General features: G+C 41.7%; 49 protein-coding genes and 2 pseudogenes (2 of these 51 running past the window's edge). 24 read left to right on the top strand and 27 right to left on the bottom strand.

Going from position 1 to position 57,671, the window contains the following annotated elements; translation table 11 throughout:
• The 5 genes from ABID99_RS13820 to ABID99_RS13800 all read right to left on the bottom strand — a co-directional run.
• Positions 1-553: the start of a VCBS repeat-containing protein gene (locus tag ABID99_RS13820; RefSeq protein ID WP_373614061.1), read on the bottom strand. 2,675 nt of this gene lie to the left of the window's left edge; 553 of the gene's 3,228 nt are visible here — the first part of the coding sequence; its start codon is at positions 551-553; the stop codon falls past the left edge of the window.
• 246 nt (positions 554-799) lie between these two features.
• Complete coding sequence (locus tag ABID99_RS13815) at positions 800-2,425, bottom strand: SusD/RagB family nutrient-binding outer membrane lipoprotein (RefSeq protein WP_373614059.1); 1,626 nt, start codon at positions 2,423-2,425, stop codon at positions 800-802.
• Between the two features lie 5 nt (positions 2,426-2,430).
• Complete coding sequence (locus tag ABID99_RS13810) at positions 2,431-5,343, bottom strand: SusC/RagA family TonB-linked outer membrane protein (RefSeq protein WP_373614058.1); 2,913 nt, start codon at positions 5,341-5,343, stop codon at positions 2,431-2,433.
• Complete coding sequence (locus ABID99_RS13805; protein WP_373614057.1) at positions 5,318-5,605, bottom strand: carboxypeptidase-like regulatory domain-containing protein; 288 nt, start codon at positions 5,603-5,605, stop codon at positions 5,318-5,320. The genes ABID99_RS13810 and ABID99_RS13805 overlap by 26 nt, the downstream gene beginning before the upstream one ends.
• A 364-nt stretch (positions 5,606-5,969) precedes the next feature.
• Complete coding sequence (locus tag ABID99_RS13800; protein ID WP_090526190.1) at positions 5,970-7,625, bottom strand: murein L,D-transpeptidase; 1,656 nt, start codon at positions 7,623-7,625, stop codon at positions 5,970-5,972.
• Positions 7,626-8,139: 514 nt separating this feature from the next.
• Here ABID99_RS13800 and ABID99_RS13795 point away from each other — a divergent pair.
• Positions 8,140-8,784, top strand: a complete 645-nt coding sequence (locus ABID99_RS13795) for a redoxin domain-containing protein (RefSeq protein WP_090524969.1) — start codon at positions 8,140-8,142, stop codon at positions 8,782-8,784.
• Between the two features lie 105 nt (positions 8,785-8,889).
• On the opposite strand, the gene ABID99_RS13790 is transcribed toward ABID99_RS13795, so the two are convergent.
• Positions 8,890-9,822, bottom strand: a complete 933-nt coding sequence (locus ABID99_RS13790) for an AraC family transcriptional regulator (protein ID WP_129568699.1) — start codon at positions 9,820-9,822, stop codon at positions 8,890-8,892.
• Between the two features lie 154 nt (positions 9,823-9,976).
• On the opposite strand from ABID99_RS13790, the pseudogene ABID99_RS13785 reads away from it, so the two are divergent.
• Positions 9,977-11,480: pseudogene (locus ABID99_RS13785) on the top strand (aldehyde dehydrogenase family protein).
• Between the two features lie 114 nt (positions 11,481-11,594).
• Positions 11,595-11,966 carry a DUF779 domain-containing protein gene (locus tag ABID99_RS13780; RefSeq protein WP_090524975.1) on the top strand — a complete coding sequence of 124 codons (372 nt, stop codon included), beginning with the start codon at positions 11,595-11,597 and terminating at the stop codon, positions 11,964-11,966.
• Positions 11,967-11,981: 15 nt separating this feature from the next.
• Here ABID99_RS13780 and ABID99_RS13775 read toward each other — a convergent pair whose 3' ends face one another.
• Positions 11,982-13,214, bottom strand: coding sequence for an alpha/beta hydrolase-fold protein (locus ABID99_RS13775; RefSeq protein WP_373614055.1), 1,233 nt, complete (start codon positions 13,212-13,214; stop codon positions 11,982-11,984).
• A gap of 181 nt (positions 13,215-13,395) precedes the next feature.
• On the opposite strand from ABID99_RS13775, the gene ABID99_RS13770 reads away from it, so the two are divergent.
• The 3 genes from ABID99_RS13770 (at position 13,396) to ABID99_RS13760 (ending at position 16,438) form a co-directional block, all read left to right on the top strand.
• Positions 13,396-14,088: a hypothetical protein gene (locus tag ABID99_RS13770; RefSeq protein ID WP_176624151.1), complete on the top strand. Its 693-nt coding sequence runs from the start codon at positions 13,396-13,398 to the stop codon at positions 14,086-14,088.
• A gap of 104 nt (positions 14,089-14,192) precedes the next feature.
• Positions 14,193-15,734, top strand: coding sequence for an MFS transporter (locus ABID99_RS13765; protein ID WP_373614053.1), 1,542 nt, complete (start codon positions 14,193-14,195; stop codon positions 15,732-15,734).
• 122 nt (positions 15,735-15,856) lie between these two features.
• Positions 15,857-16,438, top strand: coding sequence for a hypothetical protein (locus ABID99_RS13760; RefSeq protein ID WP_090524983.1), 582 nt, complete (start codon positions 15,857-15,859; stop codon positions 16,436-16,438).
• A gap of 105 nt (positions 16,439-16,543) precedes the next feature.
• On the opposite strand, the gene ABID99_RS13755 is transcribed toward ABID99_RS13760, so the two are convergent.
• Together ABID99_RS13755 and ABID99_RS13750 are read right to left on the bottom strand one after the other, a co-directional pair.
• Positions 16,544-17,314, bottom strand: coding sequence for a DNA-formamidopyrimidine glycosylase family protein (locus ABID99_RS13755; protein WP_188831740.1), 771 nt, complete (start codon positions 17,312-17,314; stop codon positions 16,544-16,546).
• Between the two features lie 45 nt (positions 17,315-17,359).
• Complete coding sequence (locus ABID99_RS13750) at positions 17,360-18,415, bottom strand: winged helix DNA-binding domain-containing protein (protein WP_373614052.1); 1,056 nt, start codon at positions 18,413-18,415, stop codon at positions 17,360-17,362.
• A gap of 110 nt (positions 18,416-18,525) precedes the next feature.
• Between ABID99_RS13750 and ABID99_RS13745 the strand changes: the two genes are divergently transcribed.
• Together ABID99_RS13745 and ABID99_RS13740 are read left to right on the top strand one after the other, a co-directional pair.
• A complete protein-coding gene (locus tag ABID99_RS13745; RefSeq protein ID WP_373614051.1) occupies positions 18,526-18,846 on the top strand; it encodes a hypothetical protein in 321 nt (106 codons plus the stop codon).
• A 20-nt stretch (positions 18,847-18,866) separates the two neighbouring features.
• Positions 18,867-19,013 carry a hypothetical protein gene (locus ABID99_RS13740; protein WP_175489875.1) on the top strand — a complete coding sequence of 49 codons (147 nt, stop codon included), beginning with the start codon at positions 18,867-18,869 and terminating at the stop codon, positions 19,011-19,013.
• Between the two features lie 57 nt (positions 19,014-19,070).
• Here the strand turns inward: ABID99_RS13740 and ABID99_RS13735 are convergent, their stop codons facing one another.
• Complete coding sequence (locus ABID99_RS13735) at positions 19,071-20,699, bottom strand: gliding motility protein RemB (protein ID WP_373614050.1); 1,629 nt, start codon at positions 20,697-20,699, stop codon at positions 19,071-19,073.
• A gap of 361 nt (positions 20,700-21,060) precedes the next feature.
• Between ABID99_RS13735 and ABID99_RS13730 the strand changes: the two genes are divergently transcribed.
• The 6 genes from ABID99_RS13730 to ABID99_RS13705 all read left to right on the top strand — a co-directional run bounded on the left by ABID99_RS13730 (position 21,061) and on the right by ABID99_RS13705 (position 34,822).
• A complete protein-coding gene (locus tag ABID99_RS13730; RefSeq protein ID WP_373614048.1) occupies positions 21,061-24,084 on the top strand; it encodes a DUF2723 domain-containing protein in 3,024 nt (1,007 codons plus the stop codon).
• Positions 24,085-24,573: 489 nt separating this feature from the next.
• Positions 24,574-25,821, top strand: a complete 1,248-nt coding sequence (locus ABID99_RS13725; RefSeq protein ID WP_188831743.1) for a Pycsar system effector family protein — start codon at positions 24,574-24,576, stop codon at positions 25,819-25,821.
• A 36-nt stretch (positions 25,822-25,857) separates the two neighbouring features.
• Positions 25,858-27,894, top strand: a complete 2,037-nt coding sequence (ppk1, locus tag ABID99_RS13720; RefSeq protein WP_090524995.1) for a polyphosphate kinase 1 — start codon at positions 25,858-25,860, stop codon at positions 27,892-27,894.
• Positions 27,891-28,787, top strand: coding sequence for an SdiA-regulated domain-containing protein (locus ABID99_RS13715; protein ID WP_373614047.1), 897 nt, complete (start codon positions 27,891-27,893; stop codon positions 28,785-28,787). The genes ppk1 and ABID99_RS13715 overlap by 4 nt, the downstream gene beginning before the upstream one ends.
• Positions 28,788-28,837: 50 nt before the next feature.
• Positions 28,838-32,443, top strand: a complete 3,606-nt coding sequence (locus ABID99_RS13710; RefSeq protein WP_373614046.1) for a BamA/TamA family outer membrane protein — start codon at positions 28,838-28,840, stop codon at positions 32,441-32,443.
• Positions 32,444-32,464: 21 nt separating this feature from the next.
• Positions 32,465-34,822, top strand: a complete 2,358-nt coding sequence (locus ABID99_RS13705) for a GAF domain-containing protein (RefSeq protein ID WP_373614045.1) — start codon at positions 32,465-32,467, stop codon at positions 34,820-34,822.
• Between the two features lie 62 nt (positions 34,823-34,884).
• Here the strand turns inward: ABID99_RS13705 and ABID99_RS13700 are convergent, their stop codons facing one another.
• From ABID99_RS13700 to ABID99_RS13685, 4 genes and pseudogenes are all read right to left on the bottom strand, one after another.
• A complete protein-coding gene (locus ABID99_RS13700) occupies positions 34,885-35,433 on the bottom strand; it encodes a GNAT family N-acetyltransferase (RefSeq protein WP_373614044.1) in 549 nt (182 codons plus the stop codon).
• Positions 35,434-35,459: 26 nt separating this feature from the next.
• Positions 35,460-36,050 (bottom strand): hypothetical protein, encoded by a 591-nt coding sequence (locus ABID99_RS13695; RefSeq protein WP_373614043.1) that lies wholly within the window; start codon positions 36,048-36,050, stop codon positions 35,460-35,462.
• Positions 36,037-36,535: pseudogene (locus ABID99_RS13690) on the bottom strand (RNA polymerase sigma factor). Before ABID99_RS13690 ends, ABID99_RS13695 begins: the two are co-directional and overlap by 14 nt.
• A gap of 41 nt (positions 36,536-36,576) precedes the next feature.
• On the bottom strand, positions 36,577-37,104 hold the full coding sequence (locus tag ABID99_RS13685; protein WP_176624182.1) for a hypothetical protein: 528 nt from the start codon (positions 37,102-37,104) through the stop codon (positions 36,577-36,579).
• A gap of 269 nt (positions 37,105-37,373) precedes the next feature.
• Between ABID99_RS13685 and ABID99_RS13680 the strand changes: the two genes are divergently transcribed.
• From ABID99_RS13680 to rpmA, 5 genes are all read left to right on the top strand, one after another.
• Positions 37,374-38,747, top strand: a complete 1,374-nt coding sequence (locus ABID99_RS13680) for a dicarboxylate/amino acid:cation symporter (RefSeq protein WP_373614041.1) — start codon at positions 37,374-37,376, stop codon at positions 38,745-38,747.
• 83 nt (positions 38,748-38,830) lie between these two features.
• Entirely contained in the window at positions 38,831-39,196 is a 366-nt protein-coding gene (locus tag ABID99_RS13675; protein WP_373614040.1) for a four helix bundle protein, read from the top strand.
• A gap of 59 nt (positions 39,197-39,255) precedes the next feature.
• Positions 39,256-39,762 carry a hypothetical protein gene (locus ABID99_RS13670; RefSeq protein WP_090525014.1) on the top strand — a complete coding sequence of 169 codons (507 nt, stop codon included), beginning with the start codon at positions 39,256-39,258 and terminating at the stop codon, positions 39,760-39,762.
• Positions 39,763-39,837: 75 nt separating this feature from the next.
• Entirely contained in the window at positions 39,838-40,146 is a 309-nt protein-coding gene (gene rplU, locus ABID99_RS13665; protein WP_090467954.1) for a 50S ribosomal protein L21, read from the top strand.
• A gap of 49 nt (positions 40,147-40,195) precedes the next feature.
• Positions 40,196-40,618: a 50S ribosomal protein L27 gene (gene rpmA / locus ABID99_RS13660; protein ID WP_110583361.1), complete on the top strand. Its 423-nt coding sequence runs from the start codon at positions 40,196-40,198 to the stop codon at positions 40,616-40,618.
• 66 nt (positions 40,619-40,684) lie between these two features.
• Here rpmA and ABID99_RS13655 read toward each other — a convergent pair whose 3' ends face one another.
• From ABID99_RS13655 to ABID99_RS13610, 10 genes are all read right to left on the bottom strand, one after another.
• Positions 40,685-41,101: an energy transducer TonB gene (locus tag ABID99_RS13655; RefSeq protein ID WP_354482265.1), complete on the bottom strand. Its 417-nt coding sequence runs from the start codon at positions 41,099-41,101 to the stop codon at positions 40,685-40,687.
• Positions 41,102-41,105: 4 nt separating this feature from the next.
• Positions 41,106-42,698, bottom strand: a complete 1,593-nt coding sequence (locus ABID99_RS13650; protein WP_373614039.1) for a M1 family metallopeptidase — start codon at positions 42,696-42,698, stop codon at positions 41,106-41,108.
• 117 nt (positions 42,699-42,815) lie between these two features.
• Positions 42,816-43,124 carry a hypothetical protein gene (locus tag ABID99_RS13645; RefSeq protein WP_373614038.1) on the bottom strand — a complete coding sequence of 103 codons (309 nt, stop codon included), beginning with the start codon at positions 43,122-43,124 and terminating at the stop codon, positions 42,816-42,818.
• 2 nt (positions 43,125-43,126) lie between these two features.
• Positions 43,127-43,486, bottom strand: coding sequence for an energy transducer TonB (locus ABID99_RS13640; protein WP_354482273.1), 360 nt, complete (start codon positions 43,484-43,486; stop codon positions 43,127-43,129).
• Between the two features lie 13 nt (positions 43,487-43,499).
• Complete coding sequence (locus tag ABID99_RS13635) at positions 43,500-44,474, bottom strand: polyprenyl synthetase family protein (RefSeq protein ID WP_373614037.1); 975 nt, start codon at positions 44,472-44,474, stop codon at positions 43,500-43,502.
• A gap of 89 nt (positions 44,475-44,563) precedes the next feature.
• A complete protein-coding gene (gene rnr, locus ABID99_RS13630; protein WP_090525028.1) occupies positions 44,564-46,702 on the bottom strand; it encodes a ribonuclease R in 2,139 nt (712 codons plus the stop codon).
• A gap of 78 nt (positions 46,703-46,780) precedes the next feature.
• Positions 46,781-48,478: an ABC transporter ATP-binding protein gene (locus tag ABID99_RS13625; protein ID WP_090525029.1), complete on the bottom strand. Its 1,698-nt coding sequence runs from the start codon at positions 48,476-48,478 to the stop codon at positions 46,781-46,783.
• Positions 48,479-48,480: 2 nt separating this feature from the next.
• On the bottom strand, positions 48,481-49,188 hold the full coding sequence (locus ABID99_RS13620; RefSeq protein WP_090525031.1) for a 3'-5' exonuclease: 708 nt from the start codon (positions 49,186-49,188) through the stop codon (positions 48,481-48,483).
• 99 nt (positions 49,189-49,287) lie between these two features.
• Positions 49,288-50,286 carry a hypothetical protein gene (locus ABID99_RS13615; RefSeq protein ID WP_373614036.1) on the bottom strand — a complete coding sequence of 333 codons (999 nt, stop codon included), beginning with the start codon at positions 50,284-50,286 and terminating at the stop codon, positions 49,288-49,290.
• A 1-nt stretch (position 50,287) separates the two neighbouring features.
• Positions 50,288-51,577 carry a transglycosylase domain-containing protein gene (locus ABID99_RS13610; RefSeq protein WP_373614034.1) on the bottom strand — a complete coding sequence of 430 codons (1,290 nt, stop codon included), beginning with the start codon at positions 51,575-51,577 and terminating at the stop codon, positions 50,288-50,290.
• 184 nt (positions 51,578-51,761) lie between these two features.
• Between ABID99_RS13610 and ABID99_RS13605 the strand changes: the two genes are divergently transcribed.
• A complete protein-coding gene (locus ABID99_RS13605; RefSeq protein WP_129568672.1) occupies positions 51,762-52,487 on the top strand; it encodes a glycosyltransferase family 2 protein in 726 nt (241 codons plus the stop codon).
• Between the two features lie 226 nt (positions 52,488-52,713).
• On the opposite strand, the gene ABID99_RS13600 is transcribed toward ABID99_RS13605, so the two are convergent.
• Together ABID99_RS13600 and ABID99_RS13595 are read right to left on the bottom strand one after the other, a co-directional pair.
• Positions 52,714-53,889, bottom strand: a complete 1,176-nt coding sequence (locus ABID99_RS13600; RefSeq protein WP_373614032.1) for a glycosyltransferase family 2 protein — start codon at positions 53,887-53,889, stop codon at positions 52,714-52,716.
• The gene (locus ABID99_RS13595; RefSeq protein ID WP_373614031.1) at positions 53,886-54,809 is read right to left on the bottom strand and encodes a glycosyltransferase family 2 protein; all 924 of its coding nucleotides are present in this window, start codon (positions 54,807-54,809) and stop codon (positions 53,886-53,888) included. The genes ABID99_RS13600 and ABID99_RS13595 overlap by 4 nt, the downstream gene beginning before the upstream one ends.
• Positions 54,810-54,886: 77 nt before the next feature.
• Between ABID99_RS13595 and ABID99_RS13590 the strand changes: the two genes are divergently transcribed.
• The 4 genes from ABID99_RS13590 to ABID99_RS13575 are packed head-to-tail and all read left to right on the top strand — an operon-like array spanning position 54,887 to position 57,439.
• Positions 54,887-55,387, top strand: coding sequence for a hypothetical protein (locus ABID99_RS13590; protein ID WP_373614030.1), 501 nt, complete (start codon positions 54,887-54,889; stop codon positions 55,385-55,387).
• Between the two features lie 10 nt (positions 55,388-55,397).
• Positions 55,398-56,537 carry a PP2C family protein-serine/threonine phosphatase gene (locus ABID99_RS13585; protein WP_373614029.1) on the top strand — a complete coding sequence of 380 codons (1,140 nt, stop codon included), beginning with the start codon at positions 55,398-55,400 and terminating at the stop codon, positions 56,535-56,537.
• Positions 56,538-56,873, top strand: coding sequence for an STAS domain-containing protein (locus tag ABID99_RS13580; protein ID WP_176624213.1), 336 nt, complete (start codon positions 56,538-56,540; stop codon positions 56,871-56,873).
• Between the two features lie 14 nt (positions 56,874-56,887).
• A complete protein-coding gene (locus tag ABID99_RS13575) occupies positions 56,888-57,439 on the top strand; it encodes a hypothetical protein (protein ID WP_373614027.1) in 552 nt (183 codons plus the stop codon).
• 139 nt (positions 57,440-57,578) lie between these two features.
• Here ABID99_RS13575 and ABID99_RS13570 read toward each other — a convergent pair whose 3' ends face one another.
• Positions 57,579-57,671 carry the 3' portion of a glycosyltransferase family 2 protein gene (locus ABID99_RS13570; RefSeq protein WP_373614026.1) on the bottom strand. 1,122 nt of this gene lie beyond the right edge of the window, so only the last 93 of its 1,215 coding nucleotides appear in the window; its start codon lies beyond the right edge, outside the window; it ends in the stop codon at positions 57,579-57,581.

Raw genomic sequence — 57,671 nt, 5'->3', positions numbered from 1 at the left:
CAAGGTTGCTGATTTTTTTAACGTTATGGTTAAGCAGGAACATATCCAGCTTGCCATCATTATTATAGTCAAAAAATACAGCCTGGGTACTATAGCCGGGATCATCAAGGCCGTATTGTTTGGCCATTTCAACAAATTTGCTGTTGCCTTTATTGATGAAAAGTTGGTTGCGGCGTTTGGCGTTATCACCAAGGCCGGAATAACACACATAAATGTCCAGGAGACCGTCGCCGTTAACATCGGCCATGGTAACGCCGGTTTTCCAGTCGCCGGGCCTGTCCGCGAGGCCGCTGCCGGCTTGCTGGGTAATATCTTTAAATTTCAGGTTCCCTAAGTTGAGGTACAGTTTATTTTGACCAAGGTTGCTGGTAAAAAATAGGTCTTCGAGGCCGTCATTGTTGATATCGCCAACGGCAACACCGCCTCCATTGTACAGGTACTCATAGGAGAGCACGTTGAGCTTTTCGTCCTCAACCAGGTCATTGCGGAATTTAACACTGGTTTCTTCGGGGGTAAGCAGCTTAAAAAGCGGTTGCTGCGCATTACCGCGCATACTTTGTAATGTAAACAGCGCAACAGTACAAAATGTAAAAGTGTTTAACCTTTTAAGTTTAAAATTAACGAGGGGAGAAGAACAACACATTATCAACAGATTTTATTTTTCCGGGCCGCAGGGGATTTAAATTTACTTATTTGTATTGATAATTGCCACCGGATGATTAATCCTTTTTGTTGTAAAAACCAAAAAACAAGGCTATGAAGCCATAGCCTTGTTTTTAAAGTGAATTATATAGGGGTATTATTTATCCCACCATACACGTGATGAAAATTTATCACCACCAGATAATGATGCAACACCGCTTGACAAACCATTAGGGTTTGTTGATTGGAGCGTAATTGGATAAATTACACGACGCGGGATCTCAGTATCAAACTGAGATGGATATTTAACTGGGGTTAAGACAGGGAAACCTGATCTTCTCCAGTTGGTCCAGTTTTCGTTAAACATGAACAATGTTGAGGTTTCAACCCAATATTCAGTATTAATTTGCTGTAAAGCTGATGCACCAAGCGGGTGGGCTGCAACGTATGCTGCTACTGCTGCATCGCTTATGGCAGCAGCTGCGTTAATCTGCGCTATCGACTTCATGTCGGCAGCTAATGCGTTAGCATAGTGCGTAGCCGCGCTACCACCTACACTCCAGCCTCTCGTTGCCGCTTCGGCGAGTAATAATTCTGTTTCGCCGTAAGTTAAAAGCATATTGATAGTGCTTTTGTCAACAGGGTTAATGGTACTTGTTGCTGTGTAATAAACCTGTAAACGCGGACGTGAATATTTGCCCAGAGGCGCCGGAGCATCTTTTTCGACAGCAGGGTCAGCAGGAGTAGCACCCGGATAATTCGGATCGGTAGTTACATCGGTAGCGCCGCCGTTTAAGTCGAGGCCGTTAGGTAAACCAATTTGTTTAGCGTAGGCGGTGTCACCTGCAACCGTTTCATTTTCATTTGCTTTTTTACCATTGCCTGTAGCAATCTCTGCAATCGCGCGTACTCTTAAAGAATCACTTTTTGATTTCATGTAATCAATCAGGGTTTTTGACCAGCGTACCTCGCGGAAATCATCAACAGTTAACAACGCGTTTACAATAGCGTTTGAATAGCCATTAGCATTATTTGTTTTTACTTTAGCGTTGTCATCAATACTGGCCATGGTACCGGCTGCGGCAGCCTTTTCAACATATTTTTGAGCCGTTGCCGGGTCAACTTTAGTTAACCTCATAGCTACGCGTACCATTAGTGAGTAACCAAACCTTTTCCACTTGGCAATGTCGCCGCTGTAAAACAAATCAGAACTTGGCTTGTCTTTGGCCGGATTCAAAGCAGTCAGGGCCGCATCGAGATCGGTTAACATAGCTGTATAAATAGCCTGCTGTTTATCGAACTTAGGGAAGAAAACGCCTTGTTTAGCCTGGCCTGCTTCTGAGTAAGGCACATCACCATAAGTATCTGTTATACGTTGTACAATCAATACTTTCATAATGGTGGCAATATTGTTCAGATTGTCATACCCGGTTTTACCTTTGGTAAGATTTTTTATTTCCTCAACGTAGGTCTCAGCACCATAACCTTCGCTGTAAACGCGGCCTATGTAATCGTTAAACGATCCGCTTTGCTGATATTTATCGCCATTGCCGTAATAACTAAATGTTGATGCTAATGACTGTGTCCACATACTTTGAAACAGCAGCTGCGAGTAACCCGTTTGCGAATAATTCAATTGTGCCTGGGCCAGCAAAAAGTTTGGATTAAACTGATCGGCGGTCGTAGCATTAGGGTCGGTATTTATTTTAGTGAAGTCTTTGGTGCAACCGGCAAACAGCGTTGCTGCCAGGCAAAGGCCACTATATATAAGTCTCTTTTTCATCTCCGTTATTTTCTAAATTTAAAGTTAACATTAATACCGAATGTGCGGGTTGCTGGTAAGCTGGTACCTTCGATGCCTGCATAATTGATATTGTTTGAGAAGCCTGATTCTGGATCGATGTTATCAGAATGTTTCATGATAGTCCAAAGGTTACGACCTACTGCAGAAACCGTGATGGCGTTGAATGGTGATCCATTCAGGAAACTGCTGGTAAAGGTATAGCCAAAAGTAACCTGGCGTAATTTGATAAAATCGCCGTTTAACACGTTAAGTGCTGAAACATTGTATAAACCTTTTTGGTAGTAGTCCTGAGCGTCAACACTTTTTGTATTTGGAGTACCTGCTTCGGTAACACCTTTACCAACCACGCCGCCTTCACGTCCGTCCAGAGTGATTTTGTTTAAACCGCGGAAGATACTGTAAGCATTGGTTGCAGACAGAATTTTGCCACCAAAACGGTAATCAACCAGGAATGACAGGTTAAAATGTTTGTAGTTAAAATCGTTGTTTAAACCACCGTAAATTTTTGGCACGGTTGAACCCATTGGGATACGGGCTGTAGTTTCAGGATAACCGTCTGAGTTAAAAATAATATTGCCACCGGCATCCCGTTTATAATCGTTAGCCATAATTTGCGGGCCAGGTAAGCCAACAACATAGGCAAGGTTAGCATTCAATGGCCTGTAAGTACCTAAGGTTTGTGTAGTACCGAAATCATCAGTTTTTAATACCTTGTTTTTAACATAAGTAAAGTTGATTGACGGCGACCATGAGAAAGTTGAGGTTTGTACAGGTGTACCTTTAATCTCAACTTCCACACCACGGTTTTGGAATGATTGTGTGCCTATGAGGCGTGTGTTGAAACCAGCTGCCGGGTCAAGTTGGCTGCGTAATAGCTCATTGTGTGTTTTACGGCTAAAGTAATCAGCGTCAACACTTAAACGACCGTTAAAGAATTTTAACTCCGTACCAATTTCCAACTCGTCAAGCGTGTAAGGTTTTAAATTAAGGTTATACAGATCCAGCGAGTAGTTACCGATAGTAGTGCCGTTGATTTGATTACCTAAGTTATAGTAAGCTGATGTGCTGTACGCTTTATCGGGCTCACCACTGGTTTTAGCGTATGATACGCGAAGTTTGCCAAAATCAAGTGTGGGAAGCTTCAACAGATCGGAAAACAAAAAGCTTGCTGATACCGAAGGTGTAAAGATGCTCAGGTTATTAGCCGGCAGTTTTGAATAAGCATCGTAACGGCCGGTTGTGCTTAACGTAAGGAAGCTTTTAATGTTAAAATCGGCTGTATAATATGCTGAGTGAACTTCCGATTTATTGAATTGGTAGTTTGCCGGGTTTTTAACACTTACGTTGCTATAGCTATAGAAGAAAGGCAGTGTAAATGGACCACCGCTTAAGCTTGTGTATTCGTACTGGTTTTTGCGAATGTTGGCACCTGCTGAAAAGTCAAAAGCAAGTAAATCCTTTACAATAGTGTGTTTTACACCAACCAAACCGTCGGCATTAAACTCAAAGCTTTGTGCGGTTGATTGTTCATCCAAACCACCCATTAAACCGGTGTAATAAGCGGTACCGGTAGGGGTAACTTTAAAGCGGCTATCATTAATGTTATCATAACCTAAACGGGCCTGCGCATAAATCCAGTCGGTAAAGTTGTAACGGGCGGTTAATGACGAAATTAAACGTTTACGACCAGTATTGTTTATAAAGTTGTTAGCCGCGAAGTAAGGGTTGGTAACATAAGGGTCATCTGTCCATACTTGTTCATAGCCATTAGCCGCTATGCCCGGGTTTAAGATAGATTGATTGATGTTTGGCGCAAGGAACCAGATGTTGTTAGGATTACCCGGACCGTCGCTCAGGCTTGGCCTGTTTTTTGAATTTTCGATCAAATAGTTGGCAACCACAGCTATGTTCAACTTCGGTGTAACATTTTGGTTTACGTTTAAGTTGAATGTTTTCCTGCCTAAATTACTGTTGCGTACAATTGACCCTGCGTTCAGATCAGAAACCGATAACCGGAAAGCACCATTCTCGCCGCCACCATCAAATGATACGGTATTAGTATAAGTGTTACCTGTACGGTAAAAGTTTTGCAGGTTATTAGTACCTGCTGCGGAGTAAGGATACGATTTGCCATCAAACTGTATAGTTGAAGAACCATCCAGTTTTGAACCCCATGCTAAACGGCTTGATTGCTGCGCACCATCAACGGAGGCAGGTTTTACGCCATGTTGTCCCTGGCCATAGGTGGTTTGAAAATCAGTTGTGTTATTAACTTTATCGGCCTGGTAGTTGGTATTAAATTCAACACCGAAGCCCGAATTTTTCTTGCCGCCCTTAGTGGTGATCAAAATTACGCCATTTGATGCACGGCTACCATACAGCGCAGATGCCGACTGGCCTTTCAACACGGTAATAGTTTCAACATCGTCGGGATTTATGTTGCTGATACCGTCACCGTAGTCGGCACCGCCCCATTCGCCCGATGAACCACGTTGGGTATTATCCATCGGTACGCCGTTAATTACAAATAATGGAGAGCCCGCGCCGCCGCTGGTAACGCCACGTAATAAAATACGAGCTGATGAACCCGGGCCACCGCTAACACCGCTAATGCTCACACCTGCAACTCGGCCTTCTAATGAATAGGCAACGTTGGTTTCTTTCGCTTTATCAAGCAGGTCGCCTTTTACTGTTGTTACAGCATAACCTAATTTTTTCTCTTCCTTTTTTATACCTAAAGCCGTTACAACTACCTCATTCAGGTTAGTGTTTGATTTTAGGGTAATGGTAATAGTTGATTTACCACCAACCGCTACATCTACAGTTGCGTAGCCTATGTAACTTAAGGTTAACACAGTGTTTGGCTGAACATCAAGCGTAAAAGTTACCGTTGGCATCAGTTTGGGTACCGGTGGTGGTGCCTTTGATCCTGATGCTTACGCCTACGAGTGGTTCGCCTTTTTCGTCAACAACCTTACCGGTAAGTTTAGCGAAGTTTAAGTTAAAATTATAGTTTGATTTGGCATTTGCTTTTGGCGCTTCAGCAGCCGAAGCCTGCATATTCAAGAGCACCATACCTGCAAGGGCAAATTTACACAGGTTGAGGGATTTTGATACCCATGGCCTCTGTACACCCACCGGGTGTTTGAAAAATTTCATATTTTATTGAATTTAAAGGGAGTTAATAGCGAAGCGCCCTGGAAGCACAACGCAGTTATAAACATTCAAAAATCTTTTTCGGGGCAGTAATTCCCTCCGGGTAATTATCGCCTGTAGCGGGGAGAGTAAGCTTTTTTTACATAGGCATCAGTTTTCCTGGGTTTATTAATAATGTCATATAGTTTGGTTAATGATCACTGTGCTAAAGGAAATCTATCCTTTGTAGGGATGCACTTTAGTGATTTAAAGTGAGGACAATTAAATTTCAGCGATTGCCTACAAACCCATGAAAAATATTTTGCAATTATTAATTACCGGTATTTTAAACTGCTGTATGGAAAAAAAGAGATTGGTAAGAAGTGGATTAGTATTGCCCGCTGCCTGACATGATCATAGATGCAAGCTGTTCATCGCGGTCATAAATATCTTTGCGGAAGTTGAGCAGATTATTCCTGTCGGTAAAGGCGGTAAAATAAGCTATAAATACAGGCATCTTTTGTTTGAGTGTAACCTGCTGTTCTTTACCAAGATGCATGGCTTTATTAATGCGGGAGGTTGTCCAGGTGCTGTCGTACTTTAAAAGAAATGAAGCCAGTTTTACCGGTTCGCCAACGCGGATACAGCCGTGGCTAAACGCCCGTGAGGATTCGCCAAACAACGACCTTGAAGGCGTATCGTGCAAATAGATACTGTAACTATTAGGGAACAGGAATTTTACCAGCCCCAAAGAGTTTGCCGGTCCGGGTTTTTGCTGAATTACCGGAAGCCCGTTTTCCCGGCCGGTAATGACCATATTATGCTCGTTAAGATAATTTGGGTTGCTGCTCATGGCCGGCAACACTTCATTGCGCACAATACTTTCGGGCAGGTTCCAGTAAGGACTGAATACCACGTACTGCATTTCGCCGTAAAATATTACTGTTTGATGTACTTTTTCCCCCACTACCACATTGCAACTCCATAATAAGCTATCGGCATGGTAAACGTGTAGTTTAAATTCGGGGATATTCACAGCGAGGTAGTCGGTAGTTAAACTTACAGGCAGCCAGCGGCAGCGCTCCATGTTTACAATGATCTGTTTGATCCGTGATTTGAGCGGTACATTCATTTCGGCCATAGTTCCGGGGCCGGGTAAGCCATCGGCGCTAAGGCCGTGCCTGAGCTGGAATTGGGTTATGGCTGCTTTAAACTCGTCATCAAACCTATTGTTGAGCGTATCGCCTTTAAAATCTTCCAGTTTATATAGGCGGGCTTTTATGCGGGCAACTACGGCCGACGAGTCGCCGGGTTTGAGTTTTTTGCTGATAATAATTGGTTCCCAGCTCTCATGGGCATCAAGCCGGCGGTATTTGGCCAGAAAGCTTTTTAGCAGATCGTACTGACGGTATACCGGCTCGCTTATAGCAGGGGTTTTCGAAGGTCTTTTTAAGAGCGTATCCAGGTAATCATCATATGCTATCTTCTTACGCGGCAGGAACCAGTTTACCGAACGGCTAACCGAATCGCTCATGCCCCGGAAAGCCAGTTTTGAAAACGCGAAATATTGGGCAGTGAGCATTAACTCGGTGCCGATATCAGGTTTTTTGACCCTTGTTTTTGAATGATTGTCAAATATCAGGGAGTCTAAATCTTTTTGATAGGGGATACCTTTATATATGCCTTCATTTTGCAGGTTCATAAGCCTGTCGTTCAGGTTACCGGCCTGTTCAATTAAGGTGCCTTTTTCGTACCATGCATAGGCAAATTTACGCTTACGGTAAAAACTCCGCAGATCCTGCTCATAGGGGACCAAAGCGGGGTGCTTTTGAAGAAATGTGACGATACGGGTACTGTCAAATACAACTTCAGTTTGATCACTAAAGTTACCGGGAATGGTTTTTGTCCACTCTTTAACCATTTTCTTTTTTAGGGAATCAGCTATATAATTGTGATGTTTTTTGCTGTTGTTTTTGCAGTTGGAGAGGACTAAAACACTTAAAGCAAGTACGATAATATATTGTGGTTTCAGCCTGTTCTGCATAGCTAATTTATTAGTTATACGGAACGTAAATGACAAGGTTTTGTTTTGGAAAAGGAAAGGGTACTGAATGTTAACCGATATAAAATACCCGTAGAGCACAGGAAATCCCGATATTGAAAAAAAGGATGAATATTTTTTAAATAAACACTACTAAGTTTATAGATATTATAGTATATTTGTTGTGTGACATTCAAAAACAGATGACAGGCAACAGTTTAATCAGCAGCAACAAATATGCACCAGCCGAAAACCGGGGGCTGTACATGCCCATGTGTTGCTGTTGTTGAAATTCTCTCCAATACAAAATAAGCTGTTACGCACCTTTAAATTTACTGGCCTCAATTAATATATTTTTATGAATACATCCCGCAATAAACAATTAAGCAACGCCATCCGGCCGGGCTTGCTCATGCGTTACCGGATAATTTATGGATTATGCCGTTGTTGTTGAACAATACAACTTAACTACGATTACCTAAAAACATTATCCATAACATCATAAATCTATTTTAAAATGCAAACCACAAATAATAATAAATATCCTTTTTTTGACCTGCTTGAAGTTGTTGCCGAACCCGATCTTAAGTTTCGTAAGCTGAAATCATTACATCCTGTAAAAGCGGGCAATTTGGTCCCTGAATTTAAGTTAAGTAACGATTATAGCCGCTGGCAGCAATTTTACAATGGCGGCGAAACACATGGGCCTATTTCGCAAAGAAATTTATTAAATAAACCGCTGGTTATTTCTTTTTATTCGCGTCATTGGGGGCAGCAAGGTCTGGCGCAACTTAAACAACTGAATAATTTGCAGCATGAGGTTAAGGCAAGCGGCGGCAACCTGCTTATTATTAGTGATGAGCGCACCGAAGAGCTTGAAAAATGGGCATGGGAGCAAAGCCTCACCCTTAATTTTTATCACGATGCCGATAAAGAATTAGCACAGCAATTCAGGGTTTATTCTGACGATTACCCGGTGTGGGACAGGTTTTCGGGCATCGACGAAAATGCGCCGTTATTGGCCACCTATATTATTGAACCATCAAAACAGGTTATCTACAGCCATATCGACTGGGATTTCCTGGGTACTTTTTCTGCCGAAGACATCATCAGCACTGTTTATGAATCAGCATTGATCAGCAATAGCCGCAGATCGGCATAAGCACCAGGAGGTTAACCGTCTTACACAACGGCAATCTTATAAGTGTTTGCTAAGCGCACTTATAAGATTGCTTCTTACCTTCCGAATAATATCTTTATTAGTTTGTTAATTCAGGTGCCCACCCCGCAGCCTGGCCTTGTAATAACTTGGCGTAATGCCCTCTATCTTTTTAAATGCGCGGCTAAAGTAGTTAAGGTTATTGAACCCGGCTTTAAAACAGGCTTCAGAGATACTGTTATGCGGATTGTTCATGAGCTGCTTGGCTAATTGCAGGCGCTCTTTAATGATATAGTCAACCGGCGAAATCCCCAATTCGTGCCTAAATGCCCGGAAAAAGCTGGCTTTGCTCATAAAGGCCATCTGGCTCAATGCATCAATATTAAGCTTATCGCTTAAATGCACCCTAATGTATTCCAGTACATAGGCAAATCGGCTGCTGCTTGATAACTCATGCAGGTTATCGCTGATCTCGTTAATGTTTTGCATCTGCATAATGCGGATTAGCAACTCTTTTAAAGTGAGGTTGGCCAGCACATCTTTGGTCAGCGCATCGCCGGTACTGATGCGGATGAGTTTATTAATGAGCTGTGCCAGCTCATAATTATTAAAAAAGTGGAACTGGTTATAGTTCAGCTGCCAAACCCGCTTATCTTCCCTTGGATAATTCTCATTTAAGAAATCAAGCGTATTGGTAATTTCCTGGTGGTTAATAGCCAAAGCTGTGCACTGAGATGGCTGGTTGATAGTAGCCTCCGGGAAATCAATTTTCATCGTAATATTTGGCGGTACTATAACGGTTTCGCCGGGGAGGTAATCAAACCCCGGTTTATCAAACAGATGCATCACCTTTTTGCCGCGCAGCATGCTTGTTATTACCAAATCGCTAAAAGTTAAGGGCACCAGTTCGCTGCGCTCAAAAGTTTCAAAAACGTTGAGTTCGCAATGGTTCATGGTATAAGCCCTGCGGTTTTCAACCAGGGTATTCAGTTCTTTTCCGTGTGAGAGGCTTAGTGGAGATAACAGGGTTTTGTTATTCATAGCCGTTTATAATTTATACCAAATTAGGCATACTTATCCTGATTAACAAGCGGGTGCAAAAAATGCGACCATTGTGCTATCATTTGAGAACATAATGCAAATGCCCTACAGCAAGGTAGCTCTACATTAGTGTTACCAAAAAACCATAAAAATTATGAGCGCTGTTTCTAAACCATCCTTCAAGGATAAATACGACAATTTTATCGGCGGAAAATTTGTCCCGCCGGTTAAAGGCGAATATTTTGATAACGTTTCGCCTATCGACGGTAAAGTATTCACCAAAGCTGCACGATCAGGAAAGGAAGATGTTGAACTGGCTCTGGACGCCGCTCATGCCGCATTCCCAGCGTGGGGCAAAACTTCAGCAGCGCACAGGGCATCGCTATTAAATAAAATAGCCGATGTTATTGAAGCCAACCTGGAGTTTTTGGCTGCGGTAGAATGCATTGATAACGGAAAAGCCATTCGTGAATGTCGCGCTGCCGACTTGCCGCTGGTGATTGATCATTTTCGTTATTTCGCTGGTGTAATTCGTGCCGAAGAAGGCGGGATTTCCGAGCATGATGAATATACCGTAAGTATTTGTTTAAATGAGCCGTTGGGTGTGGTAGGACAAATCATCCCCTGGAATTTTCCGCTGTTGATGGCTACCTGGAAAATTGCCCCTGCGCTGGCTGCAGGTAATTGCTGTGTTGTAAAACCGGCCGAACAAACCCCGACATCCATCATGGTATTGATGGAATTGATCCAGGATATTTTGCCGCCGGGTGTTTTAAATATTATTACAGGTTTTGGTCCGGAGGCAGGTAAGCCGCTGGCTTCATCGCCGAGGGTTGCCAAAGTTTCTTTTACGGGCGAAACCACAACAGGCCGCTTAATTATGCAGTACGCATCTGAAAACCTCATTCCGGTTACGATGGAATTGGGTGGGAAATCACCAAATATCTTTTTTGAATCGGTAGCCGATGCCGATGATGAGTTTTTTGACAAAGCTGTTGAAGGCGCCCGTATTATTTGCCCTTAACCAGGGAGAGGTTTGCACCTGCCCGTCGAGAATCCTGGTGCATGAAAACATCTACGATAAATTTATGTCGAAGGTGATAGAACGCACTAATGCTATCATTATGGGCAACCCCTTAGATGGCTCCACAATGATGGGCGCACAGGCATCTAACGACCAATACGAAAAAATCCAATCGTACCTGAAAATTGGTAAAGAAGAGGGAGCAGAGGTACTTTGCGGCGGTGAGGTTAAAAAGCTTGACGGTGAGCTGGAAGGCGGCTATTATATCCAGCCTACGTTATTTAAAGGCAATAACAAAATGCGCATTTTCCAGGAAGAGATCTTTGGTCCGGTGGCTTGTGTAACTACGTTCAAAACTACTGAAGAAGCCATCGCGATAGCCAATGACACACTGTACGGGTTGGGTGCCGGTGTGTGGACCCGCGATGCGCACGAGCTTTACCAGGTGCCGCGTGCTATACTGGCCGGCAGGGTTTGGGTAAATAATTACCATGCTTACCCGGCACATGCGCCGTTTGGCGGCTATAAAAAATCAGGTTTTGGTCGCGAAAATCATAAAATGATGCTTGGTCACTACCGTCAAACAAAAAACATGCTGATCTCATATAATAAGAACAAGCTGGGATTTTTTTAATCCCGGCTTTAATCCCCCCGTTCCCCAGACTTGCGAAGTTTCTGAAACTTCGTAAGTCTTTATGTGTTTGAATATTTCTTTACTTATCTGCTTCTTCGCGCGAAATTTGAAGACATGATCAAAAGAGTAACCATAACCCCCGAAGCTTCAAAGCTGATAGCCGAACTCAAATCCCGCTTTGGCGACCTGATGTTTCATCAAAGCGGTGGTTGCTGCGATGGCTCATCGCCTATGTGCTTTGAAAAGGGCGAGTTTAAACTCGGCGGCAGCGATGTGAAAATAGGAGAGGTGGATGACTGTGAATTTTGGATGAGTAGGGACCAGTTTGAATACTGGCAGCATACCCAGCTCCAGCTCGATATTACCAAAGGCCGTGGTTCAAGTTTTTCAATAGAAATACCGACGGGTTTTAGGTTTATGATCCATTCAAGATTGTTTACCGAAGACGAGTTGAAAGATTTAGAACCGGTGAGTTTTATAGATTAGCCTCCTCCAAATCTCTTACTGCTCTGCCTGCACCTTATCCAGCTTATCCATGATCTCTTTTGTATACTTTATTGATAAAGCTTTCTTAAAATACTTTTCGGCATTTGCTTTATCCCCACGGGCTAAAAAGCAATCGCCCATACTGTCATAAACGTTGAAGTTTTTCGGGTAATTATCTATGTTCACCTGGAAAAACATGGCCGCTTTTTCATAATCTTTTTGTTGCAAAAACGCGTAGCCTATGCTATTCATCTCCGGCTCGGGGGGGCGTACGGTGTAACCCATTTCAGCGGACATCATTTTGTAATGGGCAGTTATCATTTGTCTTAGCTGCACGGCATTATACTGTTTATCAAAATATTGGTTATAAGGCTGGTTTCGAGGAAAGCGGTTGTTTTTGAAAATAAACCGTAAGGCATCATACTCGGCATTGAATGAAACAGAATTATGATCGTCGTCAGGATAATACTTTTTAGCCCATTGCAGATTGTTTGTTTTATTGACAGAAAGATCATCAGCCAGTTTCATGATAGACCGGATATGATGTGATATTTCGGCCGTGTCCTTTTTTACTTGTATAGTATCCATACCTGCATTCATCGTATTGGCAAAACCGAGGAAAAGCTTTTTACCGCCAAAATTCTTTTGCTTAAGGATAATTGTTGCCTGTTTAAGTAAATTATCGTTATCATAAAACATGCTGGGATCTATAGCCACATAGGCATTAAAAACCTGTGTATGTTTTGATAATAAATTGATTACCGTTAATCCTCCCAACGAATGACCGATCATAGTGCGATAGGGCGCAGTTGGATTTGTTTTGTCGATATATGGGATTAGTTCTTTTTCCATAAAGGCGGCAAAGTTTTCCCCTCCGCCTGATGACTTGTCCATAGCGCTGCTGGTAGGCGTCAGGTCCCGGGTACGATTTCCGGGTGTATTCAAAATACCAACTATGATCATTTGCGGCAGCACCGTATTGCCTGCAGTTGCGCTAAGTTCTTTGATCATAGTAACCAGCGACATGAAATGATCATCGGCATCTAAAACGTACAAAACCGGAAATTCCGGTTTTGAAAAGTAGTTGGTATCATATCCTGGCGTATAAACCCAAAGTGGTCGTTTCTCTTTCAGGATTTTGGAATAAATGGTATCCACCCTCCCCAAAACTATAGGTTGCTGCGGTGGCTGCGCCTTCAACAGGTATGCAATGGTGAGATGAATGAGTATCAGGATGAGCTTTTTCATGTGGCTGTTGATTTTATGATTCAATGGTACAGCAACAATATGACCTTCAGAATTAAATGTGACGAATGTTGCCGTTGGCGTGACGGAAATAATTTGGAGCTTGTTTTCGTTTAAAAAAGGACCGAAAACATGTTTTGGTAAGTTTTTGTTAGTTATTACAATCATTCATAAAATTATCGCCGTGCTCAATACTTATAATACTGCCCGTAAAAAGAACAGCTTAACAAAGTTTGAGACGTTGATATTCGGATTAATGATCGTGTTCACTATAGGGGCTATTATACTCTTCTTCATTGATAAAGGATATTTTGAGATGATATACAATCGCTATGGCGGTTTTATAGGATACTTCACGGTATTGTTGTTACTTGTAATTTTTGTAGTGTCGGCAGCATATATTGTAAGGCTTTCGCGCTATCGCAGCATCCAGTTTTGTGTGGTTTTAATTTTAACCGGGATAGCAAGCCTGTTTTTCATCACCGAAAAAATGAGCAGTTTACCTGACCTTTTTCATCTGTCAACCCATTCGCTTTTTAAAGCCAACACCGCAATATTGGGGGCAAATGCAAATGGAATAATTAAAATTAATGAGACCGGAAAAATTGTGCTCTATTGGATTTTGATAGCTGCAAGTGCTTTTTACTTTTTGATATTGCCGTTTATATATCGGAGTAATTTTAGGGCTAAACGCTTTATTGATAGAATCGGAATTCCTATCCCTCACCGCAACCACGTTATCGCAATAATTATATTAACTATTTTGATAATGCTATTTTCGGCAGTAAACGAGTCGGAAGTTTTACCATTTGATTTTGCTGCAATATTTTTGCTGATACTGCTTTGCCCGGAAAATATCGGTGTTTTCAGGCGATAGTCATATTTTTTTGTAACACTTTAAATTGTTTTTTTAGGCTCCGTTTAATCCGATCATTTACTGCAACTTTGTAATAAACCTTTCAGTTACAACCTTATAAAAATATGGCTACAGTTTCATTGGGCAGCCCGGCAGGCAAATGGATCATGGTTTCGGCTATACTGGCTTCGGCCATGGCATTTATTGATGGAACAGCGCTTAATGTGGTGCTGCCGGCATTACAACAAAGCCTTGATGCCAAAGGAGCTGATCTCTTTTGGATCCTAAACGCCTACCTGTTGATGCTTGCCTCTCTTATTTTAATAGGCGGCTCGCTTGGCGATAAATTGGGGCGAAAGAAGGTCTTCATGATTGGGATTTTTATTTTTATAACCGGATCAGCCCTTTGCGGGCTTTCACCAGGTGTTTTTTATCTCATTGTTTTCCGGATCATACAGGGTATAGGAGGGGCACTGATGATTCCGGGGAGCCTTTCGCTTATTTCATCATCCATCGATGCAAAAGAAAGGGGCAAGGCTATCGGAACATGGTCGGCCATTACCACGGTAGTTACTATGGGCGGCCCGGTATTGGGTGGCGCCTTAGCCGATGCCGGTTTATGGCGGTACATATTCTTTATTAATATACCCATAGGGATAGTAGCTTTAGTTATCCTGTGGCGCAAGGTTGCCGAAAGCAAGGATGATAGCACCGATCAAACTATCGATTTTCCGGGCGCTATTTCCATTGCATCAGGGCTTGCTTTGCTAACATTTGGTTTTCTGCGAATGCCGGCGGTTGGATTTAATAACTGGCAGGTTTATGGATCATTAGCCCTGGGCTTATTATTGCTCATTGTTTTTATTTGCATAGAAGGTACAAGCACACATCCCATGATGCCGCTAAGCCTGTTTAGCAATAAAACCTTTAGCGGGATAAACCTGCTTACATTTTTTCTGTATGCGGGTTTGGGTGGCGGTATGCTGTTCATGTCACTAAACATGGTGCAGGTGCAGGGGTATAGCCAACTGCAATCTGGGTTAACATTTTTACCTTTTACTGTGCTCATGATCTCCATTGCACGTTATGCAGGAGCTATTGCCGATAAAAAAGGCCCGCGTTTATTGCTCATCATCGGTCCGGCTTTGGCGGGAGCAGGGTTACTAATGTTGTCGTTCATTAAGCAAACTACAGGCCCTTCCGATTATTGGACAAGCTTTTTCCCCGGCGTACTTGTTTTTGGCTTCGGCATGTCATTAACGGTAGCGCCGCTTACGGCAACGGTAATGGGGTCGGTAAGTGATCATTTTTCGGGCACGGCATCGGGCATTAACAATGCCATGACCCGGATTGCCAATGTTTTTGCCAATGCCATTTTTGGCGCCCTGGCGGTTTTGTTTTTTTCGGGAGCGATGCAGGGGGAGTTGAAGAAGTTATCCCTTAATGAAAATGATAAAAAGACGGTTATGGAACAATCGGCCAACTTAGGTAATGCTAAAGTGCCCGCCGGTATCGACGGATCCAACAAAAAGGCAGTCGGGATTGCCTATCACAACGGATTTATTTCGGCCTATGGCAATATTATGCGGATCTGCGCCGGGCTTGGTTTCCTGGGTGCGCTGATGTCGGTTATTTTTATCAGGAATAACGCTGTTAAGAAGGAGTGATTGTTTTTGAAAAAACGTGAATAGAGTGCCTCTGCGTAGATCCTAAGAAAAATCAGATTGGGGTTGCAACCATTTGTTTATCACTATCGTCTACCTTACAAATCCATCTAAAGCTTATTGTTATGTTCAAATCGATATTCTCCCGAAATTCTGTAAAACTTTTTGCCTTATGTTTTTTATGCTTTGTTGCCGTTAGCGTATCCGCCCAGGATAAAACCAAAACGATAGGCAACAAGCCCAGAAGCGGCTCATCCAATAATACCTTTGATGCTGTTAAAGGTGCGCAGGTTGGTATTGAAATGAATGCTGGTAAAAAGCAGGTACAATTACTTACGCTGAACTTTCATACTCAAAACCGATCAAGCGATAGCATTCCTTTTAAAGTAAATGTTTACCAAATGGCCGGGAAGTTTCCAAATGAAGCTAATTTGGTTAAAGACGAAATAAAAGGCTATATTAAAAAATACGACAATGTGGAAAACCATCAATTAACCACTGTCGACTTATCGCCATACAATGTTAAAGTGGCCGGTGACATTGTGGTTTCTATTGAATTTTTGACAACCAAAACCAACTCCAACGTTGGATTTGCCTGCGGCTTATTTAACGGCGGTACCTTCCATAAGGATGGTGAAACCCAACCCTGGAAGAAGATTCCGATTGTTGGTGTTGATTTTAATGTACTGGTGAAAAAGTTGAAGTAGATACCCCTCTAAATCTGCCCTAAAGGAGAGACTTTTAACAACTGCGCTCATTGCAAACGAGCGCAGTAAAATACGCTAAATACTCTTCTTTAAACCCTGCGAGATTTACTCGAACAATTCCTGCTCATCAGTATAATATGTTTTCCGCGATGCTTCGTTAATTATGATCGCGGCGCCTGTAGGGCTGTGTTTTTTCTTTGAATTGTGAATATCCATGAAATCACGAACTTCACCGTTAATGATGTCGGGGTTTGATTTAAGGATATTTTGTTCTGCATCTTCCAATACCGATTTTATTGCCTTAACAAGGTCTTTCAGTTTGGCCTCCGGTATTTTACTGCTTATGGAGAACGGAGAAATGCGGGCGTGCCATAAAATCTCATCGGCGTATGCATTGCCGATGCCTCTCATGATCTTTTGATCAAGCAGTACAGTTTTAATATTGGTTTTTGTTTTTGCCAGGCGCTTTTTTAAATATTCAGCATCGGCATCAAGCGCGTCGGGGACATCCTTTTTTTCGGGGTCGAGGGTAGGTGTTGCTATCCCCTGGAAATCTGTAAGTACTAATCCGCTGCCATCATCAAAGTGCAGCTCGATGATGCTGTACTTGTTGTCGTTTTTGGTATCGAACAAAAACAGTTTACCGTGCAACATTAGGTGCAGACCCAGTACATCGCCTTTGCTAAATTTAATGTGCAGTTCCTTCCCTTCGCGATATACTTTTTCGAGCTTTTGTCCGCATAATACCTCGTTTAATTCGTGTACGCTAACATTTAGTTTTTTAGCGTTAGGTACTTCTATTTTTTTAACGGTTTTACCTGCAAGTATTTTTTGCAGGTTATGGCTAAAAGCCTGCAGATCGGGTAGTTCGGGCATAATATGTTGTTTTTATAAGTAACTTGTTGATGTAGTTAATGTTTGTTATCCGACACCATTAAACTTTTTAAAACGTTGTATGGCGTTTTCAATAGACTGGTTTTGAGCCTTATTGAGTTTGTTAAATGGTTTGAGCTCAATATCAATATTCTTTTTGCCCATATTCCGGCTCCAGTTGCCAACCACCTGGTTATTGACCATTATAGTTGGGAAAAAGGTAATAGCCCCCATTTTATCCCGAAAGCTGGCTGGTACCATGGCATCGCGATTTTTATACGCTATAATTAACTCATCGTAAACAGGCAGAAGGTAAGCCCCCCTTTTTTTTGCTGTACTGAAATCGACATCAGTATCCATCCAATAGCCCACCCCTTCAATGATGATATTACTTAGCCGGCCTTTATTTATTTCGATCCCGGTTTTGGCATCGGCAACTGTAAGGCCGCTCCAATGTACAAAATCATTTATTGTAGCGGGGCCATGGCTTGTAAAATACCGCAAAACCAGTCTGGTTACCGCTTCTTCACGAGATATGGCTGATGTCACAGGTGCCCGTTCGTCGAGCAGAGCATAGGTGAACTGTTTGCCCTGCCTTGCCCCGCTGCAAATTAACTGCTCCAGTTCGGCTTTCATCAGTAATATGGTAAGCCTGAGATCGTCGGTAGCTATGTTTGCCTTATTTAGCGCAGCGGCAATTTCGGTACGGGTTAGTTGTTTGCCACCCTGCAAGGCTTTTGTAAACACATCAAAGCTTTTATTAAAAATTGCATCGGTAACCTCCTGCTTTTTATACATGGCGGCATTACCGGCATTAATTCGTGGTGCGGTAAGGCTAAGCATCCAGCGGATATCCTGAGGTAAAACAAAATGCCAGGTTGGTCTTAGTACATGGGTGCGCAATATAGTTCCGGTTGTTATAGCCTTTTCTACCATTTTATCCGCAGGTGATAGCATCCGTAAACCAATTGCCCATTTTGCATGCGTGTATTCCTGCGCCTGCATGGCGCACATATATCCAACCACATCTTCAGGTTTTTTAAATTTATCGTGATTAAGATGCTGGTTATAAACCCGCAGGCTGGCAATATCAGGCTTGGTCATATTGATGCTTTTGAATGCTGTTCAAAATAAATATATGGTTATGACAGCAGTTTGTCAGTAGGGTAGAAATAAAAAGTTTCTTTTGTAATTTGGGCTTTCTTTTATAATAAATGAAAAAACTATTTCTTTTGTGCTGTATAACTGCTGTTATCATTGTTTGTGTAGTTGCACGGGTAACAAAGTATAATCAGTTTCACGATGCCGAAATTAACGGTAAGCTGGAATCTGTTTATCGCAACAGAGACTATGTTATGATTTCCGTTAATGGCGAAGAATTTCGTATCATTCCTGTTTCATTAAGTACAGCGGCCAACTTCGATGAGGTTGCTAAGGTTGGTGATACTATATCAAAAATGGCTGGCAGTGACAAGTTCAATTTGATACATGAAGAAGATGAAGTGTTTTTGTATACGGTTAGAAAATACTGGTAAATTAAATTTTGATATCGATTTTGAACAGGATAGATCCTAATTATTTTGCAGGTGGGCTGGTGGTTGGCACAGCTATCGGTTTGGCTTTACATAGCCTTGCTGTGGGTATAGCAATTGGTGTAGCCGTCGGGGTATCTGTAGGCTCAAGAAAAAAGAAAAGGGAGTAAAGATTCTCTGGTTTATAGCCTTACAAAGGTTTTAAACTTCGTAAGGCTTTTTATCGATTAAAAATCGTGATATAAATTTCTGAATGAGCTTCTTATTCCGAAGGTGATCATGGTGTTTTTTGAATCTTTCTGATCGTTTTTTTCCTGGCGGTACAATGCGCCAAGTTCCAGGCGTAAATTATACTTTGGGTTAAGTATGTAAGCAACAGTTCCTTCACCATAATAAAGCTGTGTGCTTATACCCTGGCCTATGGTAGTTGTAGTATTTACCGAAGGTATAAAAGGCTTGATAATTATTTTGCCGTTATTTTCAGTCTTTATGGCATCAAGTCCATATTTGGCATAATTAAGTTGCCCCTGGAAATCAAACCGGCCAACCGAATAATTCAAAATACCCAAAAGTTCCCTGAAGTTTGCTCCGTAAGGGTGGGCCAGAGGATCGCCATAAAATGAATAACTGCTTATTGACTGCTGGTTGCTGTAAGTGTATGGCTTAACAGTGTTATATTCAAATAGATAGTTTAACCTTTTAACTTTAAAAATATCTGCGCCACGGATACCCAATTGCCAGCCGTTGGTGTTATCGGTACTGTTGCCCGAAAAGAAATCGCTGCCTTTGAACCTGTCGAACATGATCTGTCCGTACAGGGCAGCTTTATCAAAAATCTTGTATTTGGCATTGAACCCTAAAAATACGTTATCCTTTTTGTTCCCGCCCGGGCCCAATGAGCTTGCAAATAAAATAGGGTTTACAAAATTGGCGTCAAAGCCTGCCCGGTTGCCCTGGTTATCAGCTTCGGGAGCTATCAGGGCGTTAAACATACCAAACGAGGCGCGTTTGGTTATATTCCAGTCAATATAATGGAATAAAGCCCATTTGCGGCGGTTACTTCCAAAACTGTCAAATTTTTGTGCAACATTATTGAGGTCTTCAATATAGGCCCACGCTACCATATAACGTACGGGGCCAAGGTCGGCTGTAAGCCTGAGAAGCGGCATATTGGCGGCAAAGTCAGATAAGAGCACCGACCGGTACCCGTCACCAATAAACATTTTATCTTCGCCTAATGTAATATTCAGTTTTTTTGTTACTGAATAGGAGAGTATTGCAGTTACGTACGACCAATCTTGTGAGTTGCGTGGTTGGCCTGTATACTTCCTGGCATATGCCTGGCCGGGTATAAAACCATTGGTATTGACATAGTTGTTATAATACGATACAAACTTGGCCGAATTTTCAAAACCGCTTGTGTAAAATGAAAATTTGCTGCCTACTGTTCCCCCAATTTGATAGCCACGTACATTTAAGTTGGTCGAATTACTGTTAGTGAAATCCCTGCCGGCCTGCAGATCAGTAATATAGTCGGCATAAAAGGTATATTCTTTTGCTTTTACGTCAAAAAGGTGTTCATTAAATAATTTACGCCCGCCCCAGGTTTTGCGGTCTTTAACACCAACATTCATTACCGAATCATAGGTATGCAAAATGGTGCTGTCAATTAAAAAAGGACGCAATGAAGTATGGACCGAGTTTTTTACAGAATAAATATCCGAATTGAACTTTTGATACAACTGGTATGAATTAGGTAAATAAACTGATTGAGCTTTTGTTAATTGCGATGTAAATAAGGCAATTACAGCTATGATAAATGTTTTTCGAAAGCTTAGGAAGTAGAGTTTTTGCATTACAACAAAATAAGTATTAATTGTTCTAAGTTAAAAATTTCATTGGTAAATAAGGATATATACATACATGCCCCGCAGGTTGTTTCTGATATATATTAAAATTATGCAAATTGATTTGGACATGATACCTGGTTAACCGTTCATAATCATTGAATTAATTATTCAATAAAGCAGGTTTATAGTTATTAAATAAATGGATTGAAATATGCCTGTTCGTGGAGATCGGTAAATAAAATTTCTTTAATCCCAGTACTTCAAAAAGTTAATTAATGTTAAATTTTGTCACGTGCAGGTGTTTTTTTTAAATAAGTTATAAAAATCATGATATTTGCCGCGCTATTAAATCAATTGATATTATTAAATGCAGTACAAAAAAATCAATAACCTGTTAGGCTGGCTTTGTTTTGTTATAGCCTCAATAACCTATATTTTAACATTAGAGCCGTCTGTAAGCTTTTGGGATTGCGGCGAATTTATTTCATGTGCCTACCGTTTACAGGTGGCCCACCAGCCTGGTTACCCGGTTTTTGCCATGATAGGCAAGGTTTTGTCGTTATTGTCATTTGGCGATAACACTAAAGTGCCTTTCTTTACTAATATGGGGTCGGCATTGGCCAGTGGTGCAACTATTATGTTTTTATTTTGGACAATTACTGCTTTTGCCAAAAAAATGATGGTTGAAAAACGAGATGAGGCTATTGACGGTTATAAATTATATGTAATTATGGGGGCCGGCCTTGTTGGTGCCCTGGCCTTCACATATACCGATACGTTTTGGTTTTCGGCTGTCGAAACCATTGTATTTGCCCTGTCATCACTATGTACCGCAATTGTATTTTGGGCAATTCTTAAATGGGATGAGCACGCCGACGAACCCGGTGCTGATAAATGGATTGTTTTTATAGCTTATGTTATCGGTTTATCCATAGGGATCCACCTGTTAAACCTGTTGACTATACCGGCCATCGCAATGGTTTACTATTTCCGCCGAACCAAAAATATTACCGTTGGCAATAGCATCCTGACTTTTTTGGCAGGGGTAGTGATTCTTGGCCTGGTACAATACGGCATCAGGGGATATACCATTAAGTTTGCGGCTTATTTCGATCTTTTCTTTGTCAACTCTTTAGGAATGGGCTTTGGAACCGGAGCATTCTTTTTCATCCTGCTGATAGTTGTTGCACTGGTATTGGGGATCCTGTACAGCATCCGCAAAAAGAAGCCTGCGTTAAACCTGGCTTTACTTTGCGTTGCATTTATATACTTTGGATATGGCTCATTCGCTTATATACCTATTCGTGCAACTGCTAATACTAATTTAAATAACTCACATCCTGATAACGCTTTTACGCTTTACGGTTATTTAAATCGTATTCAATATGGCGAAGTGCCTTTGCTAACAGGCCCTATGTATGATTCGCAGGTTACTGATCAAAAACAGGGGAGTATCATTTACCGCAAAGGCAAAACCAAATATGAAAATGCAGGTCGTAAAACTGATTATGTATATGACCATACTACAGCCTTGCCACGTATGTACAGCACCGATCCTAACGATGTACAGTTTTACAAGCAATGGCTAAGGATTCCCGAAGGGCAGGCCCCAACCATGGGCGATAACCTGAAATGGATGTTCAGCTGGCAAATGTACCAGATGTACTGGCGTTACTTTTTCTGGAACTTTGTTGGCCGTTATAACGATGCCGACGGACAAACCAGCACCGAAGGTATTGATGGTAACTGGACAACAGGTTTGTTTGATGGTGGCAAACATCTGCCAAAATCAGTAACTGCAGCTACTACCTATACTCCGCTATATGCCCTGCCATTAATAATTGGTTTAATAGGTTTGTTTTTTCATGTTAACCGCCGTAGTAAAGACGCATTGATTGTTGGCTTGCTATTTTTCTTCACAGGCTTGGCCATTGTTTTATATGTAAACCAGGCATCAGTACAGCCGCGTGAGCGTGATTACTCGTACGTAGGCTCATTTTATGCCTTTGCCATATGGATAGGTCTTGGCGTAATTGCCATTGCCGAATTTGGCCGCAAATATATCGACGCTAAAATGGCCGCTATCGGTTCAACTGTGATTGGTTTATTGGTTTGCCCGGTGCTGTTGGCTGCCAAAGAATGGAAAGATCATGACCGCTCAACCAAGATGACGCCGCATGATATGGCCTATAATTATCTCATCTCATGCCCGCCGAATGCTATTTTATTTACTTATGGCGATAACGATACTTACTCATTGTGGTACGATCAGGAAGTTGAAGGCATCCGCCCGGATGTGCGGATTGTAAACCTCAGTTTGTTTACCGGCGATTGGTACATTCGTCAGATGCAGAAAAAGATGAACAGTTCTGAGCCGCTTCCTATCACTATGCCTTTTGATAAATATAAAGAAGGGGTGAGGGACGTTATTTATTTTAACGATCAGAAACTACCTGGATATCAGGATATTAAAGAAGTGTTTGATTTTATTACTTCTGATGATAAGGCTACGCAGGTACAATATCAAAGCGGCGACTATGGCAACTACCTGCCGACCAAAAATCTGAAAGTTACGGTTAACCCTGATGAGGTAATTGCAAACGGTGTAATAAAAGCCGATCAGAAAGATAAGCTTGCAACCGCCATGGAGTGGAAATATACATCAAACTATGTAACCAAAGAGAATTTGGCCATGTTTGATATTTTGGCGCATAACCACTGGAAGCGCCCTATCTGCTTCACTACTACCATTGGTAACGAAAACCTGATAGGTTTGCAACCTTACCTGTACAAAGAAGGTTTTACCTATCACTTGATTCCATTTAAGCCGGATACAGCTTTACATGATCAGTTGAGCAAAACCAATACTGATGTAATGTATGATAACGTGATGAACAAGTTTAAATTTGGCAAGTTTAAAACTGCTAAATACCTTGATCATGAGTCGACCTCCATGTTTTACCCCGTTATGGTAACCACTTTCCTTGATCTGGCCCAAAGCCTTGTTCAGGAAGGTAAAAACGATAAAGCATTAAAAGTTGTTCAAAAATATGATGCTGAATTACCTGATATTTACCCGTATGTTGATGTTGCAGGTCGTAAGTTATATTTAACGCAATTGGCTTATCAGCTTCATGACGTGGTGTTGGGTAACAAATTGGCAGGCAATATCGACAATTACCTTACCGATCAGTTGGATTATAATGCCTACCTGCTAAGCCAGGATGTTAATAGCATTAACGGGCGCGATGTACAAATAGGCATGCAAGTGTTGAACGGATTGGTGCAGTTTACCAAAGACAACCATCAAATCGCTCTTGCTACCAAATTTGAAAACCAGTTAAAGGGTTACGAATCAAAATTCCGTGCTGTATTAGGCGGCGGTCAATAGTAATCCTTGATAATATTTATTGGCAAAGCCATCCCGGTTGGGGTGGCTTTGTTGGTGGTTTATAACTGCAGTTAATGGATTTGCTCGTATCTACGGTTGAATTTTCTATAATCTTTTTGATTGAATTAAACGAATCTGGCCCGATCATAGCATACATATAATACAATTATCGGTAGTATGATAATTAGGGTACCAACTGCTTTGTTTCACAATGTAAGCCGTGGCTCAATTGTCATGGTCTTTAGCCTTTAATCGACAAAAAAAATCGACATCTCACGAAATATCGCCACGTAATTGTTGTTGATTGAATTCAAGCTGTTGAAAATCAATGATATGTTTGTGTGGTATAAGGTTTGCAAATGCAAGGGCAACCATTTTCTTGCCTTTTGCATAAACAATGTCCGATAAATTGATGTTTCTCCCCGGTGCATGGCTGCAAATAGGAATTTTTAAAATAAATTTGATTTACTTTTAACAACAAAAACTACGATGAAATTTCAACCGCTGTTAGAACAGGTAAAACAGTACGCTATATCCTATTTTGACGTACATCATGATCCCGATTTAATTTATCATAACCTGAGGCATACTAAAGATGTTGTTGCAGCGGCCACACAGATAGCTAACCACTATCAGTTAAGTGATGAAGATTTTTTTGTAGTGATCTCCGCTTCCTGGTTTCACGATACGGGGTACTTCACCGATAAAAAAGATCACGAATCAAAAAGTGTTGCGCTGGCTACACATTTTCTTAAACAGCATAAAGTTGAGCAAGCTGTTATCGATAAGGTATCCGGCTGTATTTTGGCAACCAAAATGCCGCAAAGCCCTGCCGATTTATTGCAACAGATCATCTGCGATGCAGATTTGTTTCATTTAGGTACAGATGATTTTCGCGATAAAAACAAGTTGTTGCGCAAAGAGATGGAAGCCATCAAAAAGCATGATATTGATAAGGATGAATGGCGCAACTACAACATCGAATTTTTGCAGGGACACGAATACTATACTGATTATTGCCGACTGCTGCTTAACGATCAAAAACATAAAAACCTGCAAAAACTGATAGAAAAGCAGGCTGATGTGGAAGTGAAGGAAACACCGGAAATTCTTATAGCTGATGCAGGTGGGGACGCTGTCATCACGCACGAAAAAGAGAAGGATAAAGACAAAGACCACGATGATGATCACGGTGGTAAAAAACATAAGAATGACAGGCCCGACCGCGGTATCGAAACAATGTTCAGGATCAGCTCCAGCAACCATCAGCGTTTAAGCGATATGGCCGATAATAAAGCCCATATTATGATCACGGTTAACTCTATCATCCTTTCGGCAATTATCAGTTTGGTGCTGCGTAAGCTTGATGAGCATTCAAATTTGTTGATCCCAACTTTCATGCTCCTGTCGGTTAGTTTGGCTACTATGATCTTCTCCATACTTTCAACCCGTCCGTCAATTCCGCCGGGTTTGTTTACACCCGAGGATATCAATAAAAAAACAGTTAACCTGTTGTTTTTCGGTAACTTCTACCGTATGTCATACCAGGATTACAGCGACGGTATGGAGAAAATGATGGAAGACCGCGAGTTTCTGTACGGCAGCTTAATCCGCGATAACTATTCGCAGGGTGTTGTACTTGGCAAAAAATACAGGTTGCTCAGGGCATCGTACAATATATTCATGTTTGGCCTTATCGTATCGGTAGTAGCATTCATCATATCTTCATTACTGTAGGCGGTCGGGGTACTGCCAAAAACAAAATCTACGCCTATGGAATACTCATTTTTCGACAGGGACCTGAGCTGGTTACTTTTCAATGAACGCATATTGATGGAGGCCGAAAGTGAAGAGCTCCCTGTAATGGAAAGGGTAAATTTTCTTGCTATATTCTCATCCAACCTCGACGAATTTTATCGCGTGCGGATGCCGGTGGTAATGGCATTGCACAAGCTTAACCTGCTTAATAAAACCGATGAAAGCGAGGATGTGCTATATAAAGCCCAGCAACTGGTAGAAGCTCAGCAAAATCGCTTTGGGAAGGTTTTTACAGACAGACTTATTCCGTTGTTAAAAGAAAATAATGTAAACCTGTTGTTCAATGAGCGTATTCCTGCTTCTATAGCCGATAGAGTGAGCGACTATTTTTACAGCCAGGTACTTGCCTTTCTGCAACCTATTGACCTGGTAGGCGGTAAAAAACAATTCTTCCCCGAAAATAACCGGCTATACTTTTTAGTGAACCTTGGTTTGGATAAGAAGAAGGAAAGGTCAGTGATCCTCAATATTCCGTCGAACCAGTTGCCGCGATTTTTTAGTGTTAACGAAGATGGTAAACAATACATCATTTTCCTGGATGACATTGTGCGGTACAATCTCGGCAAGATCTTCAAAACCGAAGAAATAAAAGGCTGTTACAGCTTCAAAATAACCCGCGACGCTGAGCTTGAACTTAAAGATGATTATGACGGTGATGTTCAGGAGCAGATAGAAAAACAATTGCTAAAACGTGATCTGGGTTTGGCAACGCGCTTTTTGCATCAGCCGGGTATCCCGCTGCGCATATTGCATTTAATTGAAGATAAGCTGGGCGTACAGGGATCAAGCGTTGTTGAAGGTGGCTTTTATCATAACCTTAAAGATTTAATGAGTTTGCCGGTAGGTATTCCATCATTAAAATATACCAAATGGCCGCCATTGGTAAACCGGCAGATCAGCGCAGACGAATCCATATTTGATTATATAGATAAAGGCGATTGTATTTTTCATGCGCCTTATCAATCCTATAACTCCATTCTTCGCTTTTTTAACGAGGCAGCTATCGACGAAAACGTTGAGGAAATCTCCGTAACGCTTTACCGCGTAGCCAGCGATTCGCGGATTGTAAACGCGCTGATCAGTGCTGCCCAAAGCGGTAAAAAAGTGAGGGTACTGGTTGAGCTAAAAGCCCGTTTTGATGAAGCCAACAATATCAAATGGGCTAAAAAGCTAAAAGCAGCCGGTGCCAATATCATTTACAGTGATAAGGCCATAAAAGTACACGCCAAAGTTGGCCTTGTAAAGCGCCTTGTTGACGGCCGCGTTAAATATGCCGGACTTTTAGCAACAGGTAATTTTAACGAAAGTACAGCTGCTTTTTATACCGATCATATCATGATGACGGCCAATCCGCAATTGCTGCGCGAAATGGACCTGCTGTTCATCTACCTTGCTAAAAAAGCAAAATCGGCCGAGGGATATGATATTGATTTTAAATACCTGCTGGTGGCTCAATTTAATTTGCAATCAAAGTTTATTGAGCTTATTGACAGGGAAATTGAGCAGGCCCGTAAAGGGAAGCCGGCAGGGATCACCATAAAGCTCAATAACCTGGAAGAGCGGGTATTGATTGGCAAACTCTACGAAGCGTCGCAGGCGGGGGTGAAGATCAGGATGATTGTACGTAGTATTTGCTGCCTGATCCCCGGAGTACCAGGCATGAGCGAAAATATTACCATAAGGCGTATTGTTGACCGATACCTGGAACATGGGCGTATTTTTATATTCCACAATGGTGGTAATCAAGAGGTATTTATGGGTTCGGCCGATTGGATGAACCGTAATATTTATCGTCGTATTGAGGTTTGTTTTCCGGTTTATGATGAACGTATCAGGAACGAGGTAATAGCCATGCTTGATATTCAACTGGCCGATAATGTGCAGGCCGTAAATTTAAATGAACAATTGCAAAACATAAGGGTTGATAAAACTGAACCGCAGGTACAATCGCAGCGCGCCATTTATGAACTTTTACAGCAAAAAAAAATATGACAGGGTTTAAAAAACAAGATGCTAAACGTGCAATGACCCTTTATGTAGCCGGCATGCTTGCCGTGGCCGTAGTTTTTTTGATCATCTCTTGTAAAAATAAAGAAAAGGCAATTCCTGTTAGTCCGCCGGGGTACGACCTTAATAACCCGGTTAAATATAAAATGCCCGAAGATCTCACCGAAATCTCTGGTTTTGCCTTTCATAATGGTAAAAGTGATTCGGTATATGCCGAGCAGGACGAAGAAGGCTTTTTGTTTAACCTGAAACTGGGCGATAAAAAAGCTAACTATACCAAGTTTGGCAAAAGCGGTGACTATGAGGATGTGACCATTTGCCGTGAACAGGTGATCATGCTAAAAAGCGATGGTACATTGTTTACGTTTCCTTTTAGCCAGGTTAGGACAAAAGAAGCAGCCAAGGTACAAAAGATTAAAGGCGAATTGCCCGAAGGTGAATTTGAAGCTATGTGCGCAGATGAAAAGACCGGCCTGGTTTACGTGCTTTGCAAACATTGCGCCGACGAAAAAACATCCAAAAGCAGCAACGGCTATATTTTGAAACTTCAGGCAGACGGGACCCTGAAGCAGGCCGGCAGTTTTGCAATAGATGTTAAGGAAATTGAGCGGTTGGCTGATAAAAAGCGTGTACCGTTCCGCCCTTCGGCAATGGCGAAAAATACATTTACCAATGAATGGTATATCCTTTCGTCGGTAAATAAGATGCTGATAGTTACCGATATTAACTGGAAAGTAAAAAATGTTTATCCTTTAAGTGTTACCATATTCGGACAGCCCGAAGGTATGGCATTTGATAACCAGCGCAACCTGTATATCTCCAACGAGGGCGATCAGTTAAGTGCAGGCAATATATTGAAATTCAGCTTTAAGAAATAGCTCTTTAAAGCACTCATAACACAAATAAATATACATCTCAACCAAACCTCATGATTAAAAAACTACCCTTGCTGTTTGTTTTATTATTGGGCATGCTAAAAGCCGAGGCCCAGGATTCGGTACAGTACAGGATGATCCTTATTGGCGATGCCGGCGAAATAGATCTGCAGCAAAGTGCCGTTTTGAAACATGCCGCTGCCAATATTCTTAAAAATAAAACTTCGGTATTTTATCTGGGCGATAATATCTATCCACGGGGAATGGGTTTGCCGGGTAGTTCTGAAGAAGCCGAAACTAAAAAGATCCTGCAATCGCAATATCTACCTATGCGCGCCACCGGTGCGCCTGTTTACTTTATACCGGGTAATCATGACTGGGACAAGATGGGCCCGCTTGGTTTAGCTAAAATAAAACGCCAGTGGGCGTTTTTGGATCAGCAGGGCGATAAGCTGCTTAAAATGGTGCCCGAAAACGGCTGCCCCGATCCGGTTGAGATCAACCTTACCAATGACCTTACCGTAATAGCTTTTGACAGCGAATGGTGGTTATATCCATTCAATAAAAGTAACCCCGGCGCCGAGTGCGATTGTAAAAACAAAGATGACATTGCCGATAAGATCAAGCTGATCTTTGAGCGCAATAAAGATAAAGTGATCATCCTGGCATCGCACCATCCATTCCAGAGTTATGGTACGCATGGCGGATATTTTTCGCTTAAAGATCATATCTTCCCGCTTACTGTGGCTAATAAAGACCTTTGGGTGCCCTTGCCTGTTATAGGTTCGCTTTACCCGTTTTTGCGCTCTACATTTTCAAACCCCGAAGATTTGGGGCATCCCTTGTATAAAGACATGATCAGAAAGGTGGATGCTGTTTTTGGCAGTTTTCCAAACCTTATCCATGTGGCGGGTCATGAGCATGGGCTGCAATTCATCAAAAGCAGACAGTTGCAGGTGGTTAGCGGCGCAGGTGCCAAGCAAACCTATGCTATTAAGGGCAAATACTCACTTTTTGCTGATGCAACGCAGGGCTATGTAACTGCTGATCTGTTAATAGATAAACGGATGCGCTTTACCTATTACATCGACAGTGATAAAGGCATTAAGCAGGTATTTACGTATACGCAGCCTTATATATCTGTAAAAAATGTTCCTGATACTTTGCATACGCCTATCAAAGCAGATAGCATCATGGTTAGGGTTCATCCTAAATATGATAGCGTAAGTAATTTTCATCGTCGCTGGTTTGGCGAAAACTATCGTAAGGAGTGGGCTGCCGAAACAAAACTGCCTGTGATCAGGCTGTCGCAAATTCATGGCGGTTTAAAGGCAGAAAGTATTGGCGGCGGGTTCCAGACGCACTCGCTTCGTTTAATTGATAAGGATGGCAAAGAATGGGTGCTCCGCAGCGTGGAGAAACAGCCCGAAAAGATCCTGCCCGATGAATTCCAGGAAACCTTTGCCAAAGATTGGGTTAATGATGCCATGAGTGCCCAACATCCGTTTTCGGCGTTGGTAGTACCGCCGCTGGCTGATGCCGCCCGTGTGCCGCATGCCAACCCGATAATCGGTGTGGTTTCGGCTGATCCTGTTTTAGGGCAATATGCTAATATTTTTGCCAATAAAGTTTGTTTACTTGAAGAACGCGAACCAGGTGGCAAATCCGATAATACCGTGAAGATGATCGGTAAAATGCTGGAGGATAATGATAATACAGTAGATGGCGACGAATTTTTACGTGCCCGCCTGCTCGATTTGCTTATTGGCGACTGGGACAGGCACGGCGACCAGTGGCGCTGGCGCGATGAGGATAAAGGGAAAGGCAAGTTTTATACCGCCGTTCCCCGCGACCGCGATCAGGTATTTTACACCAACCAGGGTGTATTGCCAACCATAGCAGCGCAGCCATGGGTAGCGCCGAACCTGCAGGGCTTTAGCGGTGAGATCTACAGCGTAAAATATTCCTTATGGAAAACCATGTTTATGCAACGGTGGCCATCGGTACAATACAGTCATGAACAATGGACCAAAATTGTGAATGATTTTGTCGCTGCCGAAACTGACGACGTATTGGAAGCCGGTTTAAGGCGCCTGCCCGAATCATCGTATAAATTAAGGCATGATGTATTGCTAAAGCAACTGAAAGAACGGCGCGCTAATATCCCGGCCGAAATGGAGTATTACTACAAATTCATCAATAAAATAGTTGATATCCATACTTCAAATAAAAATGAGCTGGTAACGGTGAAAGATGAGCCTAATGGCAGTCTCAATGTGATCATCAATAAGATCAATAAAGATGGTGAGATTAAGGATACGCTCATGAACCAGAATTATCATCCTGATATTACCAAAGAGCTCCGCATTTATGTAAGCGGCGGCGATGATAAGGTAGTGCTTGATAATGCCACATCACCAATAAAACTGAGGTTTATCGATAGCACAGGCACCAAAACTTACAATATTGTAAAATCGCTTAACACGGTACAACTTTATGACCGTGGCAAAAAGCTGAGTATAACTGGCTACGAATCAAGGGTTAACAAACACATAAGCAAGGATAGCGCTAATACGTCATACTTAAGAGTTAATCTGATGAATGTGATAGCGCCGCTGGCTAATATCTCTTACAACCCGGATGAGGGCGTATTGCTTGGAGCAGGTTTTAAATATACTCACCAGGAGGGTTTTCAAAAACTGCCTTACAACGATGTGCAAACAGTGTTTGCCAGTCACTCGTTCACAACAAAGGCTTTTAAGATTAAATATAACGGCGAGTGGATCCACGCTTTTGGCAAAGCCGACTTTTTGATGGATGCCCAGCTCGACTTTCCGGATAACATCAATTTTTTTGGCAGGGGCAACGAAACGCTGTTTGTTAAAGTTGGCGATTATCGCAAATATTATCGTACCCGCTTTGATAATTTTACCTTTAGCCCAGCCTTTAGGTGGCGTAATGAATCGGGAACTTCTGTAACGGTAGGTCCTGCTTTTCAGTACTATAAATTAGATGTTGATGACAATATCGGCCGATTTATTACATATCCGTTACTCACAAACGCGCCTGACAGTTATACCTTTGACAAAACAAAAATGCATGCCGGTATTGTTGTTAACTTTACCAGCGATAAACGCAACGATAAGGTGCTTCCGGCCTGGGGAAATTTTATAAATATCAAGCTTCAGGAGTTTAAAGGTTTAAATAATAACTCTACAAGTTTTGTCCAGCTTATACCCCAGGTTGCTTTGTATAAAAGTCTGAACGCTAAAAGCAGTATTGTTTTGGCCGATAGGGTAGGCGGTGGCATTACCATTGGCAAAACGGCTTTTTATCAGTCGTTATTTTTAGGCGGGCAGGATAACTTATTAGGCTACAGGCTGTACAGGTTTGCCGGTCAGCATAGTTTTTATAATAACCTGGAGTTGAGGATAAAATTAACTGATTTCGCCAGTTATATAGTTCCCGGTCAAATAGGCGTTATAGGATTTTATGATATAGGCCGTGTTTGGGAAAACGGGCAAAGCTCGGATAAATGGCACAACGGTACCGGTGCAGGCTTTTATGTAGCACCGGCAAGGTTAGCAGTTATCAAGATAATTGCCGCTTACTCTGAAGAAGGATGGTACCCTTATCTTTCAACAAGTTTCAGATTTTAATAAGGGTAAAACTTTAATTAAATGCACACAGAAGTACTCAATATAAGCAAAAACGAATGCACCATTTGTCAGGTTGAAACATGCCTTACATTTAACCCGTTCGTGGCGCATTTAAAAGAACGGATTGCTACCGAAAAAACGCTCAAAAGCGAGTTCTATCGCTATGTTTTGGAACGTTTTGAGCATGATATATGTATTGACCTGGATATGCGGCCAACAGATGCCGAAAAATACAGGGAAATGCTGGAGCTCATTTACTCCATACTGACACCGCCAATAGCTAACGAAAAGGAATTTCACTGGGCGCTAAGTACGCCTGTACCTGATAAGATCTTTTTCAGTACAGAGGCTTTTTATGATTTCCATTCAAGTCACCATTCTAATTTATATGCGTTGAATGTATCCAAGAACGAAATGTTCAGTGACAGGCAAAAGCGGTTCATTTATAACCTGATTCTTGAACGGATGTATGGCTTTTCGTCGGCAATTAAGAATGAATTGCTGTTTTCATACGAAGATCCTGAAACCGGTCTTTCAAGGTATTTTAATATCCAGACTGATGCCCGCTTCGTGGAAATTGAATTGAATGGCGAACTGCCTGAACTTAGCTTTGATACTATTGAACCCTATTTACATTCGCATACCAGCCTTGAGTTAATTGAAAAGGTAATACCGCTTAATATTTTTAAATTCAAGGGGTTCACAATAATTACGTTAACAGATGTAACGTTAACGCATGCACTTGAAAATATTCGTACCGAGCTTGTTAACCATTCGGCAAATGAGGATGAGCAATATGCGCACATCATCAGCTCGCTAAAATCCCTTGCCGAAAGCCCGGGCATTGAGTTTGGGTTGATGCCTTTTTTAACCATCAATAATGAGCCTATTTTTGATAACGACGAATGCTCCAGAAGTATCCTGCTTAAGGCCGCTAAAGATTTTAACCTTGCGGAAGAAACGTTTGACGCCATCCTTGATGATTACAACCAGAACCCGAGGCCTATCTTTTTCAATTCCATTACCGACGAAAAGATAGGTAAATTCCCCTTTTTGCAGGTTTTGAAACAAGCCGGCATTAAATCTTACGGAATTTTCCCGGTGTACTACAATAAGAAAAATGTAGGCATCATGGAAGTGTTTTCATATAAAGAGATTGTTTTTTACGAAAAACTGCTCTCGAAATTACAGGCTACTATCCCGCTGATTGCCCAATTGCTGCAAAACAGCATCGATCAGTTTGAGGCCCGCATTTCAAGTGTTATCAAAAATAAATTTACCTCGTTGCAACCGTCGGTTCAATGGAAGTTTAATGAAGTGGCCTGGAATTATCTTAAGGAAAAAAGAAAGAGGAAAAAGAGCCCTGAAATTGAAACAGTATCATTCAGCCATGTTTACCCTTTATTTGGTGCGGTTGATATCCGTAACTCCACGGTTGAGCGTAACAGCGCCCTGCAGGAGGATTTGAAAAATCTGCTCACCATACTTATTGAAACGCTTCAGGTTTTAAATGAAAATATTCATTTAAGCCTTACCGGCAAGCTGGTATCTAAATGCGAAGAGTGGCTCGAACGCATCAGCGGTTATATTACTACCAATGATGAATTGATGCTGGATACTTTCCTTCATAACGAGATTAATCCTTTCCTGGAGCATTTCAGAAATAATTACCCTGCCGAAAGGGAAACTATTGACAGGTATTTTAATGCCATGAATGAGGAAACCGGCGCTTCGTTTGAAAACAGGCGCAACCTGGAAACCTCCATGCAGCTTATCAATACTTCTATCAACCAATACCTGGAGCAGGCTCAGACAGAAGTGCAGGAATCATTTCCCTGTTATTTTGAAAAATTCCGTACCGATGGGGTGGAATATGATATTTACATAGGGCAATCAATAGCGCCGCAACGCGTTTTCGATATGCTGTACCTTAAAAATATCCGTTTGTGGCAGTTACGATCAATGGCCGAGATAGCCCGGATGACAAACGACCTTGGCGATCAGCTTTCACGTCCTTTGCAAACCACGCACTTAATATTTATTCACTCAAACGCTATAGATATCAGTTTCAGAAACGATGAAAGGCGTTTTGACGTTGAGGGGGCCTATAATATCCGTTACGAGGTGGTAAAAAAGCGGATTGATAAAGTTTTAATAGCAGGAACTTTTGAACGCCTTACCCAGCCCGGCAAAATAGCCATGGTATATTTTAACCCAACAGAAGCTGCTGAATATGACGAGTACGTCAGGTATCTGCAAGTACAGGGTTACTTGCTGGATGACCTGGAATATCTTGAACTGGAAGAGTTACAGGGCGTTACAGGCTTAAAAGCGTTAAGGGTTGGAGTTAATTATCAATTGCCGTTATTAAATAGCTAAAAGCCTAAGGCTGAAAGCTTAAAGCGACAAGAAATCAAATAAAGCAAAAAAAGCTTTCAGCCTTAGGCTTTCGGCTTTGAGCTTGATAAGATCGCTTTCCTCATTAATAAATCGGTTTGCTTATCGCTTCCCAGGACAAATTCATGGCTGCTGAATACTTCAAAGCCATGTTTTTCATAAAAGGCAATTGCTTTTTGGTTGTGTTCCCAAACACCAAGCCAAACGTATTGCAAGTTTTTACCGGCGGCTTCTTTTAAGGTGAAATCAATAAATTGGTGGCCTATTTTTTTGCCGTGATGTTCGGCCAAAACATAGATCCGTTCTATTTCGACAGCATTAGGGTCCTGAAATTCTGTTTGGGCCGGACCGTAATTTAGCTTGAGATAGCCGGTTATCTCGCCGTTAGATATTGCAAAGTAAAAGTGTGAGTTTGGGTTGCTGAGTTCTGCTTGTATTTTTTGCGGCGTAAAAGCAACAGATGCATAAGCCTCAATATCTTCCGGTTTATTTAAATGGCCAAAAAAATCGAAAAATGTTTTTTTGCTTAAAGCCAGCAATACATCGGCATCGGCCAATGCCAGTTTTTGAATCGTTATAGTCCCGATAGTCATGAAGCAAATCTAAACAAACTACCTTTTCAATCAAATTGCTCTTTCAACCTTACTAACCTGTCAATCATGAGATTTAATTTTTCTTCCTCATTTTTAAACATTCGGGGTTTAAGGTAAAACGTGGTGAACAAAAACCAGATCCCGATTGATGTATAGGTGACTATTTTAAAGGTGAGTGATGAATGTTCAAGTACCTCGATAAAATACATGGCTAAACCGGCGCTTAGCAACAATATATAGGTATAATAAAACCAGCCTATAACTTTGCTCCGGTTTTTTTGATATGCTTTGAGGCTATCAAGATATTCGGCAGGGTTGAGCGTTGCATCGCGCTTACTCAAAATGTGGTAATGACGTACCATTAACGAAAGATACATCAACATGGTTACCAGTACGATGAGGATCCCGATAGTAGTAACTGCAGACTTAAATGCCAGGAAAAAAGTGACGACAAAAGCAAACGCACCGGTTACAACCATGGCCACAATACTCCAGTATAACTTTTGGGTTATACTCCTTATTCCCTTCTTTACCTGCTTCAGCACCTCATCCACCGAAAGCTGATCTGGTTTTGGCTGTCCCTGCCAAACCGACATCAAATGATCAAAGTCTTTCATACTGGTTATATAACTCCGTTAATTTTTGTTTTATACGATAAATTTTCACCCTCAGGTTCCCTTCTGATATACCCGAAATTTCAGCAATTTCGGGGTATGGCACCTCATCAAGTACCATAGTTATAATAATCCTTTCTGATTCTTCCAGTTTTGAAATACACTTATAGAGCAAAGCTACCTGCTCGTTTTTATCCGATAGTTCTTCTCGTTTTGTTTCTGCTAATTGTGGGGTTAGTTCGTCTTTGGCCTGGCGTTTTTCCGAGCGCAAATAGGTTAAAACAGGTATTTACAGCAATGCGGTAAATCCAGGTTGATATCATGGCCTGGTTACGGAATTTCTCTAAATTTTGCCAAACCTTTAAAAAGGTTTCCTGTAGCAGGTCGTTGGCGGCATCGTCATCGCCGGTATAACCATAGCACAGATGGAATATCTTTTTAGAATTAGCTTCATATATCTGCTTGAATGCTGCTTCTTTGTTGGCCACTTCAGTTAATTTTATATTTAGACGATGTTAAGCTTTATATGTTACAACAAGTGATCATTCTTTTTAAACCAGCCCAGCTTGCTTTCGGCATCGCTTATTAGTTTATTGTAACTGTCCTGGTAATCAAACTGTAAGTCTTCGTGGAGCTTATTGATTAAGCCACGGATCTTTTCAACCTGCCTTATTAATATCAGCCTTAAAGGCTTGTATGATGTACGCCTGTCGGCATATTCAAGGTAATTTTCGCAAAAATTGATCAGCAATTCAATCTCAGCACCTTTTGATGCCATAAACTTGATGTATTTACTCAGCAATCTCAATATTTTGCGCATGCCCTTTGCAGCGTTGTAACTTAATGATGATAACTGGCTGAACATGAAGCCGGCTTCGGCTTTTACTTTTTCTACAAAGGCGGCTTCATCATGGGCTTCAAAAAGCAGGTAGGCCAACAGCTCTTTGTTTTCCTTTTTGTAGCGTGCCAGGCGCAGCATTAATTCGGCCAGCTGCTCGTTAGGCAGGTGCTGAATTTCTTTTTTTATATGCTGTAATCCGTAGGCGGTAGTAGTCATGTTGTAAATAAGCAGGCAAAATACTAATTGTTTAAATATTTTTCACGAATTGCATTTAAGCTTGATTCAATTAGAACGAATTACACGAATGGGTCTACTAATTATATTGATGTAATTAATGTAGTTCGCAAAATTAGTTAAGAAATTAAAATAGCGTTTGCTGGGGCAACGATTTTATTTCCTCATCCGATTTAAACGGAAAATAGAATATTCCCATAGCAGTTTAAACAGCGCGTAAATTTTGTAGTTTTGCAGGCTTATTAAATTAAATGAAAAAAAGCAGACTGACGCTCTTCATTTTTATCGCACTGGTATTAGGTGTGATAGCCGGTTATATTTATAACACCTACGTTTTCGCCGATTTGAATAAACAGCTCAGTACCGCCGGGGCTGCTATTAAAGCAGTCGACAAAAACATCGAAGCATTACCCGATACTACGGTTGCAGCCTACAAAAATCTTAAGTTACAGAGAATTGCCCAGGTTAAACTGCAAAGCCAGGCTACCGATGCACGGGAAGATAAACTTGAACTTTATAATATCCTGAGTAAGATCTTCCTCAATCTTATAAAAATGATTGTAGCCCCATTGGTGTTTACCACGTTGGTGGTAGGCGTAGCCAAGGTAGGGGATATCAAAGCCGTTGGCAGGATAGGTGGCAAAACCATGCTCTGGTTTATCAGCGCTACGCTGGTATCCTTATTATTAGGGATGCTATTGGTTAACCTGTTTGAGCCAGGCAAAACCATGCATTTGCCACTGCCTGATAGTCATTTAAGTACAGGCATTAAAAAAACGGCGTTATCATTAACCGAATTCGTTGGTCACGTTTTCCCTAAGAGTTTTATTGAGGCAATGGCCAATAATGAGATCTTACAGATTGTGGTGTTCTCTTTATTTTTTGGCGTAGCTACAGCTGCTATAGGCGAACAAGGCAAAATAGTAATCAAAGCGATGGATGCTTTTGCCCATGTGATTATGAAGATTACCGGGTATGTGATGAAAATGGCCCCTTTAGCTGTATTTGGTGCCATAACTGCGGTAGTGGCCAAGCAGGGAATAGGTGTACTTTCAACCTATGGTATTTTTATCAGCGAGTTTTATTTTTCGCTCATCGTACTTTGGTCTGTGATTATACTGGCCGGATACATTGTATTAAGAAAGCCGGTGTTCAGGCTGCTTAACAGTATTAAAGATGCTATGTTGATAGCATTTAGTACCTCCACAAGTGAAGCGGCTTATCCAAAGGTATTGGAAGAACTGGAGAAATTTGGCTGTAGCAATAAAATAGTGAGCTTTGTATTGCCATTGGGCTATTCGTTTAATTTGGATGGTTCGATGATGTATATGACCTTTGCATCATTGTTCCTGGCACAATCATATGATATTCATCTTTCATTCGGGCACCAGTTATCTATGTTACTGGTGCTGATGCTTACCAGTAAAGGTGTGGCCGGTGTGCCAAGGGCTTCGCTGGTGGTTATTGCAGGTACGCTGGCTATGTTCAATATCCCTGAAGCAGGTTTGTTTTTGCTGATAGGTATTGATCCGTTGCTTGACATGGGCCGTTCTGCTACCAATGTTCTTGGAAATGCAATGGCCACAGCGGTTGTAAGCAAATGGGAAGGAGAGGGAATTAATTAGTGAATTAGTGATTTAATGAGTTAGTGATTTATTAATTTCCCCTTATCGCATTTTAATCACCTTATCAATAATTAATCAGGTATATGAAAGATACAAGTAAAACAGATTTTGCTGAGCAATTTAGAAATCGCACTAAGAAATTCGTAGTAGATAATATTAAGTTTTTCAAAACTCTACCTAAAACGGAGGAAGCAAAAATTATCGGAAGGCAATTATTAAGATCTTCGTCATCGGTAGGGGCCAACTATCGTGCTGCTTGCAGAGCTCGTTCACAGGCCGAATTTCATTCAAAACTTTCAACTGTTGTAGAGGAAGCTGATGAATCAGCATTTTGGATGGAAGTATTAATTGAGGCCGAAGTTGTAAAACAATCAGACTTGGCAGTCTTGTTGGATGAAGCAATCCAGATATTAAAAATCACTTCAGCATCAAGAAAAACCGTGTCATGAAATTTAACAGTGATTTAATTCACTAACTCACTAATTCAATAATTCACTAATTAATATATATGTCTCCCCGTTTAAAAAAAGTATTCCTGATCATGACTGTTGTGGTGCCGTTTATACTGTACTGCGTTTATTATTATGGTATGATGATCAAGAACGCACCATACCGCTTCGTTGATTTTGAATCGATCAGTTTTCAGTATGGTCATAAGGACAGTCTTGTAAATAAATACGATTCACGTACAGGTATGTTCCAGTACCTTGACAGGCGCGATTCGTTGGTGAAAGAGCATTTACGTTTAACCAAAGACGACCTGTTATACCTGCACCGCAAAGCTGCCGACCTGGGTTTTTGGGATTTTCCGTCGAAAGAAATTGGTGATACAACATCTGCTGCTGCAAATAAGGCGGTTCGGTATATCATTGAGTTTAAGTATAAAGAAAAAACAAAGCGTGTAATCTTCGACAGTGATTATTTTGGTAATGCCAAGCTGATTGATGCCAACCAGCGGTTGATAGGGGAGATCCAGAAAAAACTTACCGACGTAGAGAACCGCGGCAAAAAATAAAATATTGGGATGTTGTTTATTAAATAATCAATCCCTATATTTGCACCTCGAAATTTAAAACAATATTTAACAAACATGTACGCAATAGTAAGTATAGCAGGACAGCAATTTAAAGTTGCCAAAGACCAGCAGATCTTTGTACACAGGTTACAAGGCGATGAAGGCGCTAGTATTGAATTTGACAGTGTATTGTTAGCAGAAAACGAAGGTAAATTCAAATTAGGTTCTGATTTGAAAGGCGCTAAAGTATCGGCTAAGATCGTGTCACATTTAAAAGGTGATAAAGTAATTATCTTTAAAAAGAAAAGAAGAAAAGGTTACAAAAAGAAAAACGGTCACCGTCAGCAATTTACCAAGATTGAGATCACCGGTATTACATTATAATTAAAGGTTGAACCGGAGTTGTTCTGCAATTCCATAAAAGATATAAAAAATGGCACATAAGAAAGGGGCCGGTAGTTCAAGAAACGGTCGTGAGTCACATAGCAAGCGTTTAGGTATCAAAATTTTCGGTGGTCAGCCAGCAATCGCAGGTAACATCATCGTACGTCAGCGTGGTACTAAACACAACCCAGGCTTAAACGTTGGTCTTGGTAAAGATCATACTTTATTTGCACTGGCCGAAGGTATCGTAGTTTTCAAAAAGAAAGCCGATAACCGTTCATACGTATCAGTAGTTCCGTTTGAAGCTGCTGAAGTTGAAGAAGTAGCTGCACCTGCACCAAAAGCTAAAAAAGAAGCTGTAGCTGTTGAAGCTCCTGCTGCTGAAGAAGCTCCAAAAGCAAAAAAAGCTGCTGCACCAAAAGCTAAGAAAGAAGAAGCTGCTGATGCTGCTGAAGAAACTGTAGCTGAATAATCAGTTAACAAATATTAGGATATAAAAAATCCCGGTCAATTTTGATCGGGATTTTTTATTTTGTGATTATTCGTCAGATTGCAGCATAAAACAACTAATAGGAGAACTATACAAAACCCTTACCGGTTTGCCATTAATACGCCCCGGCTTCCATTTTGGTGATTTGTTTACATGAGCAATGAATGCTTTGCACATTGCTTCGTTTATTTTCCTCCTGACATTGGCATGCGTTACACTTCCGTCGGTTTCTATAATCATTTGTATAAGAAAACTGGCCTGTGTATTCTCTTTGTCGTAGTCTTTTGGTATCGGTACTTTAAAAAGATAATTTGTCCACTTTTCTGTGCCTCCGGGAAATTCTGGCTGTACATCTACTGTTTTATAAACTGTTGTATCTGGTTTAACATTCTCCCTTTTAGCTTTGCCTTGTGCAAACAACGCAACAGGTATTATAATCAAGCCAAATACAAGCAGATATCTCATGTGTTTATTCGATGATCAGTTTCTTTAAATAGTAAGTATCAGGATCAATAACCGGCATAGTTTTGCTGGTTATGGTAATGCCTTTTTTATCAAGCGTATAGCGTTTAGTAATGCCATCTGCAGTGATATCAATTGGCAATGGCATATCGATATTAAGCAACTGAACCTGGTATTTATCGCCACGTTGGGCCTTAACATGTACTTCCAGTTTATTGATTGAATAGATGTACATATCGAACAATGGTTTCAAATCCTTACCTGCAGCCTTGCTAAAATACTGCATTACATCATCGGTACTGGCCAAATTACTGTAGGTATAACGGGGGGCGGTAACAAAACCTTTAAGGGTAGGGAAGAAAGTGCTATCGCCCATAATATACCTGAGTGTATGCATAAAGAAAGCCCCTTTACCATAGATATCTCCATTATAAGCCGATTCTTCGTCAATATCTTTCCCGATAACAAGCGGGATTTTATTGCCGAATGACAGTGCTGAACTTTGGAAAAATTTGATATAAGCTTTTTCGCCTTCAAATTCCCTTACGTACAGCGCGTCGCCATAAGTACAGATGCCCTCGTGGATCCAGTAATCGGCCCAATCCTTAGCGGTAACTTTATTGCCCCACCATTCGTGGCCAAACTCGTGGTGCATGAGGCCGTCATAATCCTCGCCGCCAACTTTGGTATATTTAAATTTGGCGCCGTAGGCATTCATGGTTTGATGCTCCATGCCCAGGTGAGGGGTTTCAACGATGCCTATCTTTTCTTTTGCCCAGGGATATTCGCCAAAGTATTTCTCCTGTTCTTTGATGGTTTTTACAAAAATATCGAGGTGATGCTCGGCTTTGGCGGCATGTTCCTTTAATACATAAAACTGGATAGGTACATTATGCCCATCTACAGTAGTATACGGACGAGTTACTACGGTATAGTCACCTGCATTGAACAAGATACTGTAATTGTTAATGGTGTATTTGGTTTGCCAATGGAAAGTTGCTGTTCCCTTTTGTTTGCTTACACTTTTTAATAATCCTGGGCCGGCAACTACCAGATCTTTAGGAACGGTGATGAACATGTCTACACCCTCGTTTGGTTCGTCGGAAGGGTGATCTTTACAAGGGAAATACAATTTGCCGCCTGTACCTTCGGCCGTGATGGCCATCCACTGGTGTCTGGTCGAGTCTTGTGTCCAGATAAAACCGTCGTCCCATGGTGGGCGACGGGCAACATGCGGTTTGCCGCCATAAATTACTTTAACGCTTGCTTTGCCAGCCGGTAGTTCTTTGGCTGTATTAATGGTAATGAGGTTATTCTTGTATTCAAATGCTTCCTGTTTGCCATTTACTAAAACCTTGCTGATAGTTAAAGAATCTAACAGGTCAAACAATAAAACCCTGGTGGGTTTCGCCATGATTACATCAATGGTAGTAAAACCATCAATGGTTTTCTGTACAGGATCAACAGCAAGCGAAATGGTATAATGCCGCACATCCATTATAGCTTGCTCGGGTTTCAGCTTTCCGCCTGAGGTGAGGGTTTGGGCATACAGGGAGACTGACGATAACAAGATCATTAAAATAAATGAGAACTTTTTCATTTAATGTTGTTGGGTTTAAAATATAACAGCATATCTGGCTGGCTAACGGTTGGTGTACAAAATTGCTGGTTTTCAGTTGTTGAATGAATAATTTACAAGGCTTGGGCATCCACAATCTCACGCAGCCCTGTCTTGTTCTTTGGATAAACCTCTTTTTACAATTGCGTCTGTTAATTTGCCGTTTCTCGTAATTGTTGCTTCAACTATCACCCGCCCTTCAATATCCTGACTTTTAACCGGCCATCGCAAATTTTTTCTCACGAAAATGAAGAAATTATTGGTGCCGCCTGGAAATTCTGGTTGCTTGTCTACCTTAATGCCACAATTGCATTTATACTCTTCGGTATCAATTTTAGAAGTTTCAGTTTGCGCTTTTACTAAGATCGGCCAAAACGATAAAGATATGATAACGAAAATTGTTTTCATGCTCACAATTCTATTGATTCATATAGAATGGGCACAGAATATTTTGATTTGATAAACTTGCCATCGCGAGTAGCAGGAACCCACCTTGGAGAAAGGTTAATAACTCTTAAAGCTTCCTTGTCAAATTCAGGAGCAAAACCTTGTACAAGTTTAATGCCCGACAGTAAACCATTACTCTCCACATAAAAACTTACTTTGACTATACCTTGCTTAACAAGTGAATCCTTTGGCCATTTTAAGTTTTGATCTAAAAATTCATGAAATGCCTTATCGCCACCACGGAAATGCGGAGGCGTAAGTTTTTGCGCCTTAGCGCTTAATGAAACCATTAAAATGATAAGGATGGGTGAAAATTTCTTCATCCTTAAATATAAATCAATTCTCCCTCACCAGCAAGCCGTCTGCAAAATCTCGCAGGTATTGTTTATGATCTTCGGGCAGATCAATAGCGTCGAGGGCTGCAAAAGCCTTATTAGCATAGGTTTGCATGGCTTTTTCAGCATGCTGCCTGATATCAAGTTCGTTGTAAATGTTTGTTATGGCTTTAACTTTTTCTGCAGTGTCAAATTCAGTAGCGCTCAGCCATCGGTTTAGCGTTTGTGCCTGGCTGCCTTTTGTCAGTTCAAGGGCCCTGATTAGCAAAAATGTTTTTTTATTGGAGATGATATCGCCGCCAACCTGCTTGCCAAACTTTTCAGGATCGCCATAAACATCCAGTATGTCGTCCTGTAGCTGGAAGGCTATACCAAGGTTAACCCCGAAAGAATCAATCAAATCAGCGTCGGTTAAAGCTGCACCGCCAATGATGGAGCCGATTTTTAATGTACCACCTAACAGTACAGCAGTTTTAAGGCGGATCATGTTGATGTACTCTTCGATACTTACATCGTTACGCTGTTCAAAGCTCATATCAATTTGCTGGCCTTCGCACACGCCGGTCGCAGTATCGTTAAAAACGTCAAGTACATTACGTAAAATGCTGTCATCAACCTTCATCATCATGCGGTTGGCTTCTACCATCATGGCATCGCCGGAGAGGATAGCAACATTGGCGTTCCATTTTTCATGCACAGTTGCTTTGCCACGGCGGAGCGGGGCTTTATCCATAATATCATCATGCATCAGCGTGAAATTATGGAATACCTCTATAGCCAGTGCGGGTTCAATAGCCCTGTCAACGTCGCCGCCAAAAAGGTCACAGGCCAGCAGGAGCAGGGCAGGGCGCATACGTTTTCCGCCAATAGATAAAATATAGCTTATCGGTTCATACAGATCGGCCGGGTAAGCGGGATAGCTTAGTTTGCCTACTGCATCATTTATTAGTAACTGTAACTCTGTAAGTTGTTTCATTTATTTACGGGAACCCTGATTTTCTTGATTTTAGGATCGACTTGATTATAAATATCAGGAAATCCTAAAATCAGGCGAATCACGGTTCATTATTCTTGTACCAATATAAAGTCTATCTGTTTTTTGGTCAGATCAACCTGTTTTACCTTAATCTTTACTTCATCGCCCAGTTGGTAAATTTTCTTTTTACGCTGACCGATGATGGCATAGTTTTTCTCGTCCAAAGTATAAAAATCGTCCGAGATATCACGCAGGCGGATCATACCCTCGCATTTATTTTCGATGATCTCCACATACATGCCCCATTCGGTAACGCCCGATATGATACCCATAAAGGTGTTGCCAACCTGGTCGCGAAGATACTCAGCTTGTTTGTATTTTACTGAAGAACGCTCTGCATCGGCGGCTTTTTTCTCCATTAAAGAACTGTGCGAACATAGCTTTTCATAAAACTCGGCATTGGCTGATTGACCGCCGTTTAAATAATGGAACAGGAGCCTGTGTACCATTACATCCGGATAGCGGCGAATTGGTGAGGTAAAATGCGTATAATGATCAAAAGCCAAACCGTAATGACTGCTGCTTTTAGTGGTATAAATAGCTTTAGCCATGGAGCGGATAGCCAGATGGGTTAGCACGTTCTGTTCTTTTTTGCCCTCTACGTCTTCCATCAGGTAATTGAGGGATTTTGCTGTTTCCTTGTCAGATTTTGTATTGATTTTATAACCAAACCTGGCTGCAAATTGGGCAAAATTGGCCAGCGCATCGGGCTTGGGCGAATCATGCACGCGATAAACAAAAGTGTATTTGTGCTTGCCCTTGCCCATTTTGCTTACGCGCTCAGCTACTTTGCGGTTAGCCAGCAACATAAAATCTTCGATCAGTTTATGGGCGTCTTTGCGCTCTTTTACATAAACGCCTGTTGGTTTACCGTTTTCATCCAGTTTGAACTTAACCTCAGTAGTTTCAAAGCTGATAGCGCCGTTTTTAAATTTGCGGTCGCGCAGTTTATAGGCCAGCGCATTAAGCTTAAATATTTCATCTTTAAAATCACCCTCGCCGCTTTCTATTACTTCCTGCACCTCTTCGTAAGTAAAACGCCTGTCGGAGTAAATGACGGTTTTGCCATACCATTCGGTAATGATATTTGCGTTCTCATCCATTTCAAACACTGCCGAAAAGCAGAGTTTTTCTTCTTTAGGGCGAAGAGAGCAAAGGCCGTTTGACAGTCTTTCCGGTAGCATTGGTATAACCCTGTCCACAAGGTAAACTGATGTGGCCCTGTCCAAAGCTTCTTTGTCTAAAGCCGAATCGGGAATGATGTAGTGTGATACGTCGGCAATGTGAACACCGACTTCGTAATTTCCGTTTTCCAGTGCACGGTAGGATAGGGCATCGTCAAAGTCTTTGGCATCAAATGGGTCGATGGTAAAGGTGGTGATGTTTCGGAAATCACGGCGTTTGGCAATTTCTTCGGGCGTGATCGCATCCGGAATTTCTTCAGCATCATGCTCAACCTCGGCAGGAAATGATAGCGGAAAACCATATTCGGCCAGGATGGCGTTCATCTCCGTATCGTTTTCACCCTGGGCTCCTAAGATATGTTTGATCCTTCCGATAGGGTTTTTGGCTTCCGTTGGCCAGTCGGTAATTTCGGCTACAGCTTTGATGCCATTTTTAGCCCCGTTAAGCTCGCTAATGGGGATGAAAATATCGTGCATCATCTTACGATCATCAGGAATAAAAAACGCGTATCGTTCTGAGAGTTTAACAATGCCCGTAAACTCCATTTTGGCACGCTGCAGAATTTCGATAACCTCGCCTTCTTTGTGCTTGCCTTTACTTTTGGCGTATACATAAACTTTCACACGGTCGCCGTTAAGGGCGGTGCGAAGCTTACGAGGAGCGATGAAAATATCGCTTTCAAACTCGTCATCGGTAACGATAAAGGCAGAACCATCATTGGTAAGGTCAACTACGCCTTCAATAAAGGTTTTAAGTTCAAGCAGCTGGAATTTGCCCGGAGCGATTTCTTTTAATACCGATTTTTTAACCTCGTCTTTTAAGATGTCGTAGATGATCTCGCGCGATTCGGGGTCACGGACGTTTAATTTAGCAGAAACCTGTTTATAATTGAGTGGCGTATTGCCGTTTTGTTCAAATATATCAAGTACCATTTGGGTAAGTACCTGGTGTATAGAAGAGTTGTTTTTCTTACGTTTAGACATAGAATAGTATTTGCATCAAAGATACAGAATTTTGGATACCCTATCTTGGCCCAATAGTGATGGATAAAGCAGTTTTAATCAACCCGGTATTGAAGCGATCAGCCTTTTGGTGTATTCTTCTTTTGGGCGATAATAAATATCGTCGGGATAGCCGGTTTCCAGTATTTCGCCTTTGTTCATCACCATAATCCGGTCGGAGATATGTTTAATCACGGCCAAATCATGCGAAATAAAGATATAGGTCAATTTAAGTTCGTCTTGTAGTTCGCGGATGAGGTTTAATACCTGGGCCTGAACCGATACATCAAGCGCCGATACTGATTCATCGCAAATGATAAATTTAGGCTGGAGCGCCAAAGCCCGGGCAATAACAATCCGTTGCCGTTGTCCGCCCGAAAACTCATGCGGATAACGGTCAAAATGTGCGGGCAGCAGATTGACCCGTTCAAGCAATTCAAGTACCTTTCGTTTGCGGGTTGTATCGTTACTGTAAAACTGATGTACCTGCAATGGCTCCATAAGCGATTGCCCAACGGTAAGCTTAGGATTTAATGATGAGTATGGATCCTGAAAAATGATCTGGATATCTTTTCTGATCTGCCTCAACTCATTTTTTTTAAGTTCACGAAGATCAGTGCCGTCAAAAGAAACCTTGCCCGATGTTGGTTCTATCAACCTTAAAATGCTTCGCCCCAAAGTGGTTTTTCCACAGCCTGATTCGCCGACGAGGCCTAAGGTTTCGCCTGGATATACATCAAAGCTTACATTGTTCACTGCTTTTACAACATGATCTTTCCGTTTGAAAAATCCTGTATCAGTTGGAAACCAGGTGTTTAATTTATCTGCCTTTAACAAAGGCTGCTGTTCATATAGTTTACGCTTTCTCTCGGCGATTTCAGTGTCCGGGTAATGATATAATTCCCTGATGTTTTCTATAGTTACTGCGGGCCTGGCCCCATCCAGAAAATCGGCCACAACAGGGAGCTTTTTCAAATGCTGCTGCGGGGAAGGGCGGCAGGCCAGCAATCCTTTAGTATAAGGGTGCCGGGGATTTGCGAATAGATCTTTTACCGCGGCTTCCTCTATAATCTCGCCTTTGTACATCACCAAAACCCGGTCGGCAATTTCTTTGATCACGCCCAAATCATGCGATATAAAGATCAGGCTCATGTGCCGTTCGGCTTTCAGCTTGTGCAGCAGTTCAATGATGGTTTTTTGCACGGTAACGTCAAGTGCGGTGGTGGGCTCATCGGCAATCAAAATCTCCGGGTTGCAGGCCAAAGCCATCGCTATCATTACCCGTTGTTTTTGTCCGCCCGAAATTTGGTGAGGATAGCTGTTGAATATGGCTTCGGGCCGCGGTAATTGTACTTCTTTAAACAGCTCAATGGTTTTTTGTTTAGCCTCCGCTTTACTTGATCCTAAATGCAACCTGATAGCTTCCGTAAGCTGAAAGCCACAAGTAAGTACCGGGTTAAGCGAGGTCATGGGCTCCTGGAAAATCATGGCTACCTGGTTGCCGCGCACACGCCGCATTTCATCTTCCGATAATTTGCACAGGCATACACCATTTAAAAGTACAGAGCCATCTATTAGGGACTGATCTTCATTAAGCAAACGCATCAGGGCAAGGGAGGTAACAGATTTGCCAGAGCCGGATTCGCCGACAATGCCAATGGTTTCACCTTTGTTAAGTGTAAAAGAAATTCCCTTTACCGCTGTGAACTGGTTTTTACCATTCTTAAAACTAACCGACAGATCACTGACTTTAAGCATTATTAGCCTACAATGGTTATAAATTCGTCTGCTATCAGTTCTTCGCCGCGGTAACGTCTTAATAGTTGTGCTGTAGCTATCACATCTTTTTGGCAATAAGCGCAAATGCGCTCCAACTGGTTTTCATTCCAGTATACGCGGCCTACATCGCTGCCATCTATATCGTCTTTGGAGGTCGGGATATTAAAAATTGTGGTAAGCAGGTTTAAGGAAGTGTAGTGTTTGTGATCGCCAAACTTCCATAATTCCATGGTATCTAAATGGACAATCTCCCAGGGCTTTTTACCCGCTATTTGCAGCTGCGGCGGAATTGGTATGCCGTTTACCAGTAAACGGCGGCATAGGTACGGGAAGTCAAATTCCTTGCCATTATGAGCACATAAAATAAGGTTGGGCGGTTGACTGACCAACAGGTTGCAGAATTTGGTAAGCAATTCTTTTTCATCATGTGATGCAAAAGATTTTACCCTCAAGCCAATGTTTTTCCCGGCAATAAAGATCCCGGCCGAAATGCAAACTATTTTACCAAACTCGGCCCAGATGCCGGCGCGCTCATAATGAATGTCAGCAGGTTCATCTTTGCGTTGATGCCGGGTTTTTAGTTCCCATAAAACCTGCAGATTTTCGGGCAGTTGTTCGTGGGTGCTGTACTGCGGCACAGTTTCGATATCAATTACCAATAAATTATGCAGATCGTACTGTTCAAGCATCCGGTTAAAAATTATCGAGCCAATATAATGATAAAGTTAGTAGATGGTTGCTGCGGACATTTAGTTTACAGAAAAATTAAAATCGATAAGTTGTGTTTTTTATTTCTTCAATACTTCAAACGCTATGCTGATAGTATTGCCGTTGCCATCAACCAACGTAAGAATATGTTTGCCCGGAGGTGGGTTTAAAGCCACCTGGTGAAAATCTTTGGTCTCGCCAACGTACTGATCATCCAGGTGCCAAAAAATCTTCATACCTGGCTGGCGGTGTGCTGCGTTGCAAATCATGCGGCCACGGGTGCCGTCTGCTTCAAGGGGCACGTATATTTTAGCGCCGTTTTTAGGGTAGATGACTTCCATTGTATTTCCATTGTCGGCCTGGATACAATCCGGGCGAAAGGGCGGGAGTACATGATATTGATAGTTTCTGGCTTTGTAATAATATTCCATAGATGGCGGCAACACAAACCAGCTTTTATTGAGGATGTTATCCGGCGGCTCACAATTACCGTTTACCTGCCATTTGGCATCGGCAGATAAATGCACCAATTGATGGTAAGGACAAACAGGGGCTTTCAGGCCGCTTTTGGGTACATATTGCTCATCTGCATCCTGGCAGTATTGCCCGGCCCGGTAGCCGCTTTGTTTGCACACATTTATTTTCACCATTTCGCCCATTGGCATTTCAAACCAATCGCGCGATACGGGCAATAGCCTGAAGATTTCAAACAGGGCAGGTGCAGCTGTGTTAATGCCCGTTAAGCCCGGCCGGCCCTCGCCATCGGTATTGCCAACCCAAACGCCAACAACATATTTAGGAGTAACCCCAATTGCCCATCCATCGCGAAAGCCAAAGCTTGTACCGGTTTTCCAGGCCACGCGCTGGCTCGAGCTAAATTGCTGCCAAAGCATTTCCTCGCCCGGCCGCATCACTTCCTCCATGGCCTGGAAAGTGTAATAAATAGATGCTGCATCCAACAGTCCGGACTTTTCAAGTTCAGGTTTGGCTGCAGGCTTCTTTTCGTAAACAGGATTATGAAAATCGGCAGGGTTATACTTGCCACCGTTTTTGTTGTAATGATTAAGCACACGCGCCATATCAGCATAAGCACCGCTTAATTCCCAAAGTGTGTTTTCCCCCCCCGCCCAATATTAACGACAGTCCATAGTGATCGGCAGGTTTGGTTAAAGTGGTGATGCCTGCTTTATGCAAAAAATCATAAAAGCGTTCGTATTTGTATTGCTGCAGCATTTTAACCGCCGGTACATTCAGCGAACGGGATAAGGCCCGCGATGCAGGAACGGCGCCGTCGTAACCCAAATCAAAGTTTTCGGGATGGTAACCCGCGATCATGGTAGGTACATCGGGCATCAGGCTATTGGGTAATATCAGCCCGTCGTGCAGCATTGCCGCGTATAACAGCGGCTTCAGGGTACTTCCGGGGCTTCGCGGGGCATCTATCACATCAACATCGCTCTCCATTTGCGGGTCCTCCCGGTGGGATATGTTACCGGCATATGCAAGTGTTGCACCTGTTTCAACATCAAGTACAATGGCGGCAATATTGTTGATATCATTAGCCTTTAGTAAACTATGATGCTGCTCCAGGATATCATTTACCTGTTGCTGAAGCGACGACTTGATGCTGCTTGTAATGCGGGTATCTCCCTCGGGCTTAGCCTGATGATCGGCTTTAAAACGTTGCAGCAGGTGTGGAGCAAGTTGAGGAAGGGTCATCGGTCTGTCGGGCACAGGCTCGAGCCGGGCGAGGGCTGCAGTTGTACTATCAATGATACCTGCCTTATGCAATCTATCCAATAATGAATTTCGTTTGCGGAGCAGTATGGCCCTGTTCCTGCCGGGATGTACCAGGGATGGCGAGTTAGGCAAAACAGCCATAGCCGCCATTTCGCCCCAGGAAAGTTTATCAGGGCTGCGGCCAAAATATCGCCATGACGCTGCATCCAGCCCAATGACATTGGTGCCGAAGGGGGCGTTACTGGTATATAACGCTAAAATTTCGCTTTTGCTATGGGTTACTTCAAGGCGCATTGCCATGAAAATCTCTTTCAGTTTATTCCAGATATTGCGTTTATGCCTGGTAGCCAGCCTGATCACCTGCATAGTAAGGGTACTGCCACCGCTGCTTACCTTTTTCGAGCTCAGGTTTTGTTTGATGGCCCGGCTAAAAGCAACAATATCAAAGCCGGGGTGATGCTCAAAGCGTTTATCCTCAAAAGTGATAATACATTGTTTGAATTTTTCGGGTACTGTGGGATTATAAGGAAAGCGCCATTGGCCATCATTTGCTATGGATGCACCGAGTAACTGGCCCTGATCATCGTCAATTACGTAGGAGGTGGGACTATTAAATAAAGGATTGGGCAAACAAAACCAAAATATCAGGGTTAAAACAAACAAAAAGAAAAGCGAGACTATAACTTTAGGCTTTTTTAAATAACTTTTAGCTCGTTTTAGCACAAATTGCATTACTAAATATAAAAATATTAAGCCAGTTCAGGTTTATACAACTATAATTGTGGCAAAAATCTACGAGGCAATAATACAATAAATGACGATACAAAAATTATCAATTATTATTCCGGCTTACAACGAAGGTAAAACCATACATTTAATTTTGGATAAAATTAAGGAGGTAAACCTTATCAACGATATTGAAAAAGAAGTGATCATTGTAAATGATTGCTCAAAGGATGATACAGAAGCAGCTATTTATAAATATAAACTTGCCAACCCCGAAGTTAACATTCAGTACTTTAAGCATGAAGTAAACAAAGGTAAGGGAGCAGCTTTACATACAGGTATAGCAAAAGCTACAGGCGATTACCTGATCATCCAGGATGCCGACCTTGAATATGATCCCGCTGAATACAACGACCTGTTAAAACCCGTAGTAGCAGGTTTTGCCGATGTGGTTTATGGTTCCAGGTTTATGGGAAGTAACCCTCACCGTATCCTGTTTTTTTGGCATACCATTGGCAACAGATGGCTTACCTTTGCTTCAAACATGTTTTCCAATCTTAACCTTACTGATATGGAAACATGCTATAAATTGTTCAATACCAAAGTTATCCAATCCATAAAGCTCACTGAAAAGCGTTTTGGCTTTGAGCCTGAGGTTACCCAAAAGATCTCGAGGGTGCACCGGATCAGGATCTATGAGGTAGGTATTTCCTATTATGGCCGTACTTATGAAGAAGGCAAAAAGATAGGATGGAAGGATGGGGTTAGGGCCATTTACTGTATCCTTAAATATGGCTTGTTTAAATCAAAATAAGAGTTTTTCTGCCGGAGTGGCTTTCATAAACTGTATTTCTTCTTCACGGAAATTATCAGCAAGAACTTGAATGACGAAAGCCGCTTTTTAGAGTGGCCCAATCCATTTTAAATTGCACACAGGAGATGCAATGTGACGCGTCTCAATATACAAATCAACGTGTTAAACAGGTTCTAAGATGTTTAACATTCAAAAAATAGCTGTCATTAAAACTTAAATCAATGTTTTACTGCTTTCGTTGCACCTTTTCCCAAACAGCGCTTTGCTTCGTGCTAAAATAACGGATGATACCGGCCAGTACCGCATAGTTCATAACACAAAAATAATAGGGAATGAAAAGGACTTTAATACGGAGCTGCCGCTTTTCCATTATCAGCCCGAGCAAAGCCAGTAAATAAAACAATACCTGTGCCAATAATAGTCCTTGCATAGCTGTTTCTCCAGGTTTAAGAGCCAGCAGAATGTTTAAAATAAACGATAAAATAAGCAGGAACGGTGTAATGGTCCATCTTAAAACCCGGTGACTGATATACTGAAACGATAAAATCGGGTAGGGTAAAGGATTGAATAATTTTTTTAGCCTTAAAATAGATTGCATCCCACCGGCAGCTATTCTCACTTTTCGTTTTAACTCTTCCGACACATTTTCCGACGCAGTTTCGGTAGCGTATGCTTCAGGTTCATAAACAATGCGGTAGCCTTTAGCAGCTATCAGCATCGAGATCATAAAATCGTCAAGCACAGTATCCGCTTCAACAGGCTGATATAGCGAGCGGCGCACACTAAACAGTTCGCCTGCCGCGCCAACAACCGAATATAGCTCCGAATCCCATTTTTTCAGGGCTGATTCATATTTCCAGTAGAACCCCTCACCAGCTGCACTGGCATCTGCGTTCTCGTCAATATGTACCCGTTTTTCGCCCGCAACGGCACCAACTGTTGCATCGCTGTAATGCCTGCAGATCTTGATCAATGCATCTTTATTTAAAAATGTATTGGCATCGGTAAATACAACCGCATCGGTATTAACATAGCTCATGGCCCGATGTACCGCGGCTATTTTGCCGGCGCGCTGTGACTGGTGCAGCAATTGTATCTGCGGGTACCTGGCAACAATATCGGGTGTTTTATCCGATGACCCGTCGGTCACAAAAAGCAGTTTTAGTTTTCCTTCGGGATAATTAAGCAGGAGGCTGTTGCTGATCTTTTGCTCAATAAAATATTCTTCGTTGTAAGCGGCTATCACCAAAGTACAGGTAGGAAGTTCATCCAGGTTTTCTGAAGGAAGAGCTTTCCGGCCTTTAAAAGCCCTTTTGATCCTGATGATCAGGTACAGAAAAATCCCATACCCGGCAAAAGTGTAAAAAACAATAAAAAGGCTTATGGCTAAAATTATTTTCATGTTATGGTGTTAATGGGGTATCCTAAATTGCTGCTGTTTTTTGAGTGGGTAAAATTCCACCATACTGCTTTAAAAAGCATCGGAATAAAGTCGTATTGTTTTTCTTTGACGTAGTTAACCAGGTTACGGGGTACCACAATCAGCAAAAAATAAAAATAAAATAATACTTTTTTAAGCGGCGGGGCATTCCGGCGGATAAAAAGGATCCTGTTCCGGTTCATAAAGTATTCCTTTAGTTTGCTTTTTTTGCCCACCGAAACAGATTCTTTATGGTAAATAAGCGCATCGGTACAAACCCAGGCCTTAAAACCCGCTCTTATGATGTGCTCGCACCAGTCAACCTCTTCATAGTAAAGAAAAAAGTTTTCGCTCATCATACCCGCCTTTTCAATAGCTTCTTTCCTGATCATCATGGCTGCTCCGTGGCAGTAGGCTGTAGGCGCAGTTATATGATCAAACTGACCTTCGTCCTTTTGCTTTAAGCCTATCACACTATTTCGGCAGGTGTAATAGTTCATAGGCGTGTAGCCCGCATATTGTATTAATTGTTTATCACTGAAATACTTGATCTTGGGCGACAGCATTCCTACGGCGGTGTTACTATCCATTACCTCAACCAGTTTTTCAACTAAACCCGGGGTAAACTCGGTATCATTGTTCACCATAAAAATATAATCGCCGGTTGCTACCGTAAGCCCGAGGTTATTTCCACCGGCAAAACCAAGGTTAACATCAGAGCGGATAAATATTATTTCGGGGTATTTTATTCTCCAGCCGGGAACCGGATCTACCTTACTTGCATTATCAACAACAATTATTTCTATATTACTATAAGTACTTGTATTTTTAATTGATAATAACATTTCCTCGGTAACGGATGGCTGATTAAAACTTACAGTAACAACAGAAACTTTTTTCATCTAAAAGGGGTTATTATCAATATTGCTTTTTACGGCTAATATTAGTAAAAGTTAACCAATTATATCACTATATTCCTTTGAATAATAACCAACCAAATAATGATGAGTCACTGCTTACCATAAAAGCAGATGAGCTTATACAATTGCTGAAAAAGGGGAATGTTGATAAAGAACTTGTTAAAGCCATACAGCAAAAAATAAATAATGCTATTGAAAGTAATTCGAACCAGCAAAAATTTGATGCCTTTAGCGGGTTAGATCAGGAGCAAAGCCGGCTTGATATGGTAACAAACCTGGAATTTTTACTTACCCAACACCAGGTTGATAGCCGGGAATCGAAGAAATACCTGCTGCATGAAAGGATAAAACATATAGTTTTGGCAGCAATTGCGGTTACCATGATCATACTTGGTTTAGCCATGATCATCATGCCTGCACCGCCATATTTTGAAATGTTTACCATTTTTTATTTTTCAAAAGACGACGGTATAACTTTAATGGATGTTATATCGGTGTTAATAGTATTATCGGGTGTATATTTGTTTATAAATGCCCTACTCCGAAAAATTAACGCCTGAATTCACTAATATGCCTAAACGTCCGAAAATACTCCTGGTTGATGATAGCCCGCTGATTTTGATGGTTATAGGGCAGGCTTTGGAAAAAGAGGGTTTTATTAGCCGCAAGGCAGGTAATGTAGAGGAAGCTATGACGGTGCTTGAAAATGAGATCCCCGATTTGATTTTGTCTGATTATCAAATGCCCGGTACAGATGGTTTTGCATTCAGGCAGCATTTAATGACTGTACCTGAGTATAAAAATATCCCCTTTATGTTTTTAACATCAGTTACCGATCACGCTCACATGATAGCGGGGATCAGTCTTGATGCTATTGACTACATTGATAAGGATACACCCATTGTGGTCATTATCTCAAAGATCAATAATTTTTTGAACAGCATCCGCGAACGCCACGAACACACGATCAGGGAGCTGAGCAGCGCCGCAATAGCCTTAAATTTGTATTCTGTTCCGCAGGAAATGCCCCGTATTAATGGCTTTGAAATAGATTTCTGGCATAAATCGTTTGAGAATTACCCTGGCGGAGATTTTATTGATGTGTTAACTATAAATAACAGGTATACTTTTATTATCCTGGGCGATGTGATGGGCAAAAAATGGGGAGCGTGGTTTTTTTCATTCGGCTATCTGAGCTATATAAGGGCCGCTGTAAGGATATGTGTTTCGGAAGGGGACGTATCAACCAAAAGTATCATGCAAAAAATCAACTCGGTAATTTATCATGACCCGGTTGTGAGCGACGTGTTGTCGACGCTTTCACTTGTCAGGATCGATCCGGAGAATGAAACGCTAAGTTATACCGGCGCGGGCGACTTGCCGCTGTTGTATTTTAGCTCCAGGGAAAATAAACTTAACAGGATTAACTCATCAGGTTTGTTGCTGGGGATTAGTAAAGAGGGCGGCTTTGATGAACATTTATTTACCATGCAGCCTGGTGATCAATTGATCATGATAACAGATGGATTGATAGATAAAGAGACACCGGCAGGAAAGAAAACTGATCTGAACAGTTTTATTGATGAGATTGAAAAATATCTTGGTAAAACCAATTCATTTGCAACCTTAAAATACGATGGCTTTTTGAACGAAAAAGCGAGAGAACAAATTGATGACTGCAGTTTAATATTTATTCAAAAAAACAGCTAAATGATATTACGAACACATCTGCTTAATAATGCATTAATTGCGGATATTCAGCTTAAAGAGGCGAATTTGGCAAATGCTGAACAATTTAAGTCGGAACTGATGAGCCTGATCAATAAAGGAAATAAGTATGTTATTGTAAACTTTGAACAGGTAATATATGTTGACAGTTCTTTTTTAGGCGCATTGGTATCGGCTCTTAAACTGGCCATGAACAACGGGGGAGACATTGCCGTAGTTGGTTTAAATAATGATATCAGGTCCTTGTTTCAATTAGTGCGGCTTGATAAGGTGTTCAGGATCTATACAAATACACAGGAGGCTTTAACCGGGGCATAAACGAATTTACTACCTTGAAAAAATTTGTTTTTAACAATGAAACCGAAGGTATTTATCCTTTAACTGTCCAAATCATTAATTATATCCAAAACATAACAAAAGATATACTTGATGATGACGCCGGCTTCAGGATAAAAACCATCCTGATTGAACTGCTTACTAATTCGCTCAAGCACATGGGCGATGATGTTACCAGTATCGGGATCGATCTGAAAAATAACAAATTATATATAAGTAAACAGGATAAGGGAAGGCCGCTGCAAATTAATACCAGGCAGGCATTGTTAACCTGGCCGTTAACGCACAGCAAATTTACCCAAAACGAAATTGCTATTTACGGCGATGACTTCGGTACATTAAAAGGACGGGTAAAAAACAGTAATCAGTTAGAATTTTTTACAGAAGACCTCGATGTGCGGTATGTTAACAAGGAAACCATTATGGGGTTAAATGAACATTATGGCCTGATGATCATTGCACGTGCCAGCGATGCGTTTAACTACAAACATAAACCTGATACAGGCGTGAATACATTTACCTCGGTAATTGAACTTAAACAGCGTTAGGCATCATTGCATAATTTCTGAAGGCCTTTGTTAATGGGTTAGGGTATTCTATATAAGTGACCGAACTACAACCATCAGAGAAAAAACTTTCGGCAAAGTAATTATATTATTGGGCAATTAATTATCACACTCGTTTTCGCTATTTCACAGCTGTCTCTTCGTTTACCGGTTCTGCAGGAGCATTATCGTGCGGTGTATGAATAAACTTTTTGTTTGCCCCTTTTAACTTAAA

Source organism: Mucilaginibacter sp. OAE612, assembly GCF_041806395.1.
GTDB lineage: Bacteria > Bacteroidota > Bacteroidia > Sphingobacteriales > Sphingobacteriaceae > Mucilaginibacter > Mucilaginibacter rubeus.
The sequence above is the reverse complement of the archived record's forward strand: the minus strand, read 5'-3'. Positions and strand labels throughout refer to the sequence as shown.

Excerpts from the sequence above, each read along its gene's own strand:
- ABID99_RS13815 (WP_373614059.1), bottom strand. The coding sequence starts at position 2,425 with ATGAAAAAGAGACTTATATATAGTGGCCTTTGCCTGGCAGCAACGCTG.
- ABID99_RS13810 (WP_373614058.1), bottom strand. The coding sequence starts at position 5,343 with ATGCCAACGGTAACTTTTACGCTTGATGTTCAGCCAAACACTGTGTTA.
- ABID99_RS13805 (WP_373614057.1), bottom strand. The coding sequence starts at position 5,605 with ATGAAATTTTTCAAACACCCGGTGGGTGTACAGAGGCCATGGGTATCA.
- ABID99_RS13800 (WP_090526190.1), bottom strand. The coding sequence starts at position 7,625 with ATGCAGAACAGGCTGAAACCACAATATATTATCGTACTTGCTTTAAGT.
- ABID99_RS13795 (WP_090524969.1), top strand. The coding sequence starts at position 8,140 with ATGCAAACCACAAATAATAATAAATATCCTTTTTTTGACCTGCTTGAA.
- ABID99_RS13790 (WP_129568699.1), bottom strand. The coding sequence starts at position 9,822 with ATGAATAACAAAACCCTGTTATCTCCACTAAGCCTCTCACACGGAAAA.
- ABID99_RS13780 (WP_090524975.1), top strand. The coding sequence starts at position 11,595 with ATGATCAAAAGAGTAACCATAACCCCCGAAGCTTCAAAGCTGATAGCC.
- ABID99_RS13775 (WP_373614055.1), bottom strand. The coding sequence starts at position 13,214 with ATGAAAAAGCTCATCCTGATACTCATTCATCTCACCATTGCATACCTG.
- ABID99_RS13765 (WP_373614053.1), top strand. The coding sequence starts at position 14,193 with ATGGCTACAGTTTCATTGGGCAGCCCGGCAGGCAAATGGATCATGGTT.
- ABID99_RS13760 (WP_090524983.1), top strand. The coding sequence starts at position 15,857 with ATGTTCAAATCGATATTCTCCCGAAATTCTGTAAAACTTTTTGCCTTA.
- ABID99_RS13755 (WP_188831740.1), bottom strand. The coding sequence starts at position 17,314 with ATGCCCGAACTACCCGATCTGCAGGCTTTTAGCCATAACCTGCAAAAA.
- ABID99_RS13750 (WP_373614052.1), bottom strand. The coding sequence starts at position 18,415 with ATGACCAAGCCTGATATTGCCAGCCTGCGGGTTTATAACCAGCATCTT.
- ABID99_RS13745 (WP_373614051.1), top strand. The coding sequence starts at position 18,526 with ATGAAAAAACTATTTCTTTTGTGCTGTATAACTGCTGTTATCATTGTT.
- ABID99_RS13735 (WP_373614050.1), bottom strand. The coding sequence starts at position 20,699 with ATGCAAAAACTCTACTTCCTAAGCTTTCGAAAAACATTTATCATAGCT.
- ABID99_RS13730 (WP_373614048.1), top strand. The coding sequence starts at position 21,061 with ATGCAGTACAAAAAAATCAATAACCTGTTAGGCTGGCTTTGTTTTGTT.
- ABID99_RS13725 (WP_188831743.1), top strand. The coding sequence starts at position 24,574 with ATGAAATTTCAACCGCTGTTAGAACAGGTAAAACAGTACGCTATATCC.
- ppk1 (WP_090524995.1), top strand. The coding sequence starts at position 25,858 with ATGGAATACTCATTTTTCGACAGGGACCTGAGCTGGTTACTTTTCAAT.
- ABID99_RS13715 (WP_373614047.1), top strand. The coding sequence starts at position 27,891 with ATGACAGGGTTTAAAAAACAAGATGCTAAACGTGCAATGACCCTTTAT.
- ABID99_RS13710 (WP_373614046.1), top strand. The coding sequence starts at position 28,838 with ATGATTAAAAAACTACCCTTGCTGTTTGTTTTATTATTGGGCATGCTA.
- ABID99_RS13705 (WP_373614045.1), top strand. The coding sequence starts at position 32,465 with ATGCACACAGAAGTACTCAATATAAGCAAAAACGAATGCACCATTTGT.
- ABID99_RS13700 (WP_373614044.1), bottom strand. The coding sequence starts at position 35,433 with ATGACTATCGGGACTATAACGATTCAAAAACTGGCATTGGCCGATGCC.
- ABID99_RS13695 (WP_373614043.1), bottom strand. The coding sequence starts at position 36,050 with ATGAAAGACTTTGATCATTTGATGTCGGTTTGGCAGGGACAGCCAAAA.
- ABID99_RS13685 (WP_176624182.1), bottom strand. The coding sequence starts at position 37,104 with ATGACTACTACCGCCTACGGATTACAGCATATAAAAAAAGAAATTCAG.
- ABID99_RS13680 (WP_373614041.1), top strand. The coding sequence starts at position 37,374 with ATGAAAAAAAGCAGACTGACGCTCTTCATTTTTATCGCACTGGTATTA.
- ABID99_RS13675 (WP_373614040.1), top strand. The coding sequence starts at position 38,831 with ATGAAAGATACAAGTAAAACAGATTTTGCTGAGCAATTTAGAAATCGC.
- ABID99_RS13670 (WP_090525014.1), top strand. The coding sequence starts at position 39,256 with ATGTCTCCCCGTTTAAAAAAAGTATTCCTGATCATGACTGTTGTGGTG.
- rplU (WP_090467954.1), top strand. The coding sequence starts at position 39,838 with ATGTACGCAATAGTAAGTATAGCAGGACAGCAATTTAAAGTTGCCAAA.
- rpmA (WP_110583361.1), top strand. The coding sequence starts at position 40,196 with ATGGCACATAAGAAAGGGGCCGGTAGTTCAAGAAACGGTCGTGAGTCA.
- ABID99_RS13655 (WP_354482265.1), bottom strand. The coding sequence starts at position 41,101 with ATGAGATATCTGCTTGTATTTGGCTTGATTATAATACCTGTTGCGTTG.
- ABID99_RS13650 (WP_373614039.1), bottom strand. The coding sequence starts at position 42,698 with ATGAAAAAGTTCTCATTTATTTTAATGATCTTGTTATCGTCAGTCTCC.
- ABID99_RS13645 (WP_373614038.1), bottom strand. The coding sequence starts at position 43,124 with ATGAAAACAATTTTCGTTATCATATCTTTATCGTTTTGGCCGATCTTA.
- ABID99_RS13640 (WP_354482273.1), bottom strand. The coding sequence starts at position 43,486 with ATGAAGAAATTTTCACCCATCCTTATCATTTTAATGGTTTCATTAAGC.
- ABID99_RS13635 (WP_373614037.1), bottom strand. The coding sequence starts at position 44,474 with ATGAAACAACTTACAGAGTTACAGTTACTAATAAATGATGCAGTAGGC.
- rnr (WP_090525028.1), bottom strand. The coding sequence starts at position 46,702 with ATGTCTAAACGTAAGAAAAACAACTCTTCTATACACCAGGTACTTACC.
- ABID99_RS13625 (WP_090525029.1), bottom strand. The coding sequence starts at position 48,478 with ATGCTTAAAGTCAGTGATCTGTCGGTTAGTTTTAAGAATGGTAAAAAC.
- ABID99_RS13620 (WP_090525031.1), bottom strand. The coding sequence starts at position 49,188 with ATGCTTGAACAGTACGATCTGCATAATTTATTGGTAATTGATATCGAA.
- ABID99_RS13615 (WP_373614036.1), bottom strand. The coding sequence starts at position 50,286 with ATGGCGCGTGTGCTTAATCATTACAACAAAAACGGTGGCAAGTATAAC.
- ABID99_RS13605 (WP_129568672.1), top strand. The coding sequence starts at position 51,762 with ATGACGATACAAAAATTATCAATTATTATTCCGGCTTACAACGAAGGT.
- ABID99_RS13600 (WP_373614032.1), bottom strand. The coding sequence starts at position 53,889 with ATGAAAATAATTTTAGCCATAAGCCTTTTTATTGTTTTTTACACTTTT.
- ABID99_RS13595 (WP_373614031.1), bottom strand. The coding sequence starts at position 54,809 with ATGAAAAAAGTTTCTGTTGTTACTGTAAGTTTTAATCAGCCATCCGTT.
- ABID99_RS13585 (WP_373614029.1), top strand. The coding sequence starts at position 55,398 with ATGCCTAAACGTCCGAAAATACTCCTGGTTGATGATAGCCCGCTGATT.
- ABID99_RS13580 (WP_176624213.1), top strand. The coding sequence starts at position 56,538 with ATGATATTACGAACACATCTGCTTAATAATGCATTAATTGCGGATATT.